Annotated in this window: 41 protein-coding genes and 7 tRNA genes (1 of these 48 cut by a window edge); 24 read left to right on the forward strand and 24 right to left on the reverse strand. The window is 68.1% G+C overall.

The window, feature by feature from the left end:
* From phaR to phaC, 3 genes are all read right to left on the reverse strand, one after another.
* Positions 1 to 429, reverse strand: the 5' portion of a protein-coding gene (gene phaR, locus LWW89_RS12765; RefSeq protein WP_293264734.1) for a polyhydroxyalkanoate synthesis repressor PhaR. Its footprint begins 189 nt before the window's first position; only the first 429 of its 618 coding nucleotides appear in the window; its start codon is at positions 427 to 429; the stop codon falls past the left edge of the window.
* 177 nt (positions 430 to 606) lie between these two features.
* Complete coding sequence (locus LWW89_RS12770; RefSeq protein ID WP_293264736.1) at positions 607 to 1,350, reverse strand: beta-ketoacyl-ACP reductase; 744 nt, start codon at positions 1,348 to 1,350, stop codon at positions 607 to 609.
* A 165-nt stretch (positions 1,351 to 1,515) separates the two neighbouring features.
* Complete coding sequence (gene phaC, locus LWW89_RS12775) at positions 1,516 to 3,165, reverse strand: class I poly(R)-hydroxyalkanoic acid synthase (protein ID WP_293264818.1); 1,650 nt, start codon at positions 3,163 to 3,165, stop codon at positions 1,516 to 1,518.
* 363 nt (positions 3,166 to 3,528) lie between these two features.
* On the opposite strand from phaC, the gene LWW89_RS12780 reads away from it, so the two are divergent.
* On the forward strand, positions 3,529 to 3,771 hold the full coding sequence (locus tag LWW89_RS12780; RefSeq protein WP_293264738.1) for a hypothetical protein: 243 nt from the start codon (positions 3,529 to 3,531) through the stop codon (positions 3,769 to 3,771).
* A 154-nt stretch (positions 3,772 to 3,925) separates the two neighbouring features.
* On the opposite strand, the gene LWW89_RS12785 is transcribed toward LWW89_RS12780, so the two are convergent.
* The 3 genes from LWW89_RS12785 to rluD form a co-directional block, all read right to left on the reverse strand.
* Positions 3,926 to 4,723 carry a ZIP family metal transporter gene (locus tag LWW89_RS12785; protein WP_293264740.1) on the reverse strand — a complete coding sequence of 266 codons (798 nt, stop codon included), beginning with the start codon at positions 4,721 to 4,723 and terminating at the stop codon, positions 3,926 to 3,928.
* Positions 4,724 to 4,913: 190 nt separating this feature from the next.
* Entirely contained in the window at positions 4,914 to 5,660 is a 747-nt protein-coding gene (pgeF, locus tag LWW89_RS12790; RefSeq protein ID WP_293264742.1) for a peptidoglycan editing factor PgeF, read from the reverse strand.
* Positions 5,647 to 6,603, reverse strand: a complete 957-nt coding sequence (gene rluD / locus LWW89_RS12795; RefSeq protein WP_293264820.1) for a 23S rRNA pseudouridine(1911/1915/1917) synthase RluD — start codon at positions 6,601 to 6,603, stop codon at positions 5,647 to 5,649. The genes pgeF and rluD overlap by 14 nt, the downstream gene beginning before the upstream one ends.
* Before the next feature lie 163 nt (positions 6,604 to 6,766).
* Here rluD and LWW89_RS12800 point away from each other — a divergent pair, with 163 nt between their 5' ends.
* On the forward strand, positions 6,767 to 7,588 hold the full coding sequence (locus tag LWW89_RS12800) for an outer membrane protein assembly factor BamD (RefSeq protein ID WP_293264744.1): 822 nt from the start codon (positions 6,767 to 6,769) through the stop codon (positions 7,586 to 7,588).
* Positions 7,589 to 7,730: 142 nt separating this feature from the next.
* Here LWW89_RS12800 and fabF read toward each other — a convergent pair whose 3' ends face one another.
* Both fabF and LWW89_RS12810 read right to left on the reverse strand, forming a co-directional pair.
* A complete protein-coding gene (gene fabF, locus LWW89_RS12805) occupies positions 7,731 to 9,044 on the reverse strand; it encodes a beta-ketoacyl-ACP synthase II (protein WP_293264746.1) in 1,314 nt (437 codons plus the stop codon).
* A 127-nt stretch (positions 9,045 to 9,171) separates the two neighbouring features.
* Entirely contained in the window at positions 9,172 to 9,681 is a 510-nt protein-coding gene (locus LWW89_RS12810; protein ID WP_293264748.1) for a helix-turn-helix domain-containing protein, read from the reverse strand.
* Positions 9,682 to 9,902: 221 nt separating this feature from the next.
* Between LWW89_RS12810 and mdtD the strand changes: the two genes are divergently transcribed.
* Positions 9,903 to 11,345: a multidrug transporter subunit MdtD gene (gene mdtD, locus LWW89_RS12815; RefSeq protein ID WP_293264750.1), complete on the forward strand. Its 1,443-nt coding sequence runs from the start codon at positions 9,903 to 9,905 to the stop codon at positions 11,343 to 11,345.
* 233 nt (positions 11,346 to 11,578) lie between these two features.
* Here the strand turns inward: mdtD and LWW89_RS12820 are convergent, their stop codons facing one another.
* Both LWW89_RS12820 and LWW89_RS12825 read right to left on the reverse strand, forming a co-directional pair.
* A complete protein-coding gene (locus LWW89_RS12820) occupies positions 11,579 to 11,782 on the reverse strand; it encodes a 4-oxalocrotonate tautomerase family protein (RefSeq protein ID WP_293264752.1) in 204 nt (67 codons plus the stop codon).
* Between the two features lie 52 nt (positions 11,783 to 11,834).
* Positions 11,835 to 12,806, reverse strand: coding sequence for a DMT family transporter (locus tag LWW89_RS12825; protein WP_293264754.1), 972 nt, complete (start codon positions 12,804 to 12,806; stop codon positions 11,835 to 11,837).
* A gap of 184 nt (positions 12,807 to 12,990) precedes the next feature.
* Here LWW89_RS12825 and LWW89_RS12830 point away from each other — a divergent pair, with 184 nt between their 5' ends.
* Positions 12,991 to 13,887, forward strand: a complete 897-nt coding sequence (locus LWW89_RS12830) for a LysR family transcriptional regulator (RefSeq protein WP_293264756.1) — start codon at positions 12,991 to 12,993, stop codon at positions 13,885 to 13,887.
* Positions 13,888 to 13,923: 36 nt separating this feature from the next.
* Here LWW89_RS12830 and LWW89_RS12835 read toward each other — a convergent pair whose 3' ends face one another.
* The 3 genes from LWW89_RS12835 to LWW89_RS12845 form a co-directional block, all read right to left on the reverse strand.
* A complete protein-coding gene (locus LWW89_RS12835) occupies positions 13,924 to 14,820 on the reverse strand; it encodes a methyl-accepting chemotaxis protein (protein ID WP_293264758.1) in 897 nt (298 codons plus the stop codon).
* Positions 14,821 to 15,027 (reverse strand): hypothetical protein, encoded by a 207-nt coding sequence (locus LWW89_RS12840; protein WP_293264760.1) that lies wholly within the window; start codon positions 15,025 to 15,027, stop codon positions 14,821 to 14,823.
* Between the two features lie 198 nt (positions 15,028 to 15,225).
* Positions 15,226 to 17,625 (reverse strand): serine/threonine protein kinase, encoded by a 2,400-nt coding sequence (locus LWW89_RS12845; protein ID WP_293264762.1) that lies wholly within the window; start codon positions 17,623 to 17,625, stop codon positions 15,226 to 15,228.
* A gap of 298 nt (positions 17,626 to 17,923) precedes the next feature.
* Between LWW89_RS12845 and phaZ the strand changes: the two genes are divergently transcribed.
* Entirely contained in the window at positions 17,924 to 19,171 is a 1,248-nt protein-coding gene (phaZ, locus tag LWW89_RS12850) for a polyhydroxyalkanoate depolymerase (RefSeq protein ID WP_293264764.1), read from the forward strand.
* An 11-nt stretch (positions 19,172 to 19,182) separates the two neighbouring features.
* Positions 19,183 to 19,608 carry a cupin domain-containing protein gene (locus LWW89_RS12855; RefSeq protein WP_293264766.1) on the forward strand — a complete coding sequence of 142 codons (426 nt, stop codon included), beginning with the start codon at positions 19,183 to 19,185 and terminating at the stop codon, positions 19,606 to 19,608.
* 114 nt (positions 19,609 to 19,722) lie between these two features.
* On the opposite strand, the gene LWW89_RS12860 is transcribed toward LWW89_RS12855, so the two are convergent.
* Both LWW89_RS12860 and rmuC read right to left on the reverse strand, forming a co-directional pair.
* On the reverse strand, positions 19,723 to 20,112 hold the full coding sequence (locus LWW89_RS12860; RefSeq protein ID WP_293264768.1) for a DUF3293 domain-containing protein: 390 nt from the start codon (positions 20,110 to 20,112) through the stop codon (positions 19,723 to 19,725).
* Between the two features lie 199 nt (positions 20,113 to 20,311).
* Complete coding sequence (rmuC, locus tag LWW89_RS12865; protein ID WP_293264770.1) at positions 20,312 to 21,826, reverse strand: DNA recombination protein RmuC; 1,515 nt, start codon at positions 21,824 to 21,826, stop codon at positions 20,312 to 20,314.
* Between the two features lie 127 nt (positions 21,827 to 21,953).
* Between rmuC and LWW89_RS12870 the strand changes: the two genes are divergently transcribed.
* On the forward strand, positions 21,954 to 22,385 hold the full coding sequence (locus tag LWW89_RS12870; protein ID WP_293264772.1) for a hypothetical protein: 432 nt from the start codon (positions 21,954 to 21,956) through the stop codon (positions 22,383 to 22,385).
* A 192-nt stretch (positions 22,386 to 22,577) separates the two neighbouring features.
* On the opposite strand, the gene LWW89_RS12875 is transcribed toward LWW89_RS12870, so the two are convergent.
* On the reverse strand, positions 22,578 to 26,402 hold the full coding sequence (locus LWW89_RS12875; RefSeq protein ID WP_293264774.1) for a DUF748 domain-containing protein: 3,825 nt from the start codon (positions 26,400 to 26,402) through the stop codon (positions 22,578 to 22,580).
* Positions 26,403 to 26,632: 230 nt separating this feature from the next.
* Between LWW89_RS12875 and LWW89_RS12880 the strand changes: the two genes are divergently transcribed.
* From LWW89_RS12880 to LWW89_RS12890, 3 genes are all read left to right on the forward strand, one after another.
* Positions 26,633 to 27,592 (forward strand): diguanylate cyclase, encoded by a 960-nt coding sequence (locus LWW89_RS12880; protein WP_293264776.1) that lies wholly within the window; start codon positions 26,633 to 26,635, stop codon positions 27,590 to 27,592.
* A gap of 56 nt (positions 27,593 to 27,648) precedes the next feature.
* Positions 27,649 to 28,068: a response regulator transcription factor gene (locus LWW89_RS12885; protein ID WP_293264778.1), complete on the forward strand. Its 420-nt coding sequence runs from the start codon at positions 27,649 to 27,651 to the stop codon at positions 28,066 to 28,068.
* A gap of 190 nt (positions 28,069 to 28,258) precedes the next feature.
* A complete protein-coding gene (locus tag LWW89_RS12890) occupies positions 28,259 to 28,675 on the forward strand; it encodes a response regulator (RefSeq protein ID WP_293264780.1) in 417 nt (138 codons plus the stop codon).
* A 10-nt stretch (positions 28,676 to 28,685) separates the two neighbouring features.
* Here LWW89_RS12890 and gloB read toward each other — a convergent pair whose 3' ends face one another.
* Positions 28,686 to 29,519, reverse strand: a complete 834-nt coding sequence (gene gloB, locus LWW89_RS12895; protein WP_293264782.1) for a hydroxyacylglutathione hydrolase — start codon at positions 29,517 to 29,519, stop codon at positions 28,686 to 28,688.
* Between the two features lie 118 nt (positions 29,520 to 29,637).
* Here gloB and LWW89_RS12900 point away from each other — a divergent pair, with 118 nt between their 5' ends.
* From LWW89_RS12900 to dnaQ, 3 genes are read left to right on the forward strand one after another with little or no spacing between them, the layout of a single operon-like run.
* Positions 29,638 to 30,375 (forward strand): class I SAM-dependent methyltransferase, encoded by a 738-nt coding sequence (locus tag LWW89_RS12900; protein ID WP_293264784.1) that lies wholly within the window; start codon positions 29,638 to 29,640, stop codon positions 30,373 to 30,375.
* Positions 30,365 to 30,826, forward strand: a complete 462-nt coding sequence (gene rnhA / locus LWW89_RS12905) for a ribonuclease HI (protein WP_293264786.1) — start codon at positions 30,365 to 30,367, stop codon at positions 30,824 to 30,826. Before LWW89_RS12900 ends, rnhA begins: the two co-directional genes overlap by 11 nt.
* Before the next feature lie 3 nt (positions 30,827 to 30,829).
* Positions 30,830 to 31,555: a DNA polymerase III subunit epsilon gene (gene dnaQ / locus LWW89_RS12910; protein ID WP_293264788.1), complete on the forward strand. Its 726-nt coding sequence runs from the start codon at positions 30,830 to 30,832 to the stop codon at positions 31,553 to 31,555.
* 188 nt (positions 31,556 to 31,743) lie between these two features.
* Here the strand turns inward: dnaQ and LWW89_RS12915 are convergent.
* Positions 31,744 to 31,820: transfer RNA gene (locus tag LWW89_RS12915), tRNA-Val, on the reverse strand.
* 137 nt (positions 31,821 to 31,957) lie between these two features.
* Here LWW89_RS12915 and gltX point away from each other — a divergent pair.
* From gltX to LWW89_RS12960, 9 genes are all read left to right on the forward strand, one after another.
* The gene (gltX, locus tag LWW89_RS12920) at positions 31,958 to 33,352 is read left to right on the forward strand and encodes a glutamate--tRNA ligase (protein WP_293264790.1); all 1,395 of its coding nucleotides are present in this window, start codon (positions 31,958 to 31,960) and stop codon (positions 33,350 to 33,352) included.
* A gap of 86 nt (positions 33,353 to 33,438) precedes the next feature.
* A tRNA-Ala gene (locus tag LWW89_RS12925) sits at positions 33,439 to 33,514 on the forward strand.
* A 14-nt stretch (positions 33,515 to 33,528) separates the two neighbouring features.
* Positions 33,529 to 33,604: transfer RNA gene (locus LWW89_RS12930), tRNA-Glu, on the forward strand.
* An 86-nt stretch (positions 33,605 to 33,690) separates the two neighbouring features.
* Positions 33,691 to 33,767, forward strand: a tRNA-Asp gene (locus tag LWW89_RS12935).
* 181 nt (positions 33,768 to 33,948) lie between these two features.
* A tRNA-Ala gene (locus LWW89_RS12940) sits at positions 33,949 to 34,024 on the forward strand.
* A gap of 14 nt (positions 34,025 to 34,038) precedes the next feature.
* Positions 34,039 to 34,114, forward strand: a tRNA-Glu gene (locus LWW89_RS12945).
* A gap of 68 nt (positions 34,115 to 34,182) precedes the next feature.
* Positions 34,183 to 34,259, forward strand: a tRNA-Asp gene (locus tag LWW89_RS12950).
* A 110-nt stretch (positions 34,260 to 34,369) separates the two neighbouring features.
* A complete protein-coding gene (locus LWW89_RS12955) occupies positions 34,370 to 35,167 on the forward strand; it encodes an NAD-dependent deacylase (RefSeq protein ID WP_293264792.1) in 798 nt (265 codons plus the stop codon).
* Between the two features lie 208 nt (positions 35,168 to 35,375).
* Positions 35,376 to 37,190, forward strand: a complete 1,815-nt coding sequence (locus tag LWW89_RS12960; RefSeq protein ID WP_293264794.1) for a LysM peptidoglycan-binding domain-containing protein — start codon at positions 35,376 to 35,378, stop codon at positions 37,188 to 37,190.
* A 242-nt stretch (positions 37,191 to 37,432) separates the two neighbouring features.
* On the opposite strand, the gene LWW89_RS12965 is transcribed toward LWW89_RS12960, so the two are convergent.
* The 3 genes from LWW89_RS12965 to LWW89_RS12975 are packed head-to-tail and all read right to left on the reverse strand — an operon-like array spanning position 37,433 to position 42,004.
* On the reverse strand, positions 37,433 to 39,583 hold the full coding sequence (locus LWW89_RS12965; protein ID WP_293264796.1) for an ABC transporter ATP-binding protein: 2,151 nt from the start codon (positions 39,581 to 39,583) through the stop codon (positions 37,433 to 37,435).
* Positions 39,580 to 41,013 carry an ABC transporter permease gene (locus tag LWW89_RS12970; RefSeq protein WP_293264798.1) on the reverse strand — a complete coding sequence of 478 codons (1,434 nt, stop codon included), beginning with the start codon at positions 41,011 to 41,013 and terminating at the stop codon, positions 39,580 to 39,582. The genes LWW89_RS12965 and LWW89_RS12970 overlap by 4 nt, the downstream gene beginning before the upstream one ends.
* Positions 41,014 to 41,026: 13 nt before the next feature.
* Positions 41,027 to 42,004, reverse strand: a complete 978-nt coding sequence (locus LWW89_RS12975) for an ABC transporter permease (protein ID WP_293264822.1) — start codon at positions 42,002 to 42,004, stop codon at positions 41,027 to 41,029.
* 165 nt (positions 42,005 to 42,169) lie between these two features.
* Here LWW89_RS12975 and LWW89_RS12980 point away from each other — a divergent pair, with 165 nt between their 5' ends.
* Entirely contained in the window at positions 42,170 to 42,793 is a 624-nt protein-coding gene (locus LWW89_RS12980) for a ParA family protein (RefSeq protein ID WP_293264800.1), read from the forward strand.
* Positions 42,794 to 42,832: 39 nt separating this feature from the next.
* Here LWW89_RS12980 and LWW89_RS12985 read toward each other — a convergent pair whose 3' ends face one another.
* Together LWW89_RS12985 and LWW89_RS12990 are read right to left on the reverse strand one after the other, a co-directional pair.
* Positions 42,833 to 43,165: a YnfA family protein gene (locus tag LWW89_RS12985; protein ID WP_293264802.1), complete on the reverse strand. Its 333-nt coding sequence runs from the start codon at positions 43,163 to 43,165 to the stop codon at positions 42,833 to 42,835.
* A 10-nt stretch (positions 43,166 to 43,175) separates the two neighbouring features.
* Positions 43,176 to 45,371, reverse strand: a complete 2,196-nt coding sequence (locus LWW89_RS12990; protein ID WP_293264804.1) for an ABC transporter substrate-binding protein — start codon at positions 45,369 to 45,371, stop codon at positions 43,176 to 43,178.
* 115 nt (positions 45,372 to 45,486) lie between these two features.
* On the opposite strand from LWW89_RS12990, the gene fabI reads away from it, so the two are divergent.
* On the forward strand, positions 45,487 to 46,302 hold the full coding sequence (gene fabI / locus LWW89_RS12995) for an enoyl-ACP reductase FabI (protein ID WP_293264806.1): 816 nt from the start codon (positions 45,487 to 45,489) through the stop codon (positions 46,300 to 46,302).
* Positions 46,303 to 46,335: 33 nt separating this feature from the next.
* Here the strand turns inward: fabI and LWW89_RS13000 are convergent, their stop codons facing one another.
* Positions 46,336 to 46,485 (reverse strand): hypothetical protein, encoded by a 150-nt coding sequence (locus LWW89_RS13000; RefSeq protein ID WP_293264808.1) that lies wholly within the window; start codon positions 46,483 to 46,485, stop codon positions 46,336 to 46,338.
* Between the last annotated feature and the right edge of the window lie 576 nt (positions 46,486 to 47,061).

Below are 47,061 nucleotides of genomic sequence, written 5' to 3' on the forward strand. Positions count from 1 at the left end.
CATCATGCTCTGCATGGCCGGCCCCTGGAAATTGAGGAACTGGGCCCACATGTCGGACTGCATCTGCTTGTTGTCGCCGTACATGGAGCGGGACTGCTCCTGCACCTTGCCCTGGAAGTCCACGAAGGCCCGCATGTTGGTTTCCAGGTACTTGCTCAACATCGCCTGCATGGCGTTGCCGTAGAAGCGGATCATCTGGGCCAGCACTTCGGTGGAGAAGATCGGCACGCCGCCGGTTTCCTCTTCCAGGATGATCTGCAGCAGGATGCTGCGGGTCAGGTCCTCGCCGCCCTTGGCGTCCACCACCTTGAATTCCTCGAAGCGCAGCACCAAGTCCTTGACGTCGGCCAAGGTGATGTAGGCGCTGGTCTTGGTGTCGTAGAGACGCCGGTTGGGGTACTTCTTGATCAGTCGAGTCTGGTCCGACATTAGGCAGGCTCCGGAGGGCAAGGGAGGAAAAGCGGACGGCGCCGAACGGCGCAGAAGACGCCAGGAAGCCGGCCGTTTTCGGGTCGATCGGTGCGAGCGGCGTAATTATCGGATTATACACAAAGCGAAAGCCCCGCCGGAGCGGGGCTTTCGTGCCATCAAAAAACAAGGCGGGGCTTACTGGTAGTAGAGGCCGCCGTTGATGTTGATGGTGGCGCCGGTGATGAAGCCGGCCAGGTCGGAGGCCAGGTAGGCACACAGGGCGCCGATCTCTTCGGGCTTGCCCAGGCGCTTCATCGGCACGGAGTCGACGATGGTCTGGAGGATCTCCGGCTTGATGGCCATGACCATCTTGGTGGCGACGTAGCCCGGGGCGATGGCGTTGACCGTCACGCCCTTGGCGGCCAGTTCCTGGGCCAGGGCCTTGGAGAAGCCGATCACGCCGGCCTTGGCGGCCGAGTAGTTGGACTGGCCGGCCTGGCCCTTGACGCCATTGACCGAGGAGATGTTGATGATCCGGCCCCAGCCGCGCTCGGCCATCTTGGCGGATACCTGGTGGGTGACGTTGAACAGGCTGTTCAGGTTGGTGTTGATCACCGCGTCCCACTGGCCCTTTTCCATCTTGGCGAAGAACTTGTCCCGGGTGATGCCGGCGTTGTTGACCAGGATATCCACCGGGCCCACCTTGGCTTCGACTTCGGCCACCATGGCCTGGCACGACGCGTAGTCGGACACGTCGCCGGCCACCGGCACGAAGTCCTTGAAGCCGGCCTCGGCCTGCTCCTTGAGCCACTCTTCCGGATTGTCGAACTGCGGGTGGTAGTTCGCTGCCACCTTGTAGCCTGCCTTCGCCAGTTCCTGGCAGACCGCCGAGCCGATGCCGCCCATGGCGCCAGTGACGAGTGCGATGCGTTGCGTCATTGCATTTCCTTCCTTGGTTATAGGTTCATCCCATCTGCACTGCTCATTGCCGCGGCCCTCGCGGGCCGCCGGCGTACTGCGGCTCCCGCCCCCGGGCGCGCCGGGGTCGGGAAAAACTTCAAATCGGGTGGCGTCGGCCCGGATCGGGCCGAACCGAGGCTGAAATCAGGCCTTTTCCTTGACGTAGCGCCCGGGGGCCGGCTCGATTTCGGCGTAGCCGTTGCCGCCGGCCTTCTTGGGCGCTGCCTTTTCGCCCCCCTTGAAGTCGGCCAGCCAGTCGGCCCAGTCGAGCCACCAGCTGCCCTTGTGCTCGGTGGCGCCGGCCAGCCAACCCAGGGCGTCGGCGGAAAGGTCGTCGCTCTTCCAGAAGCTACGCTTGTTTTTTGACGCCGGGTTTACCACGCCGGCGATATGGCCCGAGGCCCCCAGGACGAAGCGCTTCGGCCCGGACAGGAGGCGGGTGCTCTGGAAGGAGGACTGCCAGGGAACGATGTGGTCTTCCCGGGTGGCCAGGATGTAGACCGGCATGTCGAGCTTGCCCAGGTCCACCTTGACGCCGCACATGTCGAGCTTGCCCGGCACCCGCAGGGCGTTGTCCCGGTACATGTTGCGCAGGTACCAACAGGCCATGGGGCCCGGCAGGTTGGTGGAATCGCTGTTCCAGTAAAGCAGGTCGAAGGCGGCCGGCTTCTGGCCCTTCAGGTAGTTGTTGGCGACGTAGTTCCAGATCAGGTCGTTGGGACGCAGCGCCGAGAAGGTGGTGGACAGCTCCCGGGCCGAAAGCAGGCCGCCCCGGCCGATGGTGGCCTCCCAAGTGGAGATCAGCCGGTCGTCCACGAAGTGGGCCAGGTCGCCGGTATCGGAAAAATCGAGGAAGGTGGTGAGCAGAGTCAGGGAGGTGGCCGGGCTATCGCCCCGGGCCTTGAGCACAGCCAGGGCCGAGGTCAGCAGGGTGCCGCCGACGCAGAAGCCGAGCACGTTGAATTCCCGCACCTTGGCGACGCCGCGCACCGCCTCGATGGCGGCGATGGGGCCCTTTTCCAGGTAGTCGTTCCAGGAGAAGTGCCCCAGGTCGGCCTTGGGGTTGCGCCAGGAGACAAGGAACACGGTGTGCCCCTGTTCCACGGCGAAGCGCACCAGGGAATTGTCCGGCTGCAGGTCGAGAATGTAGTACTTGTTGATGCAGGGCGGCACGATCAGCAGCGGCCGCTTGCCCACCTTGGCGGTGAGGGGCTTGTACTGGATCAGCTGGATCAGTTCGTTCTCGAAGACGACGCTGCCCTCGCTGGTGGCGATGTTCTTGCCCACCTCGAAGACCGACTCGTCGGTCATGGAGATGCGGCCCTTTTCCAGGTCGCCGATCAGGTTGCGGATGCCGGTGGTGATGCTGGCCCCGTTGGTGGCCAGGGCCTGCTTGACGAATTCCGGGTTGGTGGCGGCAAAGTTGGACGGCGCCAGGGCGTCGGCGTACTGGCGGGCCATGAAGCGCAGCTTGTTCTTGGCCTTCTCGTCGTCGGTGGGCACCAGTTCCACCAGTTCCCGGACGAAGCGGGCATTGAGCAGGTAGGCTTGGCGCAGGTAATCGAAGAGCGGGCTTTCCGCCCATTCCGGCGCGGCGAAGCGCCGGTCGCCGGGTTCGGCCTCGACCCGGTAGGGCTCGGCCTCGGGTTTGCCGGCGGAAGTGGCCAGCATGGATTGCCACAGGCGGGCGTGGCGCTCCAGATGGTCTTTTTGCAGGGCGGCCAAGGCCTCGGCCTCGGGCCAGCGCGGGGCCGCTTCGGCCCCCTCCCCTCCCCCCGCCTGGGACGTCAGCAGGGTTTGCAATTGCTGTGTCGCGACCTGGCTCCATTGTTGGAACGGCGGCATGGCAAACGGAAAACCTTCCGGCCCTTTGAACATCGATTCGCTCCGGCTGAGGGCCCGCACGGAGGGTGCGGGGCAGGAATTTCATTCTGCATAGCCCGCCCGAAGCGTGTCAATGGCTATCGTCCGGAAATCGAGACAAAAGGCCAAAAGCCGCGACAGGAGCCACGGACCGGGCATCCGGGGCGGCTATAATCCCCCCTCGCCCGGCAGCCCGTTGGCTGCGCGGCCGTCCCGCCGCCCACCCCTCACGCGGCATGCGCCGCTCGGCCGCACAGGGGCGCACCTTCCCACCGATCACACGCAGAACACCAGATGTCCGTCACTCTCATCGTCGTCATCGGCTGGCTGTACGTGGCCACCCTGGCCGCCTTCACCGAACCGAGCGTGGTGGGCGGCATCATGACCTTCCTGCTCTTTGGCGCCCTGCCTTGCGGGCTGATCCTGTATTTCGCCGGCAGCAAGGTCCGCCGGCAACGCCGCCGCTACCAGGAGATGATGGCCGAGCGGGCGGCCCGGAACGACGCTCCGGACGAATCTCGGGACGGCAACGCCTAAACACCCGAGGCGCCTGAGCCCGCCCCAGCCGGACGGCAGCATTCGATTGGGAAGAAGATCGGCCCGGCCTAGGCCGGCAGGACCAACGGGCCGCAGAAAGCGCGCTACCGGCAATGCCGCGGCGGTCCGGAATGTCCGAATCCGCCGCCGTGCCTCACGCGTGGTCGACGAAGACGCGCACCAGGGCGATGGAGCCGATGCCCGCGCCGATCAGCAGCACCTGCTGCAAGGTGGCCTTGATCTCGGGCCGGCGGTGCAGCCCCGGGATCAGGTCGGCCACCGCCACGTAGAGCATGCTCGCCGCCGCCAGGGCGAGTAGCGAGGGCACCCACTCCTGCACTTCGGACAGGGCGTAGTAGGCCAGCAGGGCGCCGATCATGGTGGCCACGCCGGACAGGATGTTGAACCACAGGGCCTTGGCACGGCTGTAGCCGGAGTGGATCAGGACGACGAAGTCGCCCAGTTCCTGGGGAATCTCGTGGGCGATGATGGCGAAGGCCGTGACCAGGCCCACCGACGGGTTTTCCAGAAAGGCGGCGGCGATCAGGATGCCGTCGACGAAGTTGTGGAAGGTGTCGCCGATCAGGATCAGCAGGCCAGAGCGGCCATGGTCGTGCCCGTGGCCGTGGTGGGAAACGGCCGGATCGTGGGCCTCGCAGTCGTGGCCGGTGGCGTGGCCGTGGCAGTGGCGCCACAGGACCAGTTTTTCCAGGATGAAGAAGAGCAGGATGCCGCCCAGCACGGTGGCTGCCAGCCCATGGACGTCCCGGGTGTTTTCGATGGCGTGGGGCAGGATTTCCAGGAACACCGCGCCGAGCAGGGCGCCGATGGCGTAGGAGATCAGGTGGGGAACGGCCGAGGCCCGGGTGCCCATGCCGATGAGGGCCGCCGCAATGACCGACAGGATGCCGCCGGCAAAGCTCAGGGTAAGGATCCAGCCCAGGGAAGACATGGTGGCGACGCGGAAAAAGCCTGGGATTATACCCGCCCTGTTCCGCCCCCTCGGCGTATTTGTTAGCCGCCTACCTTTCCCCGGTGGGGCCGCCGGCGGGCGCGGCCGGCTGACACGATGAGGCTGGCGGACGATGCCGCGGCCCGGACAGGACGGCCTCGCGCACCGGCCGCCGGAGGATGAGTCCGGTTCAATCCAGCCAGATCAAGCTGGCCATGCGCCCAGTGCGCGCCTCGCGGCGGTAGGAAAAATAGCGGTCCACCTGGCCGAAGGTGCATTCCCCGCCGCCATAGACGCGGGTCACCCCGATCCGCCCCAGGCGCAGCCGGGCCAGGGCGTACAGGTTTGCCAGCCACTTGCCCGGGGCCCCGGGGGCGAAGGCCGCCGCCGCATCCCCGTCCTGGCCGACGAAGGCGGCGCGGACCTCGTCGCCGACCTCGAAGGCCGTGGGGCCGATGGCCGGCCCCAGCCAGGCCAGCACCCGTTCCGGTGCCGCGCCCATGGCCGCCACCGTCGCTTCGAGCACGCCCCCGGCCAGGCCCCGCCAGCCGGCGTGGGCCGCCGCCACCACGGTGCCGGCCTCGTCGCAGAACAGCACCGGCAGGCAGTCGGCGGTCATGATCGCCGCCACGCCGCCGCCCCCCGCCACCGAGCGGGCCAGGGCCGCGTCCGCCTCGCAGCCTTGGGCATCCTGCCCGGCCACGGCCACCCGGGTACCGTGCACCTGGGTCAGCCACAGGGGCTCGGCCGGCAGCCTGGCGTGTACCGACACCGCCTGGCGGTTGGCGAGCACCGCCCGGGGGTCGTCGCCCACGTGGTCGCCCAGGTTGAGGCTGGCATAGGGAGCGGCGCTGACCCCACCGTGGCGGGTCGTCTGCCAGGCATGGACGTTGGCGGGGGCCGGCCAGTCCGGTGCGAATCCTTCAGGGTGCGGCATGGCGCAGGGCCTCCAGCAAGGCGGTGAAGTCGTCGGGCAAGGGGCTCTCCCAGGCCATGGGCTGGCCGGTGGCGGGATGGATCAGCCCCAGGCGCCGGGCGTGCAGGGCCTGGCGGGGAAAATCCCGGGCGGCGGCGGGCAGGTTGGCCCGGCCCTGGCCGGTACCGTAGACCGGGTCCCCCACCAGGGGGTGGCCGATGTGGGCCAGATGCACCCGGATCTGGTGGGTGCGCCCGGTTTCCAGGGAGCACTCCACCAGGGTGGCGCCGGGCAGGCGCTCCAGCACCCGGTAATGGGTGATGCCGGGCTTGCCGCCGGGCACCACCGCCATCTTGATCCGTTGGGTGGGATGGCGGCCGATGGGAGCGTTCACCGTGCCCCCCGCGCCAATCGCCCCTTTCGCCAGGGCGGCGTATTCCCGTTTGACGGTGCGGGCCTGGAGCTGGCGCACCAGGTCGGTCTGGGCTTCCAGGGTCTTGGCCACCACCATCAGCCCCGAGGTTTCTTTGTCCAGGCGGTGCACGATGCCCGCCCGGGGCAGGGCGGCGGCGCCGGGGTGGTGGTGCAGCAGGGCGTTGAGCAGGGTGCCGCTCCAGTTGCCGGCGGCCGGATGGACCACCAGCCCGGCGGGCTTGTCCACCACCAGCAGGTGGGCGTCCTCGTACACCACCGCCAGGGGAATCGCCTCGGGAGCGAACGCCTGTTGCTCGGGCAGGGGCGCGGCCGCCAGGCGCAGGGCCTCGCCGCCCCGCACCTTGCGTTTGGGCTCGTCCACCGTGACCCCGTCCAGGGTCGCCAGGCCCTCCTTGATCCAGGCTTGCAGGCGGCCCCGGGAGTGCTGGGGCAGCAGCCGGGCCAGGACCTGGTCGAGGCGCAGGCCGGCGCATTCCGCCGGAATGGTCAGGGCCGTGGCCTCGCCGACACTGGCATTGGCGGGGACGATGGCGGCGGCGCCATCGGCATCGTCGTCCTCATCCTCGGCCAGCAGCGGGGCTGCGCTATAATCGCCGCGATCTTCAATCGGCTGGCCGCTCCCCTCGCCTTCGGCGGGATGCGGCTCTCGGGAATTCTCGGAAAGGCTCAATTTAGTGGAACGCGTGGAACACATGGCCCGGAGTGTAACGACAAAATCCCTGGCCCGGATGGCGGCCGTCGCCCTGGTGGCCCTGGCCAGCCTCACCGCCGGCTGCGGCCTGCTGCCCGAAGTGAAGGACGAGACCCTGGGCTGGTCGGCCAACAAGCTCTATAGCGAAGCCAAGGATTCCATGAACGACGGCGCCTGGGACAAGGCGATCAAGCTGTTCGAGAAGCTCGAGGCCCGCTACCCCTACGGCCGCTACGCCCAGCAGGCCCAGATCGAAGTGGCCTACGCCTACTTCAAGAGCGGCGAACAGGCGTCGGCCATCGCCGCCTGCGACCGCTTCATCAAGCTCCACCCCAGCCACCCCAACGTGGATTACATGTATTACCTGAAGGGTCTGGCCAGCTTCAACGACGACCTGGGGGTGATGGGCCACGTCAGCATGCAGGACGAGACCGAGCGCGACCCCAAGGGCATGCGCGAGGCCTTCGACGCCTTCCGCCAGCTGGCGATCCGCTTCCCCGACAGCAAGTACACCCAGGACGCGGTGCTGCGCATGAAGTACCTGGTGAACGCCATGGCCTCCAACGAGGTGCACGTGGCCCGCTACTACATGAAGCGGGGCGCCTACCTGGCGGCGGTGAACCGGGCCCAGTCGGCGGTGCTCAACTATCCCGACGCACCGGCCATCGAGGAAGCCCTGTTCATCATGGTCAAGGGCTACGACAGCATGGGCATGACCGACCTGCGCGACGACGCGGAACGGGTGATGAAGAAGAACTTCCCCAACAGCACCTATTACGCCCAGGGCCTGGACCGCAAGGTGCCCTGGTGGAAGCTGTGGTGAGAACGGCCATTGCCCGCCCGACCCACGCCTGACGGCGGGTCGGAGCAAGCGATGCAAAAATCCCCCCGGTGCGAACCGGGGGGATTTTTTTGTGCCATGCCGCCGCGCTCATCAGGCGTCCGGCGGCCCGCACCACTTGCCGTCACTCCGCCAGGCGTTTGAAGATCAGGCAGGCGTTGGTGCCGCCGAAACCGAAGGAATTGGACAGGGCATAGTCCACCCGGCGGCGCTTGGCCTCGCCCGGCACCAGGTCCAGGCCGGCGCACTCGGGCGACGGGGTTTCCAGGTTGCGGGTGGGAGGCACGATCTGGTCGCGCAGGGCGAGAACCGACAGGATCGCCTCCACGCTGCCCGCCGCACCGAGCAGGTGGCCCATGGACGACTTGGTCGAGGAGATCGACAGGCCACCGCTCCGGGCATGGTCGCCGAACACCCGCAGGATGGCGGCGATCTCCGCCAGGTCGCCGGCGTGGGTCGAGGTGGAATGGGCGTTGAGGTAATCCACCGCCGCCGGGGCGATGCCGGCGCGGCGCAGGGCCGCCGCCATGGCCCGGGCCGCCCCGTCGCCGTCTTCCGGGGGCGAGACGATGTGGTAGGCATCGCCGGAAATGCCGTAGCCCACCACTTCGGCGTAGATGTGGGCGCCGCGCCGGCGGGCGTGGTCGTAATCCTCCAGCACCACGATGCCGCTGCCCTCGCCCATGACGAAGCCGTCCCGGGCCACGTCCCAGGGGCGCGAGGCCCGCTCCGGGTCGTCGTTGAAGGCGGTGGACAGGGCCCGGGCGGCGGCGAAGCCGGCCATGCCCAGTTCGCAGATGGCCCCTTCGGTGCCGCCGGCCACCATCACGTCGGCGTCGTCCAGGGCGATCATCCGCGCCGCATCGCCGATGGCGTGGGCGCCGGAGGCGCAGGCCGTGACCGCGGCGTGGGTCGGGCCGCGAAAGCCATGGTTGATGGCAATGTGCCCCGCCGCCAGGTTGATCAGGCTGGAGGGGATGAAGAAGGGCGAGATGCGCCGCGCCGACGAACGCTCCAGGGTACGGGCCGCTGCCTCGATGGCCGGCAGGCCGCCGATGCCGGCGCCGACCATGACCCCGGTGCGGTTGCGCGACTCCACGTCGTCGGGCCGCCAGGCCGCGTCCTCGATGGCCTCATGGGCCGCCGCCAGGGCGTAGAGGATGAAGGCATCCATCTTTTTCAATTCCTTGGCGTCGGCCCATTCGGTGGGATCGAAGCCCCCGTCGGCGCGCTTGCCTTCGGGCAGCTGGCCGGCGATCTTGCTGTTGAGGTTGGCCGTGTCGAAGCGCTCGACCCGACGCACGCCGCTCTTGCCGGCCAGCAGGTTGGTCCAGGTAGGCGTGACCCCCACCCCCAGAGGGGTCGCCAGGCCCAGGCCGGTGACGACGACGCGGCGCAGGCCGAGGGGATGGGGCAGCACGTGGGCGGATTGGCTCATGCAGGAGTCTCGCAAAGAAAGGTGGGTAGGCCGCGCCGGCATAGGGCGCCCGGGCGGAAGCAGCGGAGAACGCTGGGAAGGCAGTGGCAGCCGGAAAGATGGAGGGAGGGAGGCAAAGGGAGCCAGGTCAGTCGCCCGCCCCACCTTCCCACAGGGCCCGCACCTGGGCCGCCCGGGCCTCGACCCGGGCGGTGGCCGCCGGGCCGGGCCGCAGGCGCACCCGGTCCACGGTGATCGGCTGGCCGGTGCGCCGGTCCACCACCTGGGATTCGATGACGTGGCCGTCCCCCGGCGTCACCTGCTGCACGGCCAGCCCGTCCGGGGTCAGGTACTTGTTGCCCCAGTCGAACAGCACCACCAGCACGGGAAAGAGGTCGGCCCCCATGGGGGTCAGCAGGTATTCGCAGCGGGGCGGCCGGTCGCTGTAGTTGCGCCGCTCCAGCAGCCCCCGCTCCACCAGGTGCTTGAGGCGGCGGGTCAGGGTGTTGGTGGGAATACCCAGGCTTTGCTGGAACTCGTCGAAGCGCCGGCAGCCCTGGAAGGCGTCCCGCAGGATGAGGAGGCTCCAGGATTCGCCGATGCAGCTCAGGGCCCGGGCGGTGGGGCACTCCATGGAATCGAAGCTGGTGGTGCGCATGGGGCGGAGCCTAATCAAGTAACTTCAAATATGCAAGCAAATATCCGAACGGCTCATCCTGGCCCGCGCACCCGCCACCAGGCGACGTCCTGGCGGGGGCGCGGGATAATGGATAGGCGGCAGCCGCAGCCCCGCCGGCCGCCTTCACGGCAGGGGGCGAACCCGCGTCCCGGGTGCCTGTCCCACCAGGCAGCCGCCCCGCAATACAACAACAACGCACCATGACACCCCCCAACGCCTCCGTTCCCGCCACCCCGCCCCACTCCCCACGCCTGCTGCTGTGGCTGGTGGCCATCGGCTTCTTCATGCAGACCCTGGACGCCACCATCGTCAACACGGCCCTGCCGGCCATGGCGGAAAGCCTGGGGGAAAGCCCCCTGCGCATGCAGTCGGTGGTGATCGCCTACGCCCTGACCATGGCCATGCTGATCCCGGCCTCGGGCTGGCTGGCGGACCGCTTCGGCACCCGGCCGACCTTCATCGGCGCCATCGCCCTGTTCGTCGTCGGATCGGTGCTATGCGCCCTCTCCCCCAACCTGAGCCTGCTGGTGGCGGCCCGGGTGGTGCAGGGGCTGGGCGGGGCGCTGCTCCTGCCGGTGGGCCGGCTGGCGGTGCTGCGCACCTTTCCCGGGGAAAAATTCCTGCCGGCCATGAGCTTCGTCACCATCCCCGGGCTGATCGGCCCCCTGCTCGGCCCGCCCCTGGGCGGTTGGCTGTCGGAGGCGGTGTCGTGGCACTGGATTTTCCTCATCAACGTGCCGGTGGGCCTGGTGGGCTTCTTCGCCACCCTGGCGGTGATGCCCGACATCCGCGGCCGCTCGCCGGACCGCTTCGACCTGGCCGGCTATCTGCTGCTGGCCCTGGGCATGGTGCTGATCTCCCTGGCCCTGGACGGAGTGTCCGAACTGGGACTGCGCCGCGCCACGGTGCTGGTGATGCTGGTGGCGGGCTTCGCCGCCCTGGCCGCCTACTGGCTGCGGGCGGCGCGCCATCCCCAGCCCCTCTTTCCGCCCCGGCTGTTCCACGTCCCCACCTTCAGCGTCGGCCTGCTCGGCAACCTGTTCGCCCGCCTGGGCAGCGGCAGCATGCCCTACCTGATTCCCCTGCTGCTCCAGGTAAACCTGGGCTTTTCCCCCAGCGAATCGGGCTTGATGATGATCCCGGTGGCGGCGGCCGGCATCTTTACCAAACGCCTGATCACCCCGTTGATCCAGTATTACGGCTACCGCCGCATCCTGGTGGGCAACACCTTCCTGCTCGGCCTGGCCATGGCCAGCTTCGCCTGGATCGCTCCGGGAGAGCCGACCTGGCTGCGTTTCTTGCAGCTGGTGTTCTTCGGCATGGTCAATTCGGCCCAGTTCACCGCCATGAACACAGTGACCCTGAAGGACCTGGATTCGACCCTGGCCAGCGGCGGCAACAGCCTGTTGTCGATGGTGATGATGCTGTCCATGAGCATGGGCGTGGCCTGCGCCGGGGCGATCCTGGACATTTTTTCCGACCTGCTCGCCGCGGGCGGCCCCGGCACCGCCCAGCCGGCCTTCCAGGCCACCTTCGCCACCATGGGGCTGATGACCACCCTGTCGGCGGCCATCTTCTGGCAACTGACCCCCGCCACCCCGCACCGCCCCGGGGAGCGCAGCGCGGCGGCCGATCTGGAATGACCCGGGACCAAACCCCGCGCCAGTAGCCGGGTTTCAGCCTGCCTACGCGGAAAGCCGCGCCAGTGCTTGATCTTCGCGGCAGCACTACCAGGATCGAGCACTGGCGCGGCTTTTCAGCCTAGGCATTCAGCGATTCCACAAACGCCGACGCCCCGCATGGCGGGGCGTCGAATGGGCTATGCCCGCAACGCGGTCATGGACCGGCCGTCACGGCATCGGCAGTCGAGAACGGCTCATTGCCCCTTCTGCCGGCGCACCGTCACGGTTTCTCCAGCGATGCCCCAGTTGTCGGTATTCACCTCGTCGATCACCACCACCGTGGTGGCCGGGTTCTTGCCCATCACCTCCTGGAGCAGCTTGGTGGCGCCGGCAATCAGGGCCGCCTTCTTTTCCGGGGTGACGTTCTCGTTGGTGATCTTGATGTTGACGTAGGGCATGGTCGTTCTCGCGGGGTGGTGAAAAAGAAGGACTGGGATTGGGTGCTGTCCGTCAGGCCCGGGCCCGGGACTGGAGCGGCACCGACCCGGCGGCCGGGGCAGAGGCCACCGGTAGCGGCCGGGAGGCCAGGAAGGCGCCCAGGGACACGGACAGGAGGCCGGAGGCCAGCCACACGGTAAGCGGCTCGTCGAGCAGGGGCACCGCCAGCAGGCCGGCCAGCACCGGCACCAGGGCGATCAAGGCCGCCACCCGGGACGGGCCGAGGATCGACACCGCCCGCAGGTACAGCACCATGGCCAGGATGGCCGGGCCGATCCCCTGGTAGAGGGCCTGGAGCACCAGGGTAGACCAGGGCACCGCGTCGAGGGCCTTGGGCAGGAACAGCACGTACACCGGCAGGTAGAGGATGGCCGAGCCGATGGCGATGAAGCGGGTCAGGAGCCAGGGCTCGAAGCCCCAGCGCTTGGCCAGCATGCCGAACACCGCCCAGGTCAGGGACGCGGCGAACACCAGCCCGTCGCCGGCGAGCATGGCCGGGGACCAGTTGCCCGAGAGGATCGGCACCGCCACCAGGCTCACCCCGGCGGCGATACAGGCGTAGCCCGCCATGCGCGGCGCCGAGGGCTTTTCGCCGGCCAGCCACCAGGACAACACCGCCGCCAGAAACGGCTGCAAGCCCGGGATGAGGATCGCCCCATGGGCCGCCGGCACGCTCTTGAAGCCGGAATAGGCCAGCACGCCGAAGCCCACGCCGCCGATGGCGGCCAGAATCCACAGGCGCTTGTTGCCCCAGGCCTGGGCCGGCAGCCGGGCGGCGAACAGGAACAGCAGCAGCGCCGCCGTACCCAGGCGCAGGGCCAGGATGTCGAAGCCGGTCAGGGCGCTCTTGCCGCCCAGGCGCGAGATCAGGATGAAGCCGGTCCAGATCGCCACGGTGCCGATGGCCGCCAGGTAGCCGGCGCGGTGGGACGCCCCGGCGTGGGTGTAGGCGCCGGCGGCGGGGATTGCGGAAGGTTGGGCCATGGTCGGGCTCTCGTCGGTGCTCGATGCCGCGCCGGGGTTGGGGTCGGGGCACCAGGGTTGGGGTCGGGGAACAGTGGTCTTGACGGCGGCTTAACGGTCTTGTCAGGTTCGTAGCCTAGGTGGGATTGTCGTTCACGTAAAATGAATTAATATGAACGAACCAATCCTATTTTGAGATTAACCCATGGACCTGGACGACCTGAACATCTTCCTCACCGTGGTCCGCGAAGGCGGCGTCACCCGGGCGGCGGCCCAACTGCACCGGGTGCAATCCAACGTCACCACCCGCATTCAGCAACTGGAAGAACGGCTGGGCGTGGATTTGTTCGTGCGCGAAGGCCGGCGCATGAGTCCGTCCCCCGCCGGCCAGGTGCTGGTGGATTATGCCGAGCGGCTGCTCAACCTGGCCGACGAGGCCCGGGCCGCAGTGAGCGACCGCACGCCCCGGGGGCGGCTGCGCCTGGGGTCCATGGAAAGCACCGCCGCCACCCGTCTGCCGCCCCGGCTGGCCGACTTCCACGGCCGCCATCCCGGCGTCCAGCTCGAACTGCGCACCGGCCCCACCGGCCGACTGATCGCCGAGGTGCTCGACGGCACTCTGGATTGCGCCCTGGTGAGCGGCCCGGTGGACGACCTGCGCCTCAACGCGGTGCCGGTGTTCGAGGAAGAACTGGTGATCGTGGCCGCCGCCTGCCACCCGCCGATCGTCGACGCCCGGGACGTGCGCACCCGCACCCTGCTCACCTTCGAGGCGAGCTGCGCCTACCGGCAACGGCTGGAACAGTGGCTGGCCGCCTCGGGTCCGGCCCCGGTGGTGCCGGAGCGGGTGGTGGAACTATCGTCCTACCACGCCATGCTCGGCTGCGTCGCCTCGGGCATGGGCATCGCTCTGGCCCCGCGCAGCCTGCTGGCCAGTCTGCCCAGCGGCAACAGCGTATCGGCCCACCCCTTGCCGCCCCACCTGGGGCGCACCACCACCGTGCTGATCCGGCGTAACGGCATCCCCCACCCAGCGGTGGACGCCATGGCCGAGGCCCTGCTGGCCCCGCCGCCGGCGCCCCGCCTCGCCGCCGTGGCCTGAGGGGGGCTTTCAGCCCCCCCTGGCCTGCGCCGGCCGTCAGGCGCCGGACGATGCGGAAGCGGCCCGCGCCATCGTCTCCAGGCACTCGATGACCTTGAGGCTGGCCGCCTCCATGGCCGCCAGGGCCTGATTGGACGCCTCCGGGCTGCCGCCCAGGTGGGAGCGCACCGCCTCCACCCCGTTGCTGTGCACCGCCGCGTGGAAGGGTTCCACCTCCCGGTAGCCGGGCAGGTGGGAAAAACAGGCCGCGCCGTCGCCCTCGTAGTACCACTTGCCGAGGCGGCAGTGGTGGTGGCTGGCGAAGTCGGTGTCGTCCTTGTCGCTGAGCCCCATCAGGACCTTGTAGATTTCCATCTTGAACACCAGATGGTCCACCTTGGCGGTTTCCGCGAAGCTGCTCAGGGCCACCGTGGACACCGCCCGGCTCAGGGCCTGGGAAATGTGTTGCAGGGTGTCGATGTTGGCCAGGGCTTCCTGGCTGTCCTGGGAAAAGCCCTGGCGCTGCTCCGCCGTGATGTCGAGGTGGGATTCCACCTGCTCGGTCCCCTGATGGACGCCTTCCACCAGCCGGGAAATCTGGGCGGTGGCCTGGCTGGTGCGTTCGGCCAGTTTGCGCACCTCGTCGGCGACCACGGCGAAGCCCCGGCCCGCCTCCCCGGCCCGGGCCGCCTCGATGGCGGCATTGAGGGCCAGCAGATTGGTCTGCTCGGCAATCTCCCGGATGAGTTGGAGAAAGCCGCCGATTTCCGTGGTGCGCGCACTCAGGCTGACCACGGCGCTGCTGGTCAGCTGGCTCTTGTCCACCAGCAGCTTGAGGCTGCCGTCGAGGCGGTTGACGGCGTCCACGCTGCGATCGACCGAGGCCGTCGCCTCCTGGGAAACGGTCCGCTCCTCCTTCATCGACGCGGCCAGGCCGGCCAGGGACTGCTGCACCTACTTGAGAGAATCGGCGAAGGTGCTCAGATTCTGGTGCATTCCGTCCGAATGCCGGGCGGAACGCTGGATGCTGGCCAGCTGGGCCTGGCTCTCCGCCAGCTCCTGGCGCAGTGCCGCCGCTTCCCGCTCCCGTTCGTCGAGGCGGGCTTCCAGAGTGGCGATGGTTTGTTGTTCCCGCAGCAGGCGCTTTGATGCTCCGAACATGAAGTTATGCTCCGTGGCAATTCCACCCGACTATGTCGAAGATATTTTTGCAGGCCATTATGCCGAAGCATGGGCGGGAGCGAGTCGAAACGTGACTCCGGAACGTGACGCCAGAAAGCATCACCAGAAAGTGCCACTGGAAATGCAACGGGCGCGCCAAGGCGCGCCCGCAGGACGGGAGGACGGTTCCCGTGCCCCTCAGCCCACCGACTGCTTGATCGCCAGCACCGCCTGGTTGCGCAAGGTGCGCAGCAGGGACAGTTCCTTGTCCGGGATGACGATGTCGCCGGCCCGGTCCTTGTCGGCGTAGATCAGGGCCACCGGGTTGTGGCGGATGTTGAGGGGGAAGATGACGAAGGAGCGGGCCGAGACAGCCTTGTGGAACCATTCCGGAATGCGCGGGGCGATCTTCGGGTCCTCGGTGTCGGTGATGAGGATGTCCACGCCGTTGGTCAGGGCCGCCTGGAAGATGTCCTGGTGCTTGCCCACCGGGAAGCGGAAGGCCTTGGCCACCTCGGTGGCGTCCGGGCCGAAGCCGTAGCGTCCCTGCATCATGCCGGTGCGGGCATCCTTGATCGACAGGATGACGCGCTTGAAGCCCATGGCCCGGTACATGGTCTCCAGGATGATGCGCAGCACGTCGTTGAGCTTGAAGTCTTCCACCAGGGTGTTGGAAATATCCTGGATGCCGGCGGTGAGGATGGCCTGGGCATTGGCCGCGTTGTAGGCCTCGCCGTCGCTCCCGTCCCCGTCGGGCAGCACCGCGTTGTCGGCCAGCACCGCCCCGGGCAGGGTGCCCAGTTCGGTGACCGTTTCGCCGCTGCCGACGGTGCCGCCGCTCCAGGCGCGGATCTGGCGGCCGAACACGGTCTGTTGCAGGTTGAGGCGGATGATGGTGGCAAATTCGGCCACCTGGACGAAGGAGCGTTCCAGGGTCTCCCGCACTGCCTTGTCGTCCAGGTCGATGCCGGCGGCGAAGCGGGCCGCCACCTTGCGCAGCTCGCTCTGGCGCCGTTCCGGCGGCGTGGCGGCGATCACGTTGCAGATTTCGTTGGAATAGGCCGACAGCAGCCGCAGCCGGTCCTCAGCGGAATTGGGCCGGCGCACGCTGCCCGGCGGCAGGGAGCGCATGCTGCCGACGATCAGGGTGGGAAAGCCCCAGGTGCGCGCCACGCCAATGCCCAGTTCCTCGTAGGACAGGCCCAGCACCCTGATCGAGGCGGCCTCCTCCGAGATGGCCTGCTGCTGCATGGCTTTCTTGATCTCGTCGCTTTCCTCGGGGAAGTAGTACTGGGTGAGCAGCCGCCCCAGGTTGTGGAACATGGCGCAGATGAACGCCTGCTCCACCTCCCGGTGGCCCGCCACTTCGGGGCGGTGGTGGGCGATGTCCCGGGCGATGATGGCCGCCAGGTTGGCGCGCAGGAACTCTTCCTTGAGCTGCTGGGCGTTGGCCTTGTTTTGCAGGTGCTCGAAGAGCAGCACGGTGACGGCGATGTTGCGCACCGCGTCGAAGCCCAGGACGATCACCGCCCGGGACACGGTGCTGATGTTGCCGCCGCCCGAGGTGCGGTAGGCCGCCGAGTTCACCAGGCGCAGGATCTTGTTGGTGAGGGAGAAGTCCTTGAGGATGGTGGAGGACAGCTTGGCGACGCTCTCCCGCTCCGAATCGGCGATCTTGTTGATCGCCGACACCGATTCGGACAGGGCCGGGAAGTCGCTCTTGTGGCGCATCCGGCGCAGCAGGAAATCCAGGGTGCTTTGCTTGGCGTCTGCCGCGGCGCTGGCCTCGGACTCGGGGGACAGGTAAGCGTCCAGGGCCTGGCGAAAGGCGGCCGCCGACTCGAAGCGGTCCAGCGGGTCCCGGGCGGTGGCCCGGTAGAGGATGTCCGCCAGGCGCTCGTCCACCGCCAGCCCGTCGGGCAGGCGCAAGTCGTCGTTGCAGATGCGCTCCATCACCCGGTTCACGTCCACGCCCTGGAAGGCGCGGAAGCCGGTGAGCAGCTCGAACAGCACCAGGCCGGCGGCGAACACGTCCACACCTGGAGACACGGTGCGGTGAGCGATGTACTCCGGCGCCATATAGGCCGGGGTGCCGCTCAGGCCGCCGTCCCGGGCCGCGTCGGCGCGCATGGCGATGCCGAAGTCCATGACCCGGGGCGTGCCTTTGCCGTCGTGTTCGTCGATCAGGATGTTGGACGGTTTCAAGTCCCGGTGGATCACCCCGGCCTCGTGGGCGTGGGCCAGGGCGTCGAGCACGGCCCGCACCAGAGCGGCGGCCTTCGGGGCGGCCATGGCTCCCTTTTCCGCCAGCAGGCGGGTCAGGGTGGTGCCCGGCACGTATTCGAACACCAGGAAGATGTCGCCGCCTTCTTCCCCCGCCTCGAACACCGGCACCAGGTTGGGATGGCGCAGCCGCCCCACGGAGCGGGCCTCTTCCAGCAGCCGGCGGTTCTGCTCCGGGTCCGGCGTGGAAAAGTGCAGGGTCTTGATGGCGATGTCCCGTTCCAGGTGGGGATCCCACGCCAGGTAGACGACGCTCTGGGCTCCTCTCCCCAGTTCCCGCTTGATCTGGAAGCGACCGATTTTTTCTGTTGTCATGATGTAGGGCTTAATCGCCGATGGTGCCAGGTGGTGCCTAGGTAATGCCTGATGGTGCCCATGACGCCGCCGGGGGCGCCAAGCGCGGTCATTGTAGCCGCCGGCCAGGGGTCGCGCCGGCAGGAATTCACACCCGGATCGACACCCCGCGGACGGTGCCGCCCGCCGGAAGCGAATCCCTCTCGATAACGAGACGGAAAACCGCTCGGAATAGAGACGGAAGGCCCCGTTATTTTTCAATTGACGGGGGTAAAAAGTTCTTTAGAATCCGCCGGTTCCGTTTCACTCCCGAGTTTCGATGCTCTACGATCTGCACGAGTTCCAGCACAGCCTGGTTGCGCCCTTCCGCCTGTGGGCCGAAGCCACCAGCCAGTTGTTCGGCAACCCCTTCTCCGCTTTCTCCTACCTGCCCGCCGCCCCCAAGGTGGCCGCCGGCTCCGAACTGTTCGCCCGCCTGGTGCGGCGCTACGAAAAACCCGCCTTCGGCCTGGACACCACCACGGTGGACGGCCGCACCGTCGCGGTCGCCGAGGAATACGCGGCCGAGCTGCCCTTCTGCCGCCTGCTCCACTTCAAGCGCGACCTGCCCGCCGGCCGTGCCGCCGACCCCAAGGTGCTGGTCTTCGCCCCTCTTTCCGGCCACTACGCCACCCTGCTGCGCGACACGGTGCGGGCGCTGCTGCCGGCCCACGAGGTGTACATCACCGACTGGGTCGATGCCCGGCTGGTGCCCCATTCCCAGGGCGGCTTCGGCTTCGACGACTACGTGGCCTATGCCCGGGACTTCATCGCCCGGCTCGGCCCCGACGTGCACGTCGTCTCGGTGTGCCAGCCCACTGTACCGGTGCTGGCTGCCATTTCCCTGATGGCCGCCGACGACGATCCGGCCCAGCCCCGCTCGATGGTGCTGATGGGCGGCCCGATCGACACCCGGGTCAATCCCACCGCGGTCAACGACTACGCCCAGGCCCATTCCCTGGCCTGGTTCGAAACACGGGTGGTGACCCGGGTGCCGGCCAAGTACCCGGGCGCCCTGCGCCGGGTGTATCCGGGCTTCATGCAGCACGCCGGCTTCGTCGCCATGAACCCGGACCGGCACATCGATGCCCACGTGGACTTCTACCACCACCTGGTGAAGGGCGACGGGGAGTCGGCCGAGGCTCACCGCCGCTTCTACGACGAGTACAACGCGGTGATGGACCTGCCGGCGGAGTTCTACCTGGAGACCATCGAACGGGTCTTCCTCGACTACCACCTGCCCCAGGGCAAACTGATGGTGGGTGGCCGCCGGGTCGATCCCGCCGCCATCCGCAAGACCGCCCTGATGACCGTGGAGGGCGAGCTGGACGACATCTCCGCCCCGGGCCAGACCGAGGCCGCCCACGGCCTGTGCGCCAGCCTGGAAGCCGGCCAGCGCCGCCACTTCCTCTGCCCTCAGGTCGGCCACTACGGCATCTTCAGCGGCCGGCGCTGGCGCGAGGTGATCTGCCCCGAGGTGGCCGGCTTCATCCGCCGCTTCGAGCGGCCTGCTACCGTCCAGGACTGAGCGGCAAGGTGATGAGCTCCCCTGGACAGTGCAAGCCCCTGGTCACGCAGCGGGACGCGGTGCCCGCCTACGTGACCAAGGACGGCTCGGAGATCCGGGAGCTGATGCACCCGGCGGTGCATCCCGGCGCCCGGGCCCAGAGCCTGGCCGAGGCCACCGTCTTCCCCGGCCAGCGCACCCTGCTGCACCGCCACGGCGTCACCGAGGAGCTGTACCACATCACCGCCGGCAACGGCCGCATGACCTTAGGCAACGAACAGTTCAACGTGGCCCCGGGCGACACGGTGCTGATTCCGCCAGGCACCGCCCACTGCATCGAGAACACCGGGGCCGTGCCACTGCGCCTCTTGTGCTGCTGCGCCCCGGCCTATGCCCACGACGACACCGAGGTCCTGGAAGGGGACAGAACGACGGAAGGCCCTGCGGCGGCAGGCTGAAACAGCCGCCCGGCGGGAAACGATTTTCGGCCGGAATTCGGCGGGAAACACCGACGCCCGATTGCACCACCTGGCACCAAGGCTTGCTTGCCACCGGGCGCCAGTCGGAGTGCCTTACTTGCCGCGCCCGCCCCGTTCCTTACGCCCCAGCCACACCACCCGGGGTCGGCCGTCCCGCTGCCCCGCCACCAGGGCGTTCTGGCCGAAGGCCCGGCCCAACCGGCGCAACAGGGCCAGAGGCGGGTCGAGAACCAGGCAGGACGGTTCCGCCGGCCAATCGGGGGCATCCGGGCCGTTCACCGCCGGCAGGACCCGTAGCCCGTGGGCCGCCAGCCGCGCCGCGAGGCGGGCCTGGCGGGCGGCATTTTCCGCTTCATCGCATTGCACCGATCCGGGATTGCAGGCGGTGATTACCGCGTAGCGGCGCGCGCCGGCGCGCTTGAGCCAACCGGCCAGGGCCGGGCTGGGCCGGCCGGGAACGATGTTCACAAAGGGTAGGAGCAAGGCCGAGGGCGAAATCCCGCGCGAGGCGACATCCGATACGCCGCCCTCCCCCACCCCGCCAAACCCCAGGCGGTAAGCCGTTCTCCGGTAGGCCTGCCCCAAGCGCGAGCGCTGGCGCGCCTTCCAGCGGCCACCCTTTGGAAACGCCCTACTGGCGCGGGGTTTGGGCCGGCGCTTTTTGGCCGGCCCGGCGTGGGACTTAGACCAGCTCTTCTTCCACGTCGCCATCGCCGGCCTCACCGCCCTCCTCACCGAGCAGGGCCGTGGCCTCGCCGCTGGGCAGGGCTTCCACCGATTTGAGCTTGCGGCTCACCGCCCGGGTGCGCACCTCGGCCTTGTCGATGGAGTTGGTGGCTTCCTGGAGCTTCTTCTTGGTGTGGGCCAGGGCGTCGCCGAATTTGCCGAACTCGGTCTTGACCGCGCCGAGCACGGCCCAGACTTCCGACGAGCGCTTTTCGATGGCCAGGGTCTTGAAGCCCATTTGCAGGCTGTTGAGCATGGCCGCCAGGGTGGTGGGCCCGGCCAGGGTGACCCGGTAGTCGCGCTGCAACGCCTCGGTCAGGCCCGGGCGGCGCAGGGCCTCGGCGTACAGCCCTTCGGTGGGCAGGTAGAGCACGGCGAAGTCGGTGGTGTGAGGCGGCGCCACGTACTTGGCGCGGATGGTCTTGGCCTCGTCCTTGAGGCGGGCCTCCAGAGCCTTGGCGGCGGCTTCCACCGCCACCGGGTCGGCCCGGTCCTGGGCATCCACCAGGCGCTGGTAGTCCTCCACCGGGAACTTGGCATCGATGGGCAGCCACACCGGGCTGGTCTCGCCAAAGCCGTTGTCGTCCTTGCCGGGCAGGCGGATGGCGAATTCGACCCGCTCGCCGGAGCCAGGCACGGTGGCCACGTTGGTGGCGTACTGGGCCGGGGTGAGGATCTGTTCGAGCAGGGCGGCCAGCTGCACCTCACCCCAGGTGCCCCGGGTCTTGACGTTGGTCAGCACCCGCTTCAGGTCGCCCACGCCGGCGGCCAGGGTCTGCATCTCGCCCAGGCCGCGATGGACCTGCTCCAGGCGCTCGGAGACGAGCTTGAAGGATTCGCCCAGGCGCTGTTCCAGGGTGGCGTGGAGCTTTTCGTCCACGGTCTTGCGCATCTCGTCGAGCTTGACGCCGTTTTCCTGCTGCAACGTGGCCAGCCGGGTTTCCACCGCCTGGCGAAGCTGCTCGAAACGGCCGTCCAGGCCGTCGGACACGGCCTTCAGCTGCTGGGCGAAGGCGTCCAGGCTGCGGGTCTGGGTCTCGGTGAGTTGACCGATCTGGGTGGTGAGCGTCTGGCTCAGGGTCTGGTTGAGGGTCTGCACGCTCTGGGTCAGGCTCTGCCCCAGGGTCTGGCCGAAGCTACCGACCTGGCCGGACAGGGTCTGGGCCAGGGTGGCGGCGCCCCGATTCTGCTCGTCGCGCTGCTGCAAGGCGGCGGTCTGGGCTTCCTGGCGGCTGCGGGCGAACTCCTCGCGCAGTTCCCCGCGCAGCTCGCCTTCGAGCCGTCCCAGGGCGTCGCGCAGGCCCTTGTCGAGGGCGTCGAGGCGTTGTTGCAGAACCAGGGCGGCCTGGGCGGCGCCGTCCCGCTCATCGGCGAGGCGGTTGAGGCGGCCCAGCACGCGCAGGCCCACCGCCAGGGCGGCGCCGGCAAGCAGGGCGGACAGTACGGAAAGCAGCAAGAAAAGATCGCTCATGGAGAAATAAGTCGCAGATGGCGCCACCGGGGGAAAGCCCGGCAGCGGGAGGGCAACATAGAATGCGTAGAATGGCCGCCATTGTAGAGCACCGACGCCATCCGCCCTTCTACCCGACGCCCCGATCATGTCCCGCCCCAGCCTGTTCCGTCGCCTGTTTGCCCCGTTTTTCTGGATCGCCGAGGACATGGCGGCCCTGGGCCGTGAACTGCGCCGCGCCGAGACCTGGGGCCTGATCGGCATGCTCCTGCTGTTCGGCCTGATGCTCGGCCTGGGGCTGTACTACGGCCTGAAGGTGGACTTCACCCTCAAGCTGCGCCAGATGGCGTCGTTCTCGTGCAGCGACGTGGGCAACTGGCAGGCGGTAGGCATTTTCTACGGCGCCATCGTCTTCGCCCTGGCGGCCTTCCTGGCCTTCGGCGAATACGCCAACTACGTGGATACCCGGCGGCGCGGCCAGCGCGCCGGCAACCCGGGCCGGGCCACCCTGCTGCTGGGCCTGCTGGCCCTGGTGGTGGGGGGCGGCCTGGTGTGGTTCCTCGCCCAGTTCTGCGGCTGATCGAAAACTGCCCGTAACCGCCTGACCGGCGGGGAGGGTCGGGCCGCTACGCCGCCCCTACCCTCCTCTCCACCGCGCCAGCCGGCCGGCCGCCACGCAGGCAATTGCGGCGGGACGGCCGCACCTACCCCCAGCACCAGCCCGGAGCCGTGGGGAATCCATCGCCCACGGCTTCAGTAGGCGCCCTCTGCCTCAGCGCAGGGACAGGGCCACCCGGGGCTGGCCGGCGTCGCTGCCCGCTTCCAGCTTGGGCGTGACCAGGAACAGCCGTTCCGAGGCAATGCCCTTTTCCACCAGGTAATCCTGCACGGCCTTGGCGCGGCGCTCGGCGAGCTTGCGCAACTCGGGCTCGCCAGCCGGGGTGTTGGCCAGCAGCAGGCGCTCCATTTCCGGCACCGGCAGGGTCTTGGTCAGGCCGATCAGGTTGCGCGGCTTGGGGAAGCTGGCGTCTTTGTAGACCTTTTCCAGCAGGGCCGGGTATTCGGCCGGGGACACGGCCACGTCGTCGGCGTCCGGGTCGGCGGAACTGCGCTTGCGCAGCTTGACCTTGCGTTCGAGCTGGGCGCGCCGGTAGTCGTCGGCCTCCTTGTCGCTCACGGCGATACCGGTGATTTCCACGTTGAGGCTCTTGCGGTCGTTCAGCACCTTGAGCAGGGTATCGAGCTTGCCGCGCAGGGCATCGTCCAGGCTGGAGCGGCCGGGGGCGAACGCCAGCTGCTCCAGGTCCTCGCCGCCGCCGAAGGCCTTGGCGAGCAGGCTGAAGGGCGCAGTGACCGCCTTGGTGATGAGGTTCTTGACGATCTGCCAGATCACCCCGCCCACCGAGAACTGGGGATCGTCCAAGGAGCCGGACACCGGCAGGCGCAGGTCGATCTCGCCCCGGTTGTTGGTCAGCAGCGAGATCGCCAGGCGTACCGGCAGCTTGATCGCATCCGGGCTTTCCACCCGCTCGCCCAGGGTGAACTGGTCGAGGAAGATGTGGTTCTCGGCCTTGAGCTGGCGGTTTTCCACCAGGTAGGACACATCCACCAGCAGCTTGCCCTTCTCGATGGTGTAGCCCAGGTACTTGCCCGAGTAGGGGGTGAAGGTGGTCATCTCGATGCCCTTGGCCTCCATCTTCAGGTCCAGGAACGGGTCCTTGGCCAGGGGGTTCACCTTGCCGGAGATGACAATGGGGGTGCCGATGCCCAGCCGGCCGCGGATGTCGAAGTCGGCGCGCACCGCCGGGTCCGACGACAGGCTGCCGATGCGCCCGCCCAGATCCACCAGCCGGGCCGAGTAGTTGGGCTGGACGAACTGGTCGTTCACGAACACCCGTCCGCCTTGCAGGGTGACCTTGCCCACGCTGATCCGGGGGCCGTCCGCCGCCGGCGCGGCCCCGGCCTTCTTGGCGCCGTCCTCGGCAGGTTTGCCGGCGGCCTTGCCGCCTTCCTTGGCCGGTGTGGCCTGGCCGCTCCCCTGGCCACCGTCCTTGGCCGGGGCGATGGGCTTCATCAGCTGCTTGAGGTTCAGCTCGCCCTTGGGCGACACCTCGACCCGGGCGGCGAAATCCGACAGGGCCACTTCCCGCACCGCCACGTCGGTGACCGGCAGCTTGACGTCGATACCGCCGAAGTAGAGGGACTTCCAGTTGAGGAATTCGTCGCCGCTGACCGCTTCCACCGCCGACAGGTCGCCCAGGGTCATGTCGCCGCCGATGCGGCCGGCCAGGGCCCCCCCCACCTTGCCCTTGGGCTCGGCCAGGGCCACCTTGAACGATCCGGTGAACTGGCCCTTGGCCAGGCGGAAACCGACCTTGTCGGCCAAGTAGGCCTGGACCGGCTGAAGGCCGATCTGGCGCGCCCGCACGGTCAGCGCCACGTCCAGGGGCGCCAGGGCGACGGTGCCTTCCGCCTCCAGGCGGCCCGGCGCCATGTCCGAATTGTCGCCGGCCCCGGCCTTACCCGCACCCGCCGGCTTGCCCTTGGCCGCCTTGCCGCCTTTTTTCGTCTTGCCTTGCTTGGCCGCCTTCTCCGCACCGGTGGCGGGAGCCGCGGCCTTGGCGCTGCCCTGGTCGGCTTGCGCCGCGGCATCGTCCGGCGCGGCCTTGGCCAGGGAGGCTCCCTTGCCCCGGGCCAGGCTGCGCCCCTTCTGCTTGCCCGGCGCCGCCGCGGCCACCTCGCCGGGGATCACCGCGGTGCCCACCTTGACCGTCATGGCCTTGCCCGGCGCCGTATCCACACCGGCCAGGGCCACGCTCAAGTCGTTGAGCTTGAGCTTGGCCGGCAGCGGCGCGCTGCGGTCTTCCACGTCCACAGCTGCGCCGTTGACCGCCACCTGGGCCACCTGGACGTGCCAGGCAGGGGGCGCTGCGCCGCCGGCTGCGGCCTTGGTCGTTGCCTTTGCCGCTTTGGCCGGCCCGGCATGGGCAGACGCCTTGCCGTGGGATTCGGCGGGGGTGCCGTCGGCGCCCGCATCCGCGACGAAAGGCAGGGGCGTCACCAGCCGGCCATCCTTTTCCCGCACCAGGGACACCTTGGTCCCGTCCAGGGCCACCTTGTCGATGGCGATGCCCTGCTTGGCCAGGTCGGCCTCGCCGCCGCTCACGGTGAGGGTGCCCAGTTGGGCCCAGTCGCCGGCCTGGAGCGCGGCGGACAGGTCGAAGCGCACCGGCTTGGCGAAGCCGGCGGCCACGTCCCGCAGGCTGACCTGGAGGTCGCTCACGGTCAGGCGCCGGGGCGGCCCCTGGAAGCTGTCGTCCACCACCACGGAAACGCCGCTCAACTCGATCTTGGCCACCGACCACTTGAATTCGTCGTCTCCGGCCGCGGCAGGCTTGTCGGACTTGGCCGGCGCCACCGGGGCAGGCACCGCAGGGGCCGGGGCGGCCACCGTTTTGTCCGTCGCGGCGGCCTTGGGCTTGGCGGCCGGGGGACTCGCCAGGGCCAGCCAGTTGATCTTGCCCTGGCTGTCACGGCTGACGTGGAGCTCGGTCTTTTCCAGACGCACACCGGCGATGCGCGCCGAGCGTTCCAGGGGCTCCACCTTGTCCAGGGTCACCGCCAGGCGCTCGCCGGCCACCAGGGGGGCGCCGCCCTTCTGGCGCACGTCGAAGTCGCGCAGGGCCACCTCGCCCGACAGGGCCAGGCCGATCGGCTGGTCCTTTTCCAGGCGTAGGCGGGCGTTGACGTCAAGGTCGACGCGGGCCTTTTCCACCTTGAGCGGCAAGGCGGCGTAGTTCAACAGGGGCAACGGGTCCAGGCCCGTGAAGGCGAAGCGCACCGTGGCCTCGGGCACGGCGGCAAAGGGCACGGCCTCGGCCTTGAGTTCGAAGGGGGCGCCGTCGAGCACGCCCTTGAGCACCGGCTGGGTGGCGTCCTCGCCCCGCCCCAGGTTGGCCAGGCGGGGCAGGAGCAGGTCCAGGTCGGCCAGGGTCGTGGTGGTGCCGGCCACCCGGTCGTCCAGGGTGATGCGGCCGCCGCGCAGGTGGAAATCCCGCAGTTCGAACTTGGGCGGCGGGGTCTTCTCCTGGTCGGGCGGCGAGCGCAGGGCGTCGATGATGTCGGAGATGTTGGTGCGATTTTCGGAGAAGCGCACCAGATTGACCTCGGGGCGCTCCAGGTCGAAGTCGGCAATGACCGGCTTGAAACGCACGAAGGTGGAGGCCGACAGGTCCACCATCAGGCGGTCGAAGGCCAGGATCGGCTTGTCGCCCTGGTCAGGTAGGGAGTCGATGCGAAAGCCTTCCACATCCACCCGGAGGGTGAAGGGGTTGATCGCCAGCCGGGCGATGCTCACCGGCCGGAGCAGCTTTTCCGACAGCAGGTGGGCCACCGTGTCCTTGAACAGGGGGCCCGAGGCAAAGCCCACCGCCAGCCACACCAGCCAGGCGATCCCCACGATCCAGGCACCGCGCCGCACGCCCCGGCGCCTGGCCAGGTCGGCAGCCCGGGCCTTGAGGGAGGCCCAGGAAAGGTCGGGTGCGCGGTCCTGCGGATTCGGGGGCGTCGGCGGGGAAGGCGGCATCTGTTGCGGCATGGCGTGGGCGGCGAAAAACGGGGTAAAGGTATGACAGTGTACGCGGCGGGAGTTGCACCGTCACGACGGGCGGCGATCCGGCGCGCCGGTCTGGGCCAAATCCGCCGCGTCGGGCGAGAACCCGGCCTTTCGGTTACAATTGCGTCATAAGCAGCGCAACGCCAGAAAATACCAACAACACTTGTCTGCGGGAGGCTGGACGCGTCCTTGGAAAGACGCCTTCTTCACCCATGAAAGTTCTCGTCGTCGAAGACACCCGCACCGCCCGCGTGGTGGTGTGCAGCCAGCTCGAACGCATGGGCATGCAGCCCCTGCCCGCCGGCGACGGCCTGGAAGCGGTGGCAATGTTCCAGCAGGAACGTCCCGACCTGGTGCTCCTCGATCTCATCCTGCCCGGCATTGACGGTTTCGAAGTGGCCCGCCGCCTGCGCCAGCTCGAAGGCCCCGGGGAATGGACCCCGATCATCTTCCTCACCGCCAGCTACAGCGACGACCACCTGGAAAAGGGCATCGCCGCCGGGGGCGACGACTTTCTCGGCAAGCCCGTCACCGAAGTGGTATTGCGCGCCAAGCTGCGCGCCATGCAGCGCATCGTCCAGATGCGCCGCTCCCTGGTGGTGCTGACCCGCAAGCTCGACGCCGCCAACCAGGAACTGGAGCGTCTCTCCAGCATCGACGGCCTGACCGGCGTGGCCAACCGCCGCCGCTTCGACACGGCCCTGGAGGCCGAATGGCGGCGCGCCCAGCGCTACCACCGGGTGCTCGCCCTGGTCATCTGCGACGTGGATTTCTTCAAGAAGTACAACGATGCTCTGGGCCATCAGGCCGGCGACGACTGCCTGCGCCAGGTGGCCGCCACCATGGGCCGCGCCATGGAGCGGGCCGGGGACCTGCTGGCCCGCTACGGCGGCGAGGAATTCGCCATGATCCTGCCCGAAACCACCCTGGGCGGCGCCGCCTTCGTGGCCGAGCGGATGCGCTACAGCGTCGAGCAGTTGAAGCTAACCCATCCGGATTCGCCCGTGGGCCACGTCACCCTGTCCTGCGGCGTGGCAGCCTGCGTACCGGGGCCCGAGAGCACGCCGGCGGACCTGATCGCCGCCGCCGACCGGGCCCTTTACGACGCCAAGGCCACCGGCCGCAACCGGGTCGCCCGGATCGAGGGCCTGCTGCTCGAACCGACCCCCTAGCCCCGCCACGCTGCCCATAAATACCGACTCGCCCCGATTCAGCCGTCCGCCCCGCCATGACCGCCGCCGAAGCCCCCCCCACTCCCCCCTCAGAGTTGCCCACCGTCTTGATCGTGGACGACAACGAGATCATGCGCTCGCTGCTCAGGGCCATCCTGCGCAGCGAACCCTACGAGGTGGTGGGCGAGGCCCGGGACGGCGCCTCGGCCCTGGAGGCGGTGGAACGCCTGACTCCCGACATCATGCTGCTCGACGTGGTGATGCCCGAGATCGACGGCATCGAGGTGCTACGCACCACCCGCCGCGACTATCCGGACACGGCGGTGATCATGGTCACCGGCAACGCCAGCGCCGAGAACGTCCAGGAAGCTCTCAAAGCCGGCGCCGCCGGCTTCGTGGTCAAGCCGTTCAACGCCGCCAAGGTAGTGGATGCCCTAACCCGGGTGCGCCGCACCCTGCCCCGCTTCGCCCGCTGACCTTCTGTCCCCGCGGGCTTTCACGCTCCCGATGCATAAGTAAATCCGTCTTCGGCCCCGTGCTGTCCGGGGAACTTTGCCTTCTTGGCGCGCTCTTTCCAAGAGTTCAAGACCCTGATTGCGATGCGGGTATCCGTAACGCCTGCCTTTTCCCAGGGCCCGCCCCTCTGCGCCAGACGAACGGAGAACCATGAAGAAATCACGCTATGGCACCGTCCGGGGAAAAGTACTTATCGTCGACGACAACGACGTGACCCGCGAACTGCTCCGGACCATCGTGCGCACAGAGCAATACGACATCGTCGGAGAGGCTCTGAACGGCGCCGCCGCCCTCGAAGCAATGAAGCGGCTTGCGCCCACCATCGTACTGCTCGACCTGGTAATGCCCGAGATGGATGGCTTTGAGGTGCTGCGGGAAATACGCGCCAGCTACCCCGCCACAGCAGTGATCGTGGTCACCGCCCACACCAGCGCAGAAAACATCCGCGCCGTTCTCGACGCGGGTGCGGCAGGCGTCGTGGTCAAGCCTTTCAAGCCGGCCCAGGTGGTGGAAAGCCTGGCGCGGCTCGTGTCCTCTCCCCCGATCCAGGTACAACCGCAATCCTGAGCGTGCGGTGCTACCAGCGGTTGCGCCACTCCCGCAGGGCGGCGAACACGGCCACCGGATCGCCATCGGGGGCCATGTCGGCCACAGCGGCGGCCAGCGCCGGTTCGGCACAGCGCAAGAACGGATTGGTGGCCCGCTCCAAGGCAAGCGGCATCGGCACCGTGGCCTCGCCGCGGGCGCGCAACCGGCGGATTTCCTCACCGCGCTGGGCCAGGACGGCGTTGTCCGGGTCCACGGCTTCGGCAAAGGGCAGGTTGAGCAGGGTGTATTCGTGGGCGCAGAACACCAGAGTATTCTCCGGCAGGGCGGCCAGGCTGACCAGGGATGCATGCATCTGCCCGGGCGAGCCCTCGAACAGGCGCCCGCAGCCCAGGCCGAACAGGGTGTCGCCGCAGAACAGCAGGCCCGGTGCTGCGCCCTGTCCGGGCTCCAGGTAGTAGGCCAGGTGTCCCCGGGTATGTCCCGGCACCGCCAGAACCCGCAGCGGCACTGGCAGGCCCGGCACATCCAGGGTCTCGTCACCGGCCAACGGCCGGGTGACCCCTGTGATAGACTCCAGCGCAGGCCCGAACACCGGGATTCCCGGAAAACGTTCGAGCAGGCGCGCCACCCCGCCCACGTGGTCGGCATGGTGGTGGGTGAGCAGGATGGCCGCAAGGCTCAGGCCCCGGGCATCCAGCAGCCGCTCCAGCAGTTCCGCCTCGCCCGGGTCCACCGCCACGGTCCGGCTGCCGCCGGCCTGGCCGATCAGCCAGATGTAGTTGTCGCGAAAGGCCGGGATGCGGCCCAGGGCGAACCCGTCCTGGGTCCAGGTGGCCAAGGGGGTGCCGGGTAAATCGGGCAACCCTGGTAAATCCCGCCGGCGAGGAGCTGCGGCTGTGGTCATGGTGTCGTCCTCCATGCCGCGATTTCCCCATCCCGCGCCCCTTCTGTCAAATCCATCCACAGCACCAGACAACAGCATGTCGATCCCGGGTCTTCAGGACTGGCTTTCCACTCCCCAGGGGCAGTACGTCCTGGGCTGGGAACAGGCCAAGGTGGAGCAGGCGGTGGGGGACATTTTCGGTTTCCACGCCGTCCAGTTGGGGCTGCCGGAATGCGATTTCCTCGCCGCCAGCCGCATTCCCCTGCGCTTGTGCGCCGGCGATGCAGGCCCCATCGCCGTGGCCTGCGACTTCCGTGAATTGCCTTTCGCCACCGGCAGCGTCGATCTGGTGGTCCTTCCCCACGTGCTGGAATTCGCCGAAGACCCGCACCAGGTGCTGCGGGAGGTGGAACGCATCCTGATCCCCGAGGGGCAGGTGGTGGTGATCGGCTTCAATCCCCTGTCCCTGTGGGGCCTGCGCCGCGGCCTGGCCCGGCGGCGCAACTGCTTCCCTTGGAATGGCCGCTACCTGTCGGTGCAGCGCCTCAAGGACTGGCTGCAACTGCTCGGGTTCGAAGTGAACCGGGGCAGCTTCGGCTGTTATGCCCCGCCGCTCCGCCAGGAACGCGCCTTTTCCCGCTTCCGCTTCATGGAGCTGGCCGGCGACCGCTGGTGGGGGTTTGCCGGCGGGGTCTACATGGTGCGCGCCGTGAAGCGGGTAGCCGGTATGCGCCTGATACAGCCGGCCTGGCACAACAGCCGCCGGCGGGCCAAATCCCTGGCCCCCATCGCCCAGAAAAACCGTCGTTTATTGACCCACCGTAATGAGCACTGAAACCATCGTCGAGATTTACGCCGACGGCGCCTGCCGCGGCAACCCGGGCCCCGGAGGCTGGGGCGCCTGGCTGATTTCCGGCAGCCACCAGAAGGAACTCTGGGGCGGCGAACCGGAAACCACCAACAACCGCATGGAGCTGACCGCTGTCATCGAGGCCCTCACCGCCCTGAAGCGGCCGGTGGCCGTCCGGGTGCACACCGACTCAAAATACGTCCAGCAGGGCATTTCCAGCTGGATTCACGGCTGGAAGCGCAACGGCTGGAAAACTGCCGACAAGAAGCCGGTGAAGAACGCCGACCTGTGGCAGCGCCTCGACCAACTGGCCGCCCAGCATCAGGTGGAATGGCTGTGGGTGAAAGGCCACGCCGGCAACGTCGGCAACGAAAAGGCCGACGCCTTGGCCAACCGGGGCATCGACGAACTGCACGCCGCCGCGCGGAAGAACTAAGCCATGCGCCAGATCATTCTCGATACCGAAACTACCGGCCTGGAAGTCCGCCAGGGCCACCGTCTGATCGAAGTCGCCGGGGTGGAGATGGTCAACCGCCGCCTCACCGGCCGCCATCTGCACCGCTACGTCCACCCGGAGCGCGACATCGATGCCGGCGCCATGGCGGTCCACGGCATCACCTTGGACTTTCTCGCCGACAAGCCGAAATTCCGCGAGATCGCCCATGAACTGGCGGATTTTCTCGCCGGCGCCGAGTTGATCATCCACAACGCGCCCTTCGACGTAGGCTTCCTCAACAACGAGTTCGCCCTGGTCGGGCTGCCCCCGGTGACCCAGGTCGCCGGCGGCATCCTCGACACCCTGCGCATGGCCAAGAGCCTCCACCCGGGCAAGCGCAACAATCTGGACGCTCTGTGCGAACGCTACGGCGTCGACAACTCCAACCGCACTCTGCACGGCGCCTTGCTCGACGCGGAAATCCTGGCCGACGTCTACCTGGCCATGACCCGGGGCCAGGAAAGCCTGGTGATGGAGCTGGATGCCCCCCCCCAGGAAGAAAAGACCGACGTAGTCGAAATCCGCCGCGGCCCCCGCCCCCCCCTGAAGGTAATCAAAGCCGCCGACAGCGAAATCGAGGCCCACACCGCGACGCTCGCCGCCATCGACAAGGAAAGCAAGGGCAAGTGCCTGTGGCTGCCCAAGGCTCCGGCCGAAGAAGGGGCCTGAACGGGCCGCCGCCAAGCAAAAACGCCGGGCTGCGCAATGCAGCCCGGCGTTTTTGCTGATGGAGCCCCGACTTCGCAATAAACCGGTTGCGGCGTAGAGCGATCGTCCCGGCGCAGCCCGGTGTAATTCTTGAACAATGGGCTGGAAAAGCGAAAAGCCCGGTAAAAACCGGGCTTTTCAGAATTTTCTGGTGGGTGGTACAGGGCTCGAACCTGTGACCTTTGCCGTGTGAAGGCAACGCTCATACCAACTGAGCTAACCACCCAACCGTTCCACGTCGGCGCTGCGTTGTTGCTTGCTGCGTCGTTGTGAGGCGCGCATTTGACCACAAGGTTCTGTGGCGGTCAAACACTTTCTGCATCCAGTACAATGTTGGGCTTTTCCCCCACTTCTCCGAATTCCATGATCCGCACCCGCTTTGCCCCTTCGCCCACCGGTTTCCTGCATATTGGCGGCGCCCGCACGGCCTTGTTCTCCTGGGCCTTCGCCCGCCGCCACGGCGGCCAGTTCGTGCTGCGCATCGAGGACACCGATGTGGCCCGCTCCACCCCGGAGGCGGTGCAGGCGATCCTCGACGGTATGGCCTGGCTGGACCTGGGTCACGATGAAGGCCCCTTCTATCAGATGCAGCGCATGGACCGGTACAAGGAAGTGATCCAGCAGATGCTGGCCGCCGGCACCGCCTACTATTGCTACACCACGCCCGAGGAACTGGACCGCCTGCGCGACGAGCAGCGTGCCCGGGGCGAGAAGCCGCGCTACGACGGCCGTTGGCGCCCCGAGGCGGGCAAGGAGCTGCCCGCGCCGCCCGCCGGCGTGACTCCGGTGGTGCGCTTCAAGAACCCGAAGGACGGCGCCGTGGCCTGGAACGATCTGGTCAAGGGCCGCATCGAGTTCGCCAACGACGAGCTGGACGACCTGATCATCGCCCGGGGCGACGGCACCCCCACCTATAACTTCTGCGTGGTGGTGGACGACTGGGACATGCGCATCACCCACGTCATCCGCGGCGACGACCACGTCAACAACACCCCGCGCCAGATCAACATCCTCCAGGCCCTAGGCGCCCCGGTGCCGGAATATGCCCACCTGTCGATGATCCTTGGCGACGACGGCCAGAAGCTGTCCAAGCGCCACGGCGCGGTGTCGGTGATGCAGTACGCCGAGGACGGCTTCCTGCCCGAGGCGGTGATCAACTACCTGGCACGCCTGGGCTGGTCCCACGGTGACGACGAGGTATTCAGCCGGGAACAGCTGGTGGAATGGTTCGACCTGGACCACATCACCCCCTCCGCCGCCCAGTTCAACACCCAGAAGCTGCTGTGGCTGAATGCCCACTACCTCAAGCAGGCCGACAACGCCCGCCTGGCCGCCCTGGTCGCCCCGCGCCTGACCGCCCGGGGCGTGGCACCGGCGGCCACGCCGGCCCTGGAGGCCATCATCGCCCTCTATAAGGAGCGGGTGCAGACCGTGGTGGAGCTCACCGACGCCTGCGAATCCCTCTACCTGGCCCCACTGCCCAGCGAAGAGCTGAAGGCCCAGCACCTCACTGACGAGACCCGGCCGATCATGACCGACTTCCGCGGTCGCTGCGCCGACGTGGAATGGACGGCCGCCGCCATCGGCGCCCTAATCAAGGAAGTGGTCGCCGCCCACGGCGCCAAAATGCCCAAGCTGGCCATGCCCCTGCGCCTGGCCCTGGTCGGCCAGACCCAGACCCCGTCGGTGGACGCCTTGGTGGCCCTGTTCGACCGGGACATGGTGGTGGCCCGCATCGATCGCCTGCTGAGCGCCTGAGCCCGTAACGAAGCGCGCTGCAAGAAAATCGTGACGGGGTGTTGACAGCCCCCCGAACGGTCCCTAGAATGCGCGCTTCTTCGGTCGGGGGTATAGCTCAGCTGGGAGAGCGCTTGCATGGCATGCAAGAGGTCCGCGGTTCGATCCCGCGTACCTCCACCAAAACTGAAGAACGGGTCCCCATCGTCTAGAGGCCTAGGACACCGCCCTTTCACGGCGATAACCGGGGTTCGAATCCCCGTGGGGACGCCACCTACACCAGGGGTTGTCGATGACAACCCCTAAATTTTGCCCGGAGCACGCGCAACACCGCTCCCGGTAAAAAGCAGTCACCGCGCGGAGCGGTAGTTCAGTTGGTTAGAATACCGGCCTGTCACGCCGGGGGTCGCGGGTTCGAGTCCCGTCCGCTCCGCCAGCAACACCAAAACCGGCTTCGGCCGGTTTTTTCTCCTCGAAACGTTCCAGCCAAAACGTTTTCGGATGAGAAAGCTTGTTCTTTTAAAGATTGAATCGAGAAAAAGCAGGGAAAAGCAGTTTTTTTGCAAAACCCTCTTTACAAGCGAAGGAAACTTCTCTAATATCTCGATCCATCGGTTGGGGGTATAGCTCAGCTGGGAGAGCGCTTGCATGGCATGCAAGAGGTCCGCGGTTCGATCCCGCGTACCTCCACCAAAACTGAAGAACGGGTCCCCATCGTCTAGAGGCCTAGGACACCGCCCTTTCACGGCGATAACCGGGGTTCGAATCCCCGTGGGGACGCCACCTACGCTAGGTGGTTGCCAGTGGCAATCACTGGTTTCCGAGAAAATCGGAAATAGCAGTTACCGCGCGGAGCGGTAGTTCAGTTGGTTAGAATACCGGCCTGTCACGCCGGGGGTCGCGGGTTCGAGTCCCGTCCGCTCCGCCAAAAAATACGAAAAACCGGCCTAGTGCCGGTTTTTTGCTTTTCGCCCTCGTTTCTGCAACTTTGGCCACGATCCGGCCGGGGTGGCGAAATGATTCACGCGGGGTTCCACGATGTCCCATTCCCCTTCCCCGTCCGACGAGCAGATCGCCCAGATTGCTGCCCTACTGCGCACCTCGCGCCGGGTTCTGGCGATCACCGGTGCCGGCATCTCCGCCGACTCGGGCCTGCCCACCTACCGCGGCGTAGGCGGACTCTACGAAGGGGAGCTGACCAGCGACGGCATGCCCATCGAGGACGCCCTGTCCGGCGACATGCTCGCCCGCCGTCCGGAAATCACCTGGAAATACCTGATCCAGATCGAGCGCACCTGCCGCCAGGCCGCCCCCAACCCGGCCCATCGCGTGCTGGCCGCCCTGGAGCGCAAGCTGCCCTATCTGCTGGTGTTCACCCAGAACATCGACGGCTTCCATCGGGATGCCGGTACCCGCAACCTGGTCGAAGTCCACGGTACCCTGCACCGGCTGCGCTGCGTGCGTTGCAGCTACCGGGCCAGCGTACCCAGCTACGAAGACCTGGCCATCCCGCCCAGTTGCCCGCGCTGCTTCTCGGCCCTGCGGCCGGACGTGGTGCTGTTCGGCGAGGCCCTGCCGATCAAGGCCATGACCACCCTGGCCGACGCCATGGACGAAGGCTTCGATCTGGTGCTGTCGATCGGCACCTCCAGCGTTTTTCCCTACATCGCCGAGCCTGTCCTGTGGGCCCTGGCCAACGGCATCCCGACGGTGGAAATCAACCCGGGCCAGACGCCCCTCAGCCCCCTGGTGGACTACCCGGTCAAGCACGGGGCCGCTGCCGCCCTGGGCGCCATCTGGCAAGCCCTGGAGCCGGACGCTCCATTGCCGGCCTGACCCGGGCTTCGGCTGCGTCAGGTTTATCGGGCCGAAGCCTTTTATAATTCTGCAGTTTTGTGACGTCCGATCCGGACGGCCCGGCAGCGCCCCGACAGGCGCAGGCCGGTGACCTGTGACGATTGATACGGCGTGCCCCGGCGAGCGACGCGGGGGTGGGCCCCTCCGTACCCCTCGGGGCACGGGGACCACTCAGCGAGAATCTCCGATGCGGAACATCCCACATCCCTATCTCCTTTCCCTCCTATTCGGCTGCGCCCTGGCCGCCCCCGCAGGGGCCCAGACCGCCGCCGGCGACGCCCCCCTCCGCCTCTCCTTCGCCCCTTCCCTCAACGGCTACTCCTCCCCCGCCCCGGCGGAAGCCCCCGAGCGCCCCGCCGCTCCGGCCGCCTGGGCCGTGGCAGTGCCTACCGGCGCACCCCAGGCGGCAGCCCCGTCCGGCGGCGAAGCCGGCAACGCCAACGAAAACGGCCTCCAGGTCCGCGAAGTGGCCGCGCCGACGGTGCTGCCCCGCACCATCGACCTGACCGAATCCCCCAACGATCTCTGGGAGCGCATCCGCAACGGCTACGCCATGCCCACCCTGAGCAACGACCAGGTGGAGCAGAACCAGACCTGGTACATGAACCGGCCGGATTATCTGCGCCGCATGGTGGAGCGTAGCCGCCGCTATCTGCACTACATCGTCGAAGAGATCGAGCGCCGCGGCCTGCCCACCGAGCTGGCCTTCCTGCCCATGGTGGAAAGCGCCTACAACCCCATGGCCTACTCGCGCAGCCACGCCGTGGGCCTGTGGCAGTTCATCCCCTCCACCGGCAAAAGCTACAAGCTGGAACAGAACTGGTGGGTGGACAAGCGCCGCGACATCGTCGCCTCCACCGGCGCCGCCCTGGACTACCTACAAAACCTCTACGAGATGCAGGGCGACTGGCACCTGGCCCTTGCCTCCTACAACTGGGGCGAAGGCGCCGTGCAGCGCGCCATGGCCAAGAACCGCGCCAAGGGCCTGCCTACCGACTACGAGAGCCTGACCATGCCGGCGGAGACGCGTAACTACGTCCCCAAGCTGCAAGCCCTCAAGAACATCTTCTCCAGCCCACGCCTGCTGGCCCAGCTGGACATTCCCCCCCTGCCCAACACTCCCTACTTCGCCACCGTGCCCAAGCCCGCCGACATCGACGTCAAGGTGGCGGCCAAGCTGGCGGAAATGCCGGTGCAGGAATTCGTCGCCCTCAACCCGGCCCACAACCGGCCGGTGATCAAGGGCGAGGCTCACCTGGTGATCCCCTCGGACAAGGTGGAGACCTTCCTGAGCAATCTGGAATCCCACGACAAGCCCCTCTCATCCTGGGGCACCCACGTCCTGCAACGCAGCGAGAAGCTGGAAAAGGTGGCGATGCAGTACGGTCTGTCGGTGGTGGAGATCAAGACCATCAACGGCTACGCCCCCAAGGCCAAGGTGCCCAACGGCGCCGTGCTGCTGGTGCCGGTGCGCACCGGAGCCACCCTGGCGGCCCTGCCGGAAATGACGGCCCCGGTGCCCGCCGTCCCCGCGCCGGCAAGTGCCCCTGCCACTACGTCCGCCTCCACCCCGGCGGCGGTTGCCGCCGCGCCGCGCAGCCACAAGGTGGGCAAGGGCGAGACCCTGTTCTCCATCGCCAAGCGCTACGACGTGCCCCTGGCCGAGTTGAAGAAGCTCAACGGCCTGAAGGGCGACAAGGTGGCCCTGGGCACCACCCTCACCTTGTCGTCCAAGGCTGCTCCTGAGCGTGCCCAGGAAAAGCCGGGCAAGGGCGCCGCCACCGTGGTGGCAAAGGCCGAGGGTAAGGGAGGCAAGACGGCCCAGGCCAAGGCCAGCGCGCCCAAGATCACCCGCTACACCATCCGTCGCGGCGACACCCTGGCCTCCATCGCCAAGCACTTCAAGGTGGACCAGAGCGATCTGCAACGCTGGAACAAGGTCTCGGCCCAAAGCATCAAGCCTGGCCAGACCCTCACCATCCAGTTGGCCCGCAACGACTGATCCGGTTCTCCCAACCCCACAAAAGCAAAAGGCGCGTTCAACACGCGCCTTTTGCCTTTTCGCCAGGGGCTTATCAGCCTCCGTCCAGGCGAGAATGCCGTGAAGCCGCAGCCGGTTCGGGCCGGACCTTGCCATCATCAAGGCAGCCGTTGCGGAGGCGACGACACGGTAATCGTCGCAACAAACCTTGAAACGACTGTAGACCGTAGCGGCCCCTTCCGCCAGGAAAAAAACGCCCTGGCCTATTTATCCAGCATCGGCGGTACATCCTTGCCAGCCCAGCGATGGCAGTGCACCACCCGGGTGGGGGACAGCCGGGTTTCTTCCGGATAGCGGGCCCGGCACGCGGCGTCCGCCTCTGGGCAGCGCGGCTGGAAGTGGCAGCCGGCGGGGGGATTGGCGGGGGACGGCGTCTCCCCGGGGGAGGCAACGTTGCCCACGGCACCCTCGCCCGCTGCGGCGATGCGCGGTACCGCCGCCAGCAGGGTGCGGGTGTAGGGATGGCGCGGGTCGCGCAGCACCTCGTCCACCGTGCCCCGCTCGACGATGCGCCCCAGATACATCACCGCCACTTCGTGGGCCAGGTATTCGACCACGGCGAAGTTGTGGGTGATGAACAGGTAAGCGAGGCCGAGGCGTTCCTGCAACTCCGCCAGCAGGTTGAGGATCTGGGCCTGCACCGACACGTCCAGGGCCGAGGTCGGCTCGTCGCAGACCAGCAGGTCGGGCTGCACCGCCAGGGCCCGGGCGATGGCGATGCGCTGGCGCTGGCCGCCGGAGAATTCGTGGGGATAGCGGTACGCCGCCTCCGCTGGCAATCCCACCTGGTCGAGCAGGGCGGCCACCGCCGCCTCCCGCTCGGCCGCGCCGGGCTTGCCCCCGGGCAGCCCCAGGGCGGTCATGCCTTCGAGCAGGATGGCGCCCACGGTGAGGCGCGGATTGAGGGAGGCGAAGGGGTCCTGAAACACCATCTGCATCTGCCGGCGAAAAGGCGCCAGGGCCTGGCGCCCGTGGTCCGGCACGAGCCGGCCGGCCAGGGCCACCTCGCCCCGGGTGGGGCGCAGCAGACGCAGGATGCCCTTGCCAACGGTGGTCTTGCCGCAGCCCGATTCCCCCACCAGGGCCAGGGTGCGCCCCCGCTCCAGATGCAGGGAGACGCCATCCACCGCCTTCACCCAGCCCACAGTGCGCTTGAACAGGCCGCGACGGATGGGGAAATGGACTTGCAGGTCCTGCACGTCGAGCAGGGGGGCAGCCCCCGGAGCATCCGAGGCCGCCGGCGTTGCCGCATCCTGCCCGGCCGTAACCATCGCCGCAGCATCTGTGCCGCAACCCGCCACGGCGGGCTCGGGCGCCGACGGGAAAGCCTCCCGATAGCGCGCCGCCTCCGCCGGGTCGTAGAGATGGCAGCGTACCTGCTGGCCGCCCTCCTCCGCCCCGGGCACCGGCCACCAGGCAGGTGCCTCGCTGCCGCAACGGGCGAAGGCCTTGGGGCAGCGCGGGGCGAAGCGGCAGCCCGCGGGCATGCGCGCCAAGGTCGGCACCTGGCCCGGCAGGGCGAGCAGGCGGCGGCCGCGCCGGGCCACGTCGGGCAGTGCGGCGAACAGGGCCTGGGTGTAGGGATGGGCCGGGCGGCGGAAGAAATCGTCGCGCCGACCGGTTTCGATCAACTGGCCGGCGTACATCACCCCCACCCGGTGGGCCGCCTCGGCCACCACGCCCAGGTCGTGGGTGATGAGCAGCATGCCCATGCCACGCTGGGCCTGGAGGTCGCGCAGCAGAGCCAGGATCTGGGCCTGGATGGTCACGTCCAGGGCGGTGGTCGGCTCGTCGGCAAGCAGAAAGCGCGGCTCGGCGGCCAGGGCGATGGCGATCATCACCCGCTGCTTCATGCCGCCGGAGAGCTGGAAGGGATAGGCCGCCAGCCGCGCCGCCGGGTCGGCGATGCCCACCTGGCGCAGCAGGGCCTCGCTACGCGCCCGGGCGGCCTCGCCGGCCAAGCCTAGGTGGCGGGCCAGCACCTCGCCGATCTGCTGCCCCACGGTGAGCACCGGGTTGAGGCTGGTGGCCGGCTCCTGGAAGATCATCGCCAGCCGGTTGCCGCGCACGTCGCGCAAGCGCGCCGGCGGCAGGGCGAGCAGGTCGTCGCCGCCAAGCTCGGCCCGGCCGCCGAGGATGCGCCCGGCGTCGGGCAGCAGGCGCAGCAGGGCCAGGGCGGTGGCCGACTTGCCGCAACCCGATTCGCCGAGCAGGGCCAGGGTCTCGCCGGGCACCAGGTCGAAGGAGACGCCATCGACGGCGGTGAGCACCCGGCCGCCGGCGGCAAAACCCACAGACAGGTCGCGCACGCGCAGAGCGTCGGCCGGAGCGGCTTGAACGGGAATGGCGCTCATTGGGCGCTCCGGCGCGGGTCGAAGGCCGCCTGGACGGCGTCGGCGAACAGGTTGGCGGCCAGCACCAGGGCGAACATGAAGGCAAAGGCGGCCACCAGGGACCACCACACCACCGGCTCCCGGGCCAGTTCCATGCGGGCGTTGTTGATCATGGTGCCGAAGCTGATGGTGGTGGGATCGACGCCGATGCCCACGTAGGAAAGCACCGCCTCGGACAGCACCAGACCGGAGAAATCCATCACCAGGGTGATGATGACGATGTGCAGGACATTGGGCAGGATGTGGCGCAGCAGGATGGTGAACGGGGCCACGCCGAAGGCCTGGGCGGCCTGGACGTAATCGAGCTCGCGCAGCTTGAGGGCCTCGCCACGCAGCAGCCGGGCCAGGCCGGTCCAACTGGTGACGCCGAGGATGAAGCACAGGGCCAAGAGGCGCAGGTCGGCCCGCTCGGCGGCGGTGGCGAACCACTCCGGGTGGGTGTCGATCACCACCTGCATCATCAACACTGCGGCGGCGATCAGCAGCACCCCGGGGATCGAGTTGAGCACGGTGTACAGGTACTGGATGACGTCGTCGATCCAGCCGCCGAAGTAGCCGGCGGCGATGCCGAGCAGGATGCCCAGGGGCAGGGTCACCAGGGTCGTCACCAGGCCGATCACCAGGGCCGTGCGCACGCTCTTGAGCACCTGGTAGAGCACGTCCTGGCCCACCTTGTCGGTGCCGAAGACGTGGTAGCCCGCCGACAGGGCGGTGAGCTTGCCGGCGATCAGGCACACCACCAGCAGGGTCGCCAGCACCGCGTCCCAGGCGAAACTGCCCGGGGGACGTTTCATGAAGATGGCCCGAACGCCGCGCCAGGGCTCGATCTGCGCGATGGCATCGCCAGGCGCCGCGCCACGCCTCGCGTTCCACAGCAGCACCGTGGAGATCAGCCACCAGAGCAGACCTCCAGCCACCACCCCGCTGATTCCGCGCATCGTCACGTCGGCCATCCAGCTATCGCCGGGCTTGAGCTGGGCGCCGCCATAGCGCAGCGGCGGAAAATCCCGCTGCTGGCCGCCGTTCGCCAGGATGGCGGTTTCCATGGCGTAGGACTGGGTGGCGAGGGGCGCCGAATAGGTCTTTTCATTGCGCCCGCGCAGGCCGGACAGGGCGCCGTCGAGCACCGACAGCACTTCCACCCCGTAGGCCGCTGGCTTACCCGGCTCGGCCGGCAGGGCCAACCGGTAGTGCAAAGAATCGGCCAGGCCGATCAGGGCGAACACCGCCAGCAGGGTGGCCGCCGCCATGCCGACGCGGCTCGCCCCCACCTTGCGCCAGGCCGCCGCCAGGGGCGGCGCGCGGCGCGAGACCACGGCCAGGGTCGCCAAGAGGCCGACGAGCAGCCACAGTACGGCGTCGGACCAGAGCAGGACGGGCTGGAAGGGCATGGCGGCGGAAACGTCAGTCGAAGCGGACCCGGGGGTCCACCAGGGTGTAGGACAGGTCGGTGAGAATCAGCCCGGCGATGTACAGCACCGAGCCGATGAAGACCATGGCGCGCACCACCGAGAAGTCCTGGGCGTTGATGGCGTCGATGGTGTAGCTGCCCAGGCCAGGGATGCCGAAGAAGGATTCCATCAGCAGACTGCCGAGGAACAGCTGGGGAATCACCACCACCACCCCGGTGAGGATGGGGATCATGGCGTTCTTGAGCACGTGGCGGAACAGCACCGTGCCCTCCCCCAGGCCCTTGGCCCGGGCAGTGCGCACGTAATCCTTGCCGATTTCCTCGATGAACAGGGTGCGGTACCAGCGGATCGACGAGCCCAGCCCGGCGACCACACCGATGGCCACCGGCAGCACCAGGAACTTGAAGGCCGACAGCCCGTCGGCATAGCCCGAGATCGGCACCAGCCGCAGCGCCTTGGAAAACAGCCACTGGCCGAAGATGATGTAGAACAGGCCCGAGACGGACATGGCCGCCACGCAGGCCACCACGCCCCAGAAATCGAGCCGGGTGCCGCGCACGAAGGCCAGCAGCAGCGCCGCCGAAACGGTGACCAGCAGGCCCACGATGAAGGTGGGCACGGCCAGGGCGGTGGACGGGCCGATGCGGGTGGCGATCTCCCGGGCAATGTCCCGGCCGTCCTCGGCGGCGCCGAAGTCGCCGACGAACATGCGCGCCGACTTGGCGTAGAAGATGGTGTCGGTAAGCTTGGCCGTGCCGTCGGCCGCCCCGTTGAAGAACAGGGGTTTGTCGTAGCCCCGCTCCGCCTTCCACTTGGCGATGGCCTCCGCCGTCACCCGCTTCACCCCCAGCTGCATGCGCGCCATGTCGTCCGGAGTGTTCACCACGAAGAACAGGGCGAAGGTGAGCAGGTTCACCCCGAGCAGGATGGGCACGGCGTAGGCGAGGCGGCGGACCAGGTAGGCGAACATGGCCGGACTATAGCAATGGTTGGCCCCCCGGTGGGATTCGGCGTGGGCCGCAGACGCTGCCAAGCTCCGCTCCCATGCCGAACCCCGGCGCGATGCCCGGTGAAACGCGGTGAGAAAATGCGAGAATCGGGGCTTTCCGCCATCCACGCACACGGGAGAATGACGATGACCGCGGTCCTGGTTGCCAACCCCAAGGGGGGCGCAGGCAAGAGCACCCTGGCCACCAACCTGGCCGGCTGCCTGGCGCGCCGGGGCCACGCCGTCATGCTCGGCGATCTGGACGTGCAGCAGTCGTCCCGGGAATGGCTGGCCCTGCGGCCGGGCTTCCTGGCGCCGATTGCCACCTGGGACCTGGCCCCCGGCGCCCCGGCCAAACCGCCCCGGGGCACCACCCACGCGGTGCTCGATTCTCCCGCCGGCTTTCACGGCAAGCCCCTGGACAAGGCCCTCAAGGCCGCCACCCACGTGCTGGTGCCGGTGCAACCCTCGTTATTCGACATCCTCGCCACCCGGCGCTTCCTGGAGGTGCTCCAGGCCGAAAAGGCGGTGCGCAAGGGCCAGGTCAAGTTCGGCGTGGTGGGCATGCGGGTGGACGCCCGCACCCGGGCCGCCGGCGAGCTGGAACGCTTCTTTTCCGCCTACGACCTGCCGGTGCTCGCCTTCCTGCGCGACACCCAGCTCTACGTCCAGGCCGCTGCCCAGGGCGCCACCCTGTTCGACCTGGCCCCGGCCAAGGTGGAACGGGACCTGGAGCAGTGGCAGCCGATCATCGACTGGCTGGACGCCTGAGCCCGGCCTGGGCCTCTTCCTCCCCCTGCCCCGCCGCCCTCAACCCTCCCGGGGGGCGAACATGATGATGGCCATGCCCGCAAGGGTGACGGCCCCGCCGAGCAGGTCCCAGCGGGTCGGCCGCACCCCGTCCACGCCCCACAGCCAGGCCAGGGCTACCGCCACGTAGACGCCGCCGTAGGCCGCGTAGATGCGGCCGCTGGCGGCGGGGTGCAGGGTCAAGAGCCAGGCGAACAGGGCCAGGGAGGCCGCCGCCGGCAGCAGCAGCCAGGCCGGGGCGCCCTGGCGCAGCCACAGCCAGGGCAGGTAGCAACCGACGATCTCGGCCACGGCGGTGACGAGAAAGAGCAGGACGGTCTTGGCGATGAACACGGCCGCAGTCTCACGGTGCCCGGCGCCGGGCCTGGCGCAACGCCGGCACCACCAGGGCGGCGACGAGCAGGATGCCCACCAGCAGGGGCCACAGCACCGGCCGGTTCCACTCGGCCCGCCTGCGCTCGCGCAGCACCGGGTCGATGCGCTGGTACTTGAGGGCGTTGTTGCCCACTTCCATGGGCTTGCGGTTGCTCAGCCAGGCGTGGCTCAAGGTGTAGCTCTTGGGGTAGAAGGAGAACACCCAGGGCGCGTCGTCCTGGAGGATGGCGAGCATGCGCCGGATGATGGCCAGCCGCTCCGGGGTGTTCTCCATGTTCTTCATGCGCTCGAACAGCCGGTCGAACTCGGGGTTGATGTAGTTGGAGGCGTTCTCGCCCTGGCTGACCGCCTTGGCTTCCTTGCCGTGGAGCAGGAAGAAGAAGTTCTCCGGGTCCGGATAGTCGGCGTTCCAGCCGAGGAAGTACATCTGCACCGCACCACGCAGCACCTTGTCCTGGAAGCGGTTGAAGTCGGTGGAGCGGATCACCAACTGCACGTCGATCTTGGCGAACTGGCGGGTCAGCCAGTCGAGCCGGGCCTTGTCGCCCATGCCCCCGGAGGTGGTGTCCAGGTTGAGCACCAGGGGCTCGCCGGTCTTGGCGTTGCGCCCGTTGGGCCAGCCGGCCTCGGCCAGCAGGCGCTTGGCCTCAGTCACCGACTTGCGCCGGGCCTCGCCGCCCTCCGGTTTGGCCGGGTCCGCGACCCAGTCGTAGACCCGGGGATTGATGCCGGCCTTGCCGTCCTCGTAGCCGAAGATGCCCGGCGGCAGGGGCCCCATGGCGGGCACGCCGCGGCCGTTGAGGAAGATGGAGATGAACTCCTCCTGGTCGATGGCGATCGACACCGCCTGGCGCAGCTTGCGGCCAGCGTCGGTGAGGCCGCCCACCACCGGGTCCCGGAGGTTGAAGCCCATGTAGAAGGTGGAAGCGCGCACCCCGGCGAGCAGACGGATGCCCTGGGCGCGCATCTCGTCGGTGAGGGTGGCCTCGCCGCTGCCGCCCAGGCGCACCGCCTGATCGAAGTTGTCGGAGGCGATGCCCGAGGCGTCGTAGTAGCCCTGGAGGAACTTGTTCCAGTAGGGAATGCTTTCCTTCTCCCGGGTGAACACGGCCTGGTCGATGAGCGGCAGGACCTTGCCGCAATCGGCCAGCAGCCCGGCCTGACGGTCCCCCGCCTCGCCTTCGCAGGGGTAGGTCTCGCCCCGGAAGTTGGGGTTGCGCGACAGCACCATGCGCCGGTTCGGGTCGTTCTCGGAGAGCATGAAGGGGCCGGTGCCCACCGGCCACCAATCCAGGATCAGGTTCTTCTCCGCCATGCCCGGCTGGCTGTAGAAGCGGTCCACCTCCCGGGGCACCGGGGCGAAGAAGGGCATGGCCAGCCAGTAGGCGAACTGGGGGTACTTACCCTTGATGTGGATGCGCCAGGTGTGGGCATCGACCTTTTCCGCCCCGGGCAGGTCGTAGCGGTCCAGGTCGAGCCAGCCCCCGGGGGGCAGGGCCTTGGCGTCCTCCTGAAGCCGGGCGCCCAGGTCTTTGAGGCCGACGATCAGCTCGCTCATCATGCCGAAGATCGGCGAATGCAAATGGGGGTGGGCGAGGCGCTTGATCTCGTAGATGTAGTCGTCGGCGGTCAGTTCCCGGGTGCCGGTGTGGGCGAAATCGGCGATGCCGTTGATGCCCGCCAGGGCCGCCCGGTCCAGCCGGTCGTAGCGGGGATTGCCCGCCGCGTCCACGGCGAAGGCCGGGTGTGGCTGGAAGCGGATGCCCGGCTTGAGGCGCAATTCATAGACGCTCTGGGCCACCTGCTCCGCCGGGGCGTCCGCCGCCAGGGGCCGGCCGGCGGCGTCCAGGTAGCGGGGTTCGGGCACCGCCTCGACCGTGGCCGGAATCAGGGCGTAGGGCCGCTTCAGATAGTGGTACTGGAGCGGCGGCTCGTAGATCTGGGCGGTGAAGGTGATCTCGTCCTCGGTGTAGGACTGGACCGGGTCCAGGTGCTTGGGCCGGTCGGTAAACGCCGTGTAGAGGATGTTTCGCCCGGACTGGTCGGCCGGATAGGGGTTGTTCCACTCGCCGTCGCAGGCGGCCAGGGAGAGCAGGAGGGCCGCCAGCAGCATCCCCGGCAGGCGGGGACGGGATGCGCGGCACGGGAAGCGGAAGAGGGACATGGCGCGAGTGTAGCGAAAAATGGTCCCGCCCCCGCCATTGCCGCACGAACGACCGTTTGACGGCTTTCCTTTATAATCGGCGGCGCTCCGTTTCAGGGACTACAAGGAAAAATCCATGGGTTTCCTCGCCGACAAACGCATCCTCATCACCGGCCTCCTGTCCAAGCATTCCATTGCCTATGGCATAGCCAAGGCCTGCGCCCGGGAAGGCGCCCAGCTCGCCTTCACCTACCAGATCGAGCGCTTCAAGGACCGGGTCGGCAAGTTCGCCGAGGAATTCGGCAGCGACCTGCTCTTTCCCCTCGACGTGGCCAACGACGCCGACATCGACAACCTGTTCGCCGAACTGGGCAAGCGCTGGGACGGCCTGGACGGCCTGGTGCACTCCATCGCCTTCGCCCCCGGCGCGGCCCTGGAAGGCGACTTTCTCGACGGCCTGTCCCGGGAAGCCTTCCACATCGCCCACGACATCTCGTCCTACAGCTTCCCGGCCCTGGCCAAGGCCGCCCGGCCGATGCTAGAAAAGGGCAACAAGCCGTCCCTGGTGTGCCTCTCCTACCTGGGCGCCGAGCGCACCATGCCCAACTACAACGTGATGGGCCTGGCCAAGGCCAGCCTGGAGGCCGCCACCCGCTACATGGCGGTGTCCCTCGGCCCCCAGGGCATCCGGGTCAACGCCCTCTCCGCCGGCCCGATCCGCACCCTGGCCGCCTCCGGCATCGGCAGCTTCGGCAAGCTGCTGGCCTACAACGCCCACCATTCCCCCCTGCGCCGCAACGTGACCATCGACGAGGTGGGCAACGCGGCGGCCTTCCTGCTCTCGGACCTGGCTTCCGGGATGACCGGCGAAACCATGTACGTGGACGGGGGCTTCAACACCACCGCCCTGGGCAACGCCGAATTGCCCCCGAGCGGCAGCGAGGCGGCCTGAGCTTTAGCGCCCAACCCGCACCACTGCATCGCCTTATCCGGTAACGCCGGCGGCACCTTTGGGTCCGTCGGCGTTTTTGCGTCTACGGCCGCCCTCGCCCTCGCCCTCGCCCTCGCCCTCGCCCTCGCCCTCGCCCTCGCCCTCGCCCTGCAACAGCATCCGCGATACTTTAATTTTGTTCATGTATTTTTTCGGGAGCATCCCCGATCTCTAATACTGGCGCGGACCTTTGTTTTTATCCGATGAAAATACATTAGATTTATTCATGTATCGCCCTACATCTGTCGGATCTTCGGGTGCTAAACCTCACCCCTCGCCTGGCGCCTTCCCGACCTGAACCGCCGGGTTTCGCCTGACGGCGAGCCACTTTCTGTCCGGCGATAGAAAGTAGCCAAAGAGCGCCGTGCCCGCTCCCCCGCCGGCAGGCCAATGAAACTGGCCTACCGGTCCCCTGCGCTACTCGCCCGGGACGGGGGCTGCGGAACTCGGCCTGCGGCCTCAAACAGTCCTCGCCCTTTTCCGTCCCGGCCTGCGTTGCTCGGCGGGGGAGAAGGGCACACTTGGGCGCAGCGTTGAGGCCACGACTAGAAGGCAAGGCCGGGAGTGGGATTCAGGACTTGAAAGCCTTATTTCAAAGTCCGCGCCAGTATTGGCTTTCCGGGCACCACCATCCAAGAACAAGGACTGACGTGGGCTTTCACAGAGCCGGCTTGCAGATCAAGCACTGGCGCGCCTTTCCGGCCTCCTTCATCCGGCCAA

The sequence above is a fragment of the Oryzomicrobium sp. genome, from assembly GCF_021287045.1.
Classification (GTDB): Bacteria; Pseudomonadota; Gammaproteobacteria; order Burkholderiales; family Rhodocyclaceae; genus Oryzomicrobium.

Coding starts and splice junctions, on each gene's coding strand:
- LWW89_RS12770 (WP_293264736.1), bottom strand. CDS start 1,350: ATGACGCAACGCATCGCACTCGTCACTGGCGCCATGGGCGGCATCGGC.
- LWW89_RS12840 (WP_293264760.1), bottom strand. CDS start 15,027: ATGTTCGGAGCATCAAAGCGCCTGCTGCGGGAACAACAAACCATCGCC.
- mdtD (WP_293264750.1), top strand. CDS start 9,903: ATGACACCCCCCAACGCCTCCGTTCCCGCCACCCCGCCCCACTCCCCA.
- rnhA (WP_293264786.1), top strand. CDS start 30,365: ATGAGCACTGAAACCATCGTCGAGATTTACGCCGACGGCGCCTGCCGC.
- LWW89_RS12845 (WP_293264762.1), bottom strand. CDS start 17,625: ATGACAACAGAAAAAATCGGTCGCTTCCAGATCAAGCGGGAACTGGGG.
- LWW89_RS12870 (WP_293264772.1), top strand. CDS start 21,954: ATGTCCCGCCCCAGCCTGTTCCGTCGCCTGTTTGCCCCGTTTTTCTGG.
- fabF (WP_293264746.1), bottom strand. CDS start 9,044: ATGAGCCAATCCGCCCACGTGCTGCCCCATCCCCTCGGCCTGCGCCGC.
- LWW89_RS12990 (WP_293264804.1), bottom strand. CDS start 45,371: ATGTCCCTCTTCCGCTTCCCGTGCCGCGCATCCCGTCCCCGCCTGCCG.
- LWW89_RS12885 (WP_293264778.1), top strand. CDS start 27,649: ATGACCGCCGCCGAAGCCCCCCCCACTCCCCCCTCAGAGTTGCCCACC.
- LWW89_RS12965 (WP_293264796.1), bottom strand. CDS start 39,583: ATGAGCGCCATTCCCGTTCAAGCCGCTCCGGCCGACGCTCTGCGCGTG.
- LWW89_RS12780 (WP_293264738.1), top strand. CDS start 3,529: ATGTCCGTCACTCTCATCGTCGTCATCGGCTGGCTGTACGTGGCCACC.
- phaZ (WP_293264764.1), top strand. CDS start 17,924: ATGCTCTACGATCTGCACGAGTTCCAGCACAGCCTGGTTGCGCCCTTC.
- dnaQ (WP_293264788.1), top strand. CDS start 30,830: ATGCGCCAGATCATTCTCGATACCGAAACTACCGGCCTGGAAGTCCGC.
- LWW89_RS12855 (WP_293264766.1), top strand. CDS start 19,183: ATGAGCTCCCCTGGACAGTGCAAGCCCCTGGTCACGCAGCGGGACGCG.
- LWW89_RS12785 (WP_293264740.1), bottom strand. CDS start 4,723: ATGTCTTCCCTGGGCTGGATCCTTACCCTGAGCTTTGCCGGCGGCATC.
- LWW89_RS12810 (WP_293264748.1), bottom strand. CDS start 9,681: ATGCGCACCACCAGCTTCGATTCCATGGAGTGCCCCACCGCCCGGGCC.
- LWW89_RS12975 (WP_293264822.1), bottom strand. CDS start 42,004: ATGTTCGCCTACCTGGTCCGCCGCCTCGCCTACGCCGTGCCCATCCTG.
- LWW89_RS12830 (WP_293264756.1), top strand. CDS start 12,991: ATGGACCTGGACGACCTGAACATCTTCCTCACCGTGGTCCGCGAAGGC.
- gltX (WP_293264790.1), top strand. CDS start 31,958: ATGATCCGCACCCGCTTTGCCCCTTCGCCCACCGGTTTCCTGCATATT.
- LWW89_RS12900 (WP_293264784.1), top strand. CDS start 29,638: ATGTCGATCCCGGGTCTTCAGGACTGGCTTTCCACTCCCCAGGGGCAG.
- LWW89_RS12880 (WP_293264776.1), top strand. CDS start 26,633: ATGAAAGTTCTCGTCGTCGAAGACACCCGCACCGCCCGCGTGGTGGTG.
- fabI (WP_293264806.1), top strand. CDS start 45,487: ATGGGTTTCCTCGCCGACAAACGCATCCTCATCACCGGCCTCCTGTCC.
- LWW89_RS12955 (WP_293264792.1), top strand. CDS start 34,370: ATGTCCCATTCCCCTTCCCCGTCCGACGAGCAGATCGCCCAGATTGCT.
- pgeF (WP_293264742.1), bottom strand. CDS start 5,660: ATGCCGCACCCTGAAGGATTCGCACCGGACTGGCCGGCCCCCGCCAAC.
- LWW89_RS12820 (WP_293264752.1), bottom strand. CDS start 11,782: ATGCCCTACGTCAACATCAAGATCACCAACGAGAACGTCACCCCGGAA.
- LWW89_RS12800 (WP_293264744.1), top strand. CDS start 6,767: ATGGCCCGGAGTGTAACGACAAAATCCCTGGCCCGGATGGCGGCCGTC.
- LWW89_RS12890 (WP_293264780.1), top strand. CDS start 28,259: ATGAAGAAATCACGCTATGGCACCGTCCGGGGAAAAGTACTTATCGTC.
- LWW89_RS12970 (WP_293264798.1), bottom strand. CDS start 41,013: ATGCCCTTCCAGCCCGTCCTGCTCTGGTCCGACGCCGTACTGTGGCTG.
- LWW89_RS13000 (WP_293264808.1), bottom strand. CDS start 46,485: ATGAACAAAATTAAAGTATCGCGGATGCTGTTGCAGGGCGAGGGCGAG.
- rmuC (WP_293264770.1), bottom strand. CDS start 21,826: ATGAGCGATCTTTTCTTGCTGCTTTCCGTACTGTCCGCCCTGCTTGCC.
- LWW89_RS12875 (WP_293264774.1), bottom strand. CDS start 26,402: ATGCCGCAACAGATGCCGCCTTCCCCGCCGACGCCCCCGAATCCGCAG.
- LWW89_RS12960 (WP_293264794.1), top strand. CDS start 35,376: ATGCGGAACATCCCACATCCCTATCTCCTTTCCCTCCTATTCGGCTGC.
- LWW89_RS12825 (WP_293264754.1), bottom strand. CDS start 12,806: ATGGCCCAACCTTCCGCAATCCCCGCCGCCGGCGCCTACACCCACGCC.
- LWW89_RS12980 (WP_293264800.1), top strand. CDS start 42,170: ATGACCGCGGTCCTGGTTGCCAACCCCAAGGGGGGCGCAGGCAAGAGC.